This is a genomic window from Streptomyces corchorusii (genome assembly GCF_001514055.1).
In the GTDB taxonomy this organism is placed as follows: domain Bacteria; phylum Actinomycetota; class Actinomycetes; order Streptomycetales; family Streptomycetaceae; genus Streptomyces; species Streptomyces olivaceoviridis.
On the sequence record NZ_KQ948358.1, the window covers coordinates 475,593 to 532,264 of the forward strand.

Annotated in this window: 49 protein-coding genes (1 of these 49 only partly in view); 22 read left to right on the forward strand and 27 right to left on the reverse strand. The window is 72.6% G+C overall.

Annotated elements, in window-relative coordinates; all coding sequences use genetic code 11:
* Positions 1-430, forward strand: partial view of an FtsW/RodA/SpoVE family cell cycle protein gene (locus AQJ11_RS23190; protein ID WP_059264218.1) — the end only. 932 nt of this gene lie to the left of the window's left edge; 430 of the gene's 1,362 nt are visible here — the last part of the coding sequence; its start codon lies beyond the left edge, outside the window; the stop codon is at positions 428-430.
* 32 nt (positions 431-462) lie between these two features.
* Positions 463-1,920 (forward strand): penicillin-binding transpeptidase domain-containing protein, encoded by a 1,458-nt coding sequence (locus AQJ11_RS23195; protein ID WP_175252437.1) that lies wholly within the window; start codon positions 463-465, stop codon positions 1,918-1,920.
* Between the two features lie 3 nt (positions 1,921-1,923).
* Here AQJ11_RS23195 and AQJ11_RS23200 read toward each other — a convergent pair whose 3' ends face one another.
* Both AQJ11_RS23200 and AQJ11_RS23205 read right to left on the reverse strand, forming a co-directional pair.
* Positions 1,924-2,772: a hypothetical protein gene (locus AQJ11_RS23200; protein ID WP_059264219.1), complete on the reverse strand. Its 849-nt coding sequence runs from the start codon at positions 2,770-2,772 to the stop codon at positions 1,924-1,926.
* Positions 2,773-2,825: 53 nt separating this feature from the next.
* Positions 2,826-3,935 (reverse strand): ferritin-like domain-containing protein, encoded by a 1,110-nt coding sequence (locus AQJ11_RS23205; RefSeq protein ID WP_059264220.1) that lies wholly within the window; start codon positions 3,933-3,935, stop codon positions 2,826-2,828.
* A 123-nt stretch (positions 3,936-4,058) separates the two neighbouring features.
* On the opposite strand from AQJ11_RS23205, the gene AQJ11_RS23210 reads away from it, so the two are divergent.
* The 4 genes from AQJ11_RS23210 (at position 4,059) to AQJ11_RS23225 (ending at position 7,264) form a co-directional block, all read left to right on the forward strand.
* On the forward strand, positions 4,059-4,997 hold the full coding sequence (locus AQJ11_RS23210) for an AurF N-oxygenase family protein (protein ID WP_014674968.1): 939 nt from the start codon (positions 4,059-4,061) through the stop codon (positions 4,995-4,997).
* A gap of 114 nt (positions 4,998-5,111) precedes the next feature.
* Positions 5,112-5,762 (forward strand): TetR/AcrR family transcriptional regulator, encoded by a 651-nt coding sequence (locus AQJ11_RS23215; RefSeq protein WP_059264221.1) that lies wholly within the window; start codon positions 5,112-5,114, stop codon positions 5,760-5,762.
* Positions 5,755-6,075, forward strand: coding sequence for a hypothetical protein (locus tag AQJ11_RS23220; RefSeq protein WP_208616589.1), 321 nt, complete (start codon positions 5,755-5,757; stop codon positions 6,073-6,075). Before AQJ11_RS23215 ends, AQJ11_RS23220 begins: the two co-directional genes overlap by 8 nt.
* Positions 6,076-6,187: 112 nt before the next feature.
* Entirely contained in the window at positions 6,188-7,264 is a 1,077-nt protein-coding gene (locus AQJ11_RS23225) for a C40 family peptidase (protein WP_059264223.1), read from the forward strand.
* Here AQJ11_RS23225 and AQJ11_RS23230 read toward each other — a convergent pair.
* Genes AQJ11_RS23230 through AQJ11_RS23250 form a run of 5 tightly spaced genes read right to left on the reverse strand, consistent with a single transcriptional unit; the run spans position 7,251 to position 12,954 of the window.
* Entirely contained in the window at positions 7,251-8,504 is a 1,254-nt protein-coding gene (locus AQJ11_RS23230; protein ID WP_014674964.1) for a styrene monooxygenase/indole monooxygenase family protein, read from the reverse strand. The two genes, AQJ11_RS23225 and AQJ11_RS23230, sit on opposite strands and share 14 nt — an antisense overlap.
* Before the next feature lie 41 nt (positions 8,505-8,545).
* The gene (locus tag AQJ11_RS23235) at positions 8,546-9,202 is read right to left on the reverse strand and encodes a GTP-binding protein (RefSeq protein ID WP_014674963.1); all 657 of its coding nucleotides are present in this window, start codon (positions 9,200-9,202) and stop codon (positions 8,546-8,548) included.
* Entirely contained in the window at positions 9,183-9,608 is a 426-nt protein-coding gene (locus AQJ11_RS23240; RefSeq protein WP_014674962.1) for a DUF742 domain-containing protein, read from the reverse strand. The genes AQJ11_RS23235 and AQJ11_RS23240 overlap by 20 nt, the downstream gene beginning before the upstream one ends.
* A complete protein-coding gene (locus AQJ11_RS23245; protein ID WP_014674961.1) occupies positions 9,605-10,108 on the reverse strand; it encodes a roadblock/LC7 domain-containing protein in 504 nt (167 codons plus the stop codon). Before AQJ11_RS23245 ends, AQJ11_RS23240 begins: the two co-directional genes overlap by 4 nt.
* Entirely contained in the window at positions 10,105-12,954 is a 2,850-nt protein-coding gene (locus AQJ11_RS23250; RefSeq protein WP_208616590.1) for a sensor histidine kinase, read from the reverse strand. Before AQJ11_RS23250 ends, AQJ11_RS23245 begins: the two co-directional genes overlap by 4 nt.
* A 383-nt stretch (positions 12,955-13,337) precedes the next feature.
* On the opposite strand from AQJ11_RS23250, the gene AQJ11_RS23255 reads away from it, so the two are divergent.
* Positions 13,338-14,126, forward strand: coding sequence for a protein phosphatase 2C domain-containing protein (locus AQJ11_RS23255; protein ID WP_059264224.1), 789 nt, complete (start codon positions 13,338-13,340; stop codon positions 14,124-14,126).
* A gap of 326 nt (positions 14,127-14,452) precedes the next feature.
* Here the strand turns inward: AQJ11_RS23255 and AQJ11_RS23260 are convergent, their stop codons facing one another.
* The gene (locus AQJ11_RS23260; protein ID WP_014674958.1) at positions 14,453-14,944 is read right to left on the reverse strand and encodes a MarR family winged helix-turn-helix transcriptional regulator; all 492 of its coding nucleotides are present in this window, start codon (positions 14,942-14,944) and stop codon (positions 14,453-14,455) included.
* A 242-nt stretch (positions 14,945-15,186) separates the two neighbouring features.
* Here AQJ11_RS23260 and AQJ11_RS23265 point away from each other — a divergent pair, with 242 nt between their 5' ends.
* Together AQJ11_RS23265 and AQJ11_RS23270 are read left to right on the forward strand one after the other, a co-directional pair.
* Positions 15,187-16,047 (forward strand): lysozyme, encoded by an 861-nt coding sequence (locus AQJ11_RS23265; RefSeq protein ID WP_059264225.1) that lies wholly within the window; start codon positions 15,187-15,189, stop codon positions 16,045-16,047.
* Positions 16,048-16,194: 147 nt separating this feature from the next.
* Positions 16,195-18,579: a SpoIIE family protein phosphatase gene (locus AQJ11_RS23270; protein ID WP_059264226.1), complete on the forward strand. Its 2,385-nt coding sequence runs from the start codon at positions 16,195-16,197 to the stop codon at positions 18,577-18,579.
* Between the two features lie 103 nt (positions 18,580-18,682).
* Here AQJ11_RS23270 and lon read toward each other — a convergent pair whose 3' ends face one another.
* Together lon and AQJ11_RS23280 are read right to left on the reverse strand one after the other, a co-directional pair.
* Complete coding sequence (gene lon / locus AQJ11_RS23275) at positions 18,683-21,103, reverse strand: endopeptidase La (protein WP_059264227.1); 2,421 nt, start codon at positions 21,101-21,103, stop codon at positions 18,683-18,685.
* Between the two features lie 55 nt (positions 21,104-21,158).
* Positions 21,159-22,082 (reverse strand): rhomboid-like protein, encoded by a 924-nt coding sequence (locus tag AQJ11_RS23280; RefSeq protein WP_059264228.1) that lies wholly within the window; start codon positions 22,080-22,082, stop codon positions 21,159-21,161.
* 194 nt (positions 22,083-22,276) lie between these two features.
* On the opposite strand from AQJ11_RS23280, the gene AQJ11_RS23285 reads away from it, so the two are divergent.
* The 4 genes from AQJ11_RS23285 to AQJ11_RS23300 all read left to right on the forward strand — a co-directional run bounded on the left by AQJ11_RS23285 (position 22,277) and on the right by AQJ11_RS23300 (position 29,045).
* Entirely contained in the window at positions 22,277-22,954 is a 678-nt protein-coding gene (locus AQJ11_RS23285) for a spermine/spermidine synthase domain-containing protein (RefSeq protein WP_059264229.1), read from the forward strand.
* Between the two features lie 112 nt (positions 22,955-23,066).
* Positions 23,067-23,807, forward strand: a complete 741-nt coding sequence (locus tag AQJ11_RS23290) for a response regulator transcription factor (RefSeq protein WP_014674952.1) — start codon at positions 23,067-23,069, stop codon at positions 23,805-23,807.
* The gene (locus tag AQJ11_RS23295) at positions 23,804-24,928 is read left to right on the forward strand and encodes a HAMP domain-containing sensor histidine kinase (protein ID WP_086011576.1); all 1,125 of its coding nucleotides are present in this window, start codon (positions 23,804-23,806) and stop codon (positions 24,926-24,928) included. The genes AQJ11_RS23290 and AQJ11_RS23295 overlap by 4 nt, the downstream gene beginning before the upstream one ends.
* Before the next feature lie 298 nt (positions 24,929-25,226).
* Positions 25,227-29,045 carry a multifunctional oxoglutarate decarboxylase/oxoglutarate dehydrogenase thiamine pyrophosphate-binding subunit/dihydrolipoyllysine-residue succinyltransferase subunit gene (locus tag AQJ11_RS23300; RefSeq protein WP_041665494.1) on the forward strand — a complete coding sequence of 1,273 codons (3,819 nt, stop codon included), beginning with the start codon at positions 25,227-25,229 and terminating at the stop codon, positions 29,043-29,045.
* Positions 29,046-29,126: 81 nt separating this feature from the next.
* Here the strand turns inward: AQJ11_RS23300 and fxsT are convergent, their stop codons facing one another.
* From fxsT to AQJ11_RS23340, 8 genes are all read right to left on the reverse strand, one after another.
* Positions 29,127-32,129 carry an FxSxx-COOH system tetratricopeptide repeat protein gene (fxsT, locus tag AQJ11_RS23305; protein ID WP_059264230.1) on the reverse strand — a complete coding sequence of 1,001 codons (3,003 nt, stop codon included), beginning with the start codon at positions 32,127-32,129 and terminating at the stop codon, positions 29,127-29,129.
* An 83-nt stretch (positions 32,130-32,212) separates the two neighbouring features.
* On the reverse strand, positions 32,213-33,544 hold the full coding sequence (locus AQJ11_RS23310; RefSeq protein ID WP_059264231.1) for an aKG-HExxH-type peptide beta-hydroxylase: 1,332 nt from the start codon (positions 33,542-33,544) through the stop codon (positions 32,213-32,215).
* Positions 33,541-33,819: a hypothetical protein gene (locus tag AQJ11_RS23315; protein WP_237280936.1), complete on the reverse strand. Its 279-nt coding sequence runs from the start codon at positions 33,817-33,819 to the stop codon at positions 33,541-33,543. The genes AQJ11_RS23310 and AQJ11_RS23315 overlap by 4 nt, the downstream gene beginning before the upstream one ends.
* Before the next feature lie 92 nt (positions 33,820-33,911).
* Complete coding sequence (locus AQJ11_RS23320; protein ID WP_059264232.1) at positions 33,912-37,385, reverse strand: SAV_2336 N-terminal domain-related protein; 3,474 nt, start codon at positions 37,383-37,385, stop codon at positions 33,912-33,914.
* 7 nt (positions 37,386-37,392) lie between these two features.
* The gene (locus AQJ11_RS23325) at positions 37,393-38,406 is read right to left on the reverse strand and encodes an AAA family ATPase (protein WP_014674944.1); all 1,014 of its coding nucleotides are present in this window, start codon (positions 38,404-38,406) and stop codon (positions 37,393-37,395) included.
* Between the two features lie 187 nt (positions 38,407-38,593).
* Positions 38,594-41,173: a VMAP-C domain-containing protein gene (locus AQJ11_RS23330; RefSeq protein WP_244218323.1), complete on the reverse strand. Its 2,580-nt coding sequence runs from the start codon at positions 41,171-41,173 to the stop codon at positions 38,594-38,596.
* Positions 41,170-41,580 (reverse strand): CU044_2847 family protein, encoded by a 411-nt coding sequence (locus tag AQJ11_RS23335; protein ID WP_244218324.1) that lies wholly within the window; start codon positions 41,578-41,580, stop codon positions 41,170-41,172. The genes AQJ11_RS23330 and AQJ11_RS23335 overlap by 4 nt, the downstream gene beginning before the upstream one ends.
* A gap of 100 nt (positions 41,581-41,680) precedes the next feature.
* Positions 41,681-41,860 carry a DUF6104 family protein gene (locus AQJ11_RS23340; RefSeq protein WP_014674941.1) on the reverse strand — a complete coding sequence of 60 codons (180 nt, stop codon included), beginning with the start codon at positions 41,858-41,860 and terminating at the stop codon, positions 41,681-41,683.
* A gap of 246 nt (positions 41,861-42,106) precedes the next feature.
* On the opposite strand from AQJ11_RS23340, the gene AQJ11_RS23345 reads away from it, so the two are divergent.
* Complete coding sequence (locus AQJ11_RS23345; RefSeq protein WP_059264234.1) at positions 42,107-43,090, forward strand: DUF4097 family beta strand repeat-containing protein; 984 nt, start codon at positions 42,107-42,109, stop codon at positions 43,088-43,090.
* A gap of 1 nt (position 43,091) precedes the next feature.
* On the forward strand, positions 43,092-44,114 hold the full coding sequence (locus tag AQJ11_RS23350; RefSeq protein ID WP_059264235.1) for a PadR family transcriptional regulator: 1,023 nt from the start codon (positions 43,092-43,094) through the stop codon (positions 44,112-44,114).
* Positions 44,115-44,542: 428 nt separating this feature from the next.
* Here AQJ11_RS23350 and AQJ11_RS23355 read toward each other — a convergent pair whose 3' ends face one another.
* The 4 genes from AQJ11_RS23355 to AQJ11_RS23370 form a co-directional block, all read right to left on the reverse strand.
* Complete coding sequence (locus AQJ11_RS23355; protein WP_059264236.1) at positions 44,543-44,755, reverse strand: Clp protease N-terminal domain-containing protein; 213 nt, start codon at positions 44,753-44,755, stop codon at positions 44,543-44,545.
* The gene (locus tag AQJ11_RS23360; protein ID WP_059264237.1) at positions 44,755-44,964 is read right to left on the reverse strand and encodes a helix-turn-helix domain-containing protein; all 210 of its coding nucleotides are present in this window, start codon (positions 44,962-44,964) and stop codon (positions 44,755-44,757) included. The genes AQJ11_RS23355 and AQJ11_RS23360 overlap by 1 nt, the downstream gene beginning before the upstream one ends.
* Before the next feature lie 154 nt (positions 44,965-45,118).
* Positions 45,119-46,084 carry a zinc-binding dehydrogenase gene (locus tag AQJ11_RS23365; RefSeq protein ID WP_030992977.1) on the reverse strand — a complete coding sequence of 322 codons (966 nt, stop codon included), beginning with the start codon at positions 46,082-46,084 and terminating at the stop codon, positions 45,119-45,121.
* Between the two features lie 287 nt (positions 46,085-46,371).
* Complete coding sequence (locus AQJ11_RS23370; RefSeq protein WP_014674935.1) at positions 46,372-47,595, reverse strand: NAD(P)-dependent malic enzyme; 1,224 nt, start codon at positions 47,593-47,595, stop codon at positions 46,372-46,374.
* Positions 47,596-48,158: 563 nt separating this feature from the next.
* On the opposite strand from AQJ11_RS23370, the gene AQJ11_RS23375 reads away from it, so the two are divergent.
* The 3 genes from AQJ11_RS23375 to AQJ11_RS23385 are packed head-to-tail and all read left to right on the forward strand — an operon-like array spanning position 48,159 to position 50,893.
* The gene (locus tag AQJ11_RS23375) at positions 48,159-49,118 is read left to right on the forward strand and encodes an ABC transporter substrate-binding protein (RefSeq protein ID WP_059264238.1); all 960 of its coding nucleotides are present in this window, start codon (positions 48,159-48,161) and stop codon (positions 49,116-49,118) included.
* A 36-nt stretch (positions 49,119-49,154) separates the two neighbouring features.
* Entirely contained in the window at positions 49,155-50,090 is a 936-nt protein-coding gene (locus tag AQJ11_RS23380) for an amino acid ABC transporter permease (RefSeq protein WP_014674933.1), read from the forward strand.
* Positions 50,091-50,140: 50 nt separating this feature from the next.
* On the forward strand, positions 50,141-50,893 hold the full coding sequence (locus AQJ11_RS23385; RefSeq protein ID WP_059264268.1) for an amino acid ABC transporter ATP-binding protein: 753 nt from the start codon (positions 50,141-50,143) through the stop codon (positions 50,891-50,893).
* 209 nt (positions 50,894-51,102) lie between these two features.
* Here AQJ11_RS23385 and AQJ11_RS23390 read toward each other — a convergent pair whose 3' ends face one another.
* On the reverse strand, positions 51,103-51,861 hold the full coding sequence (locus AQJ11_RS23390; protein WP_059264239.1) for a class I SAM-dependent methyltransferase: 759 nt from the start codon (positions 51,859-51,861) through the stop codon (positions 51,103-51,105).
* Between the two features lie 100 nt (positions 51,862-51,961).
* Here AQJ11_RS23390 and AQJ11_RS23395 point away from each other — a divergent pair, with 100 nt between their 5' ends.
* Positions 51,962-52,591 carry a CGNR zinc finger domain-containing protein gene (locus AQJ11_RS23395; RefSeq protein ID WP_014674930.1) on the forward strand — a complete coding sequence of 210 codons (630 nt, stop codon included), beginning with the start codon at positions 51,962-51,964 and terminating at the stop codon, positions 52,589-52,591.
* Here AQJ11_RS23395 and sodX read toward each other — a convergent pair.
* Entirely contained in the window at positions 52,495-52,929 is a 435-nt protein-coding gene (gene sodX, locus AQJ11_RS23400; protein ID WP_041665990.1) for a nickel-type superoxide dismutase maturation protease, read from the reverse strand. The two genes, AQJ11_RS23395 and sodX, sit on opposite strands and share 97 nt — an antisense overlap.
* Before the next feature lie 144 nt (positions 52,930-53,073).
* Between sodX and sodN the strand changes: the two genes are divergently transcribed.
* A complete protein-coding gene (gene sodN, locus AQJ11_RS23405) occupies positions 53,074-53,469 on the forward strand; it encodes a superoxide dismutase, Ni (protein WP_014674929.1) in 396 nt (131 codons plus the stop codon).
* Positions 53,470-53,679: 210 nt separating this feature from the next.
* On the opposite strand, the gene AQJ11_RS23410 is transcribed toward sodN, so the two are convergent.
* Entirely contained in the window at positions 53,680-54,531 is an 852-nt protein-coding gene (locus tag AQJ11_RS23410) for a methyltransferase domain-containing protein (RefSeq protein ID WP_208616591.1), read from the reverse strand.
* Positions 54,532-54,847: 316 nt separating this feature from the next.
* On the opposite strand from AQJ11_RS23410, the gene AQJ11_RS23415 reads away from it, so the two are divergent.
* Together AQJ11_RS23415 and AQJ11_RS23420 are read left to right on the forward strand one after the other, a co-directional pair.
* A complete protein-coding gene (locus tag AQJ11_RS23415) occupies positions 54,848-55,249 on the forward strand; it encodes a helix-turn-helix transcriptional regulator (protein WP_059264240.1) in 402 nt (133 codons plus the stop codon).
* Positions 55,250-55,284: 35 nt separating this feature from the next.
* A complete protein-coding gene (locus tag AQJ11_RS23420; protein WP_014674926.1) occupies positions 55,285-55,701 on the forward strand; it encodes a VOC family protein in 417 nt (138 codons plus the stop codon).
* A gap of 150 nt (positions 55,702-55,851) precedes the next feature.
* Here the strand turns inward: AQJ11_RS23420 and AQJ11_RS23425 are convergent, their stop codons facing one another.
* Complete coding sequence (locus tag AQJ11_RS23425) at positions 55,852-56,184, reverse strand: DUF952 domain-containing protein (RefSeq protein WP_014674925.1); 333 nt, start codon at positions 56,182-56,184, stop codon at positions 55,852-55,854.
* 62 nt (positions 56,185-56,246) lie between these two features.
* Positions 56,247-56,501: a hypothetical protein gene (locus AQJ11_RS23430; protein ID WP_059264241.1), complete on the reverse strand. Its 255-nt coding sequence runs from the start codon at positions 56,499-56,501 to the stop codon at positions 56,247-56,249.
* Positions 56,502-56,672 lie beyond the last annotated feature (171 nt).

The window sequence follows — 56,672 nt, forward strand, 5'->3', positions numbered from 1 at the left end:
CCAGTCGCTGTTCGCCTTCGCCGCCGGCGGGTTCCTCGGCACCGGGCTCGGGCTCGGCCACTCCATCCTGATCGGCTTCGCCGCCAAGTCGGACTTCATCCTGGCGACCGCCGGCGAGGAGCTGGGCCTGGCGGGGCTGGCGGGGATCGTGCTGCTGTACGCCCTGCTGGTGGAGCGCGGCTACCGGGCGGGCCTGGCGCTGCGCGAGCCGTTCGGCCGGCTGCTCGCGGTCGGGCTCGCCTCGATCGTGGCGTTGCAGGTGTTCGTGATCGCGGGCGGGGTCACCGGGCTGATCCCGCTGACCGGCATGGCGATGCCGTTCCTCGCCCAGGGCGGCTCCTCGGTGGTCACCAACTGGGCGATCGTGGCGCTGCTGGTCCGGGTGAGCGATTCGGCGCGCAGCCAGTACGACGGCCGGGAGGCGCGGTGAGCGAGTACGGCCTTCCCGACGGCGGGCGCCCGATGGGGAAGTACATCCGGCACGCCTGCGTGTTCTGCGCGCTGCTGCTGGCGGCCCTGCTGGCCAACGCGACCCGGGTGCAGGTCGTGCAGTCCGAGGAGTACAACGGCAGTCCGGCGAACCGCCGGGCCGCGATCGCCCGGTACCAGGTGCCGCGCGGGAACATCCTGGTGGGCGGCGAGCCGGTCACCGGGTCCGTGGACACCGGCGAGCAGCTCCGCTACGAACGCACCTACGGCAACGGCCCGTTGTACGCGCCGGTCACCGGCTTCTCCTCGCAGAAGTACGGCACCACGTACCTGGAGCACGCCGCGGACGGGGTGCTCTCCGGCACCGACCCGATGCTCGCGCCGCTGCCGCTGTGGAACGACGTGGCGCGGGCGCCGCACCGCGGCGGGGACGTCGTCACGACCCTGAACCGGCAGGCGCAGGAGGCCGCGTACCGGGGGCTCGCCGGGCGGAAGGGCGCGGTGGCCGCGATCGAGCCGGCCACGGGCCGGGTGCTGGCGCTGGTGAGCAGCCCGTCGTACGACCCCTCGGAGCTGTCCGGCAACAGCGAGGCGGTGACGTCGGCGTGGGCGCGGCTCAACCAGGACCCGGAGAAGCCGATGCTCAACCGGGCGGTGCGGCAGACCTATCCGCCGGGGTCGACGTTCAAGGTGGTCACCGCGGCGGCGGCGCTGGACGCGGGTGTGGTGACCGACCTGGACGGGCGCACCGACTCCCCCGACCCCTACCGGCTGCCCGGCACCACCACCCTGCTGACCAACGAGGGCGACGGCTGCCGGGACGCCTCGGTGCGGGACGCCTTCGAGTGGTCCTGCAACACGGTCTTCGCCAAGCTGGGCGTGGACGTGGGGGTGCGGGACATGGCGGCCACGGCCCAGGCGTTCGGGTTCAACGACACCGGGGTGCGCATCCCCTTCGCCGTGGCGCCAAGCACCTTCGACACCCGGGTGGACAGGGCGCAGCTCGCGCTGTCCTCGATCGGGCAGTACAACACGCGGGCCACGCCGTTGCAGATGGCGATGGTCGCGGCGGCGGTCGCGGACGGCGGCCGGCTGCGTCCGCCGTACCTGGTGGAGCGGACCACCCGGCACGGCGGCGAGCCGCTCTCGGGCAGCGCGGCCCGGCCGGGGCGGCAGGTGATGCGGCCGTCCACGGCGGCCCTGATGAAGGAGCTGATGGCCGGCGTGGTGGAGGACGGCACCGGCACCAACGCGGCCATCCCCGGCGCCCTGGTCGGCGGCAAGACCGGCACCGCCCAGCACGGTGTCGGCAACGCCGGGGTGCCCTACGCCTGGTTCGTCTCCTGGGCGCAGGCCGAGGACGCCCCGGAGCCGCAGGTGGCGGTCGCGGTGGTGGTGGAGGACGCCTCGGCGGACCGGGGCGAGATCAGCGGCGGCGGGGACGCGGCGCCGATCGCGCGGGAGGTGATGCGGGCGGTGCTGGGGCGGTGAGGGTCAGCCGATGGGCTTGCGCATCTCCGAGCGGACCGTGAGGGTCTTGCGCGCGAACGCCTCCAGGTCGACGTCCGAGGGGTCCTGGTCCATGGCGGCCGTGGCCACCTCGGCGACCGTGGCCCCGGTGTTGCCGTCGGCCCAGGCGCACACCGGCACGGTGATCTTCGTGCCGAGCTGCTCCTCGGTCATCACCTCGCAGCTGATGGTGACGCCGTCCAGCTCGAATTCCTTCGCCGGTACGGCGATCGTCGCGCTGTCGCCCTCGCCGGCGCCCTTCATCATGTTCGTGCGGGCCTCTTCGGCGTTCTTGAACCGGCCGTACATGCCGGACACCACCAGGGTGCCCTTGGTCTCGTCGCCGCCGGGGCTGTAGGTGCCGACCACGCCGTGGATGTCCTTGGCGTCCCAGGCCCCGTCGGCCTCCTCACTGATCTTCTTGCCCTCGGACCCGGAGAGGTCGTCGACGAGTGCGTACGTCCCGTCGAGCAGCTTGCCGGGCAGGGTCAGCTTGTGCTCGGCCGCGGGGAAACCGCTCTCGGCCACCATCCCGAGCGCGAGGAGCAGCACCACGACGGCCGCGACGACACCGCCCACGATGCCGAGCACCAGACCGATCCGCCGCTTCTTCGGGGGCGGGGCCATCGGCGGCACGCCCCAGCCGGGGTAGGGCTGCTGCTGCGGGTAGGGCTGCTGGGCCGGGTACGGCTGCTGCTGCGGGTAGGGCTGCTGTGGATACGGGGAGCCGTACGGGCCGGGGGCCTGCGGCGGCTGCCCGCCGTACGGCCCCGGCTGCTGCGGGGGCTGCTGGCCGTAGGGGCCGGGATTCTGCGGCGGTGGAGGCATGGACACGCCAGCACGCTACTGCACCCGGGTGACGGACCGGCACCGCGTGCCGCGTCCGGTCAGTCCTCCGCCGCCCCCGACTCGATCGCCGTCTCCACCTCGGCCACCCGTTCCCGCTCCTCGGCGGCGAAGCGCTCGGCGTCCAGCCGCTCGGCCAGCTCCTCGTCCTGGGCCATCAGCAGGTCCAGGTCGGAGTCGCCCAGCTCCAGCACGCCCATGTCCACATAGGCCCGCTGGAGCCGCTCGCCCCACAGGCCGATGTCCTTGACGCACGGGACGATGCGGCTGAACAGCAGCTTCCGGAAGAGCCGGAGGAACTCGGACCGCTCGCTCAGCGCCTCCGCCTCGGCCTTGGGGATGCCGAAGTTCTCCAGCACCTCCACCCCGCGCAGCCGGTCGCGCATCAGGTAGCAGCCCTCGATGACGAACTCCTCGCGCTCGCGCAGTTCGGCGTCGGTGAGCTGCCGGTAGTAGTCGCGCAGCGCCATCCGGCCGAAGGCCACGTGCCGGGCCTCGTCCTGCATGACGTACGTGAGGATCTGCTTGGGCAGCGGCTTGTCCGTGGTGTCCCGGATCATGCCGAAGGCGGCCAGCGCCAGGCCCTCGATGAGCACCTGCATGCCGAGGTAGGGCATGTCCCAGCGGCTGTCGCGCAGGGTGTCGCCGAGCAGCGACTGGAGGTTGTCGTTGATCGGGTAGACGAGGCCCATCTTCTCGTGCAGGAACCGGCCGTAGATCTCGGCGTGCCGGGCCTCGTCCATGGTCTGGGTGGCGGAGTAGAACTTGGCGTCCAGGTCGGGCACCGACTCCACGATCCGCGCCGCGCAGATCATCGCGCCCTGCTCGCCGTGCAGGAACTGGCTGAACTGCCAGGAGGCGTAGTGCCGGCGCAGCTCGCCCTTGTCCCTTCGCGAGAGCTTGTCCCAGTACGGGGTGCCGTACAGGGACATCGCCTCGTCGGGCGTGCCGAGGGCGTCGTACGGGTCGACCTCCAGGTCCCAGTCGATCCGCGTCCGCCCGTCCCACTGCTTGTCCTTGCCCTTCTGGTACAGGGCGAGGAGGCGGTCGCGGCCGTCGGCGTACTCCCAGCTGAACCGGGCCGCGCCGGCGGCGGGGACCTGCCAGGGGGAGTCTCCCGGCTCGTTGGCGTAGAGCTCATGGGTCGGCATACCCCGCAGGCTCACACGTAGACGCCGGGTCAACAAGTCATGCGCCAGGGATTGACGAGCTTGCTGACAGGCAGTCTTATAAGAGGCAGGACGACTACCCCCGGGTAACGAGGTGAGGGAGCCATGACGACCCTGACGGAAGCGGACGCGCTGGACGGGCTGCGCGACGCGCTCGGCCTGCTCAAGGACCGGGAACAGGTGGCCGAACGGCTGCTCGTCTCTTCCGCCAAGCACTCCTTCGACCCGGACGAGGAGCTGGACTGGGACGCGCCCTTCGAGGAGGGCAAGTGGTTCTGGCCGCCGGAGCTGGTGTCGCTGTACGACACGCCGATGTGGAAGCGGATGAGCGAGGAACAGCGCATCCTGCTCTCCCGGCACGAGGCCGCCGCGCTGGCCTCGCTCGGCATCTGGTTCGAGATCATCCTCATGCAGTTGCTCGTCCGGCACATCTACGACAAGGCGGCGACGAGCGCGCACGTGCGGTATGCCCTCACCGAGATCGAGGACGAGTGCCGGCACTCGAAGATGTTCGCCCGGCTCATCTCGCACGGCGGCACGCCCTGGTACCCGGTGAGCCGCGCCCACCAGAACCTCGGCCGCCTGTTCAAGACGATCTCCACCACCCCCGGTTCCTTCACCGCCACGCTGCTCGGCGAGGAGGTGCTGGACTGGATGCAGCGGCTGACGTTCCCCGACGAGCGGGTGCAGCCGCTGATCCGGGGTGTCACGCGGATCCACGTGGTGGAGGAGGCCCGGCACGTCCGGTACGCCCGTGAGGAGCTGCGGCGCCAGATGGTGACCGCGCCGAAGTGGTCCCAGGAGTTCACCCGGGTCACGTCGGGCGAGTTCGCCCGCGTCTTCTCGGTCGCCTTCGTCAACCCGGAGGTCTACACCAACGTCGGCCTGGACAAGCGGGAGGCGATGGCGCAGGTGAAGGCCAGTGCGCACCGGCGGGAGGTCATGCAGACGGGCGCGAAGCGGCTGACGGACTTCCTGGACGACATCGGGGTGCTGCGGGGTGTGGGGCGGCGCTTGTGGAGGTCCTCCGGCCTCCTGGCCTAGCGAGCCGCGCCGGCCGAAGGGGCGCGGGGGTGTGCCGATGTGCGGCTACGGGCAGCCACTGCCGGCCGGCAGGTGGAAGACGGCCGGAGCCGCGCGGCGATTAGGCTGCGGGGCATGACCCCGTCGGCCACCCCCGCATACCGTCGGCTCAGCGTCGAGGAGCGGCGAAGTCAGCTTCTGGACGCCGCCCTCGGCCTCTTCGCGCACCGCGCGCCCGAGGACGTCTCCCTGGACGACGTGGCGGAGGCGGCCGGGGTGTCGCGCCCGCTGGTGTACCGGTACTTCCCCGGCGGCAAGCAGCAGCTCTACGAGGCCGCGCTGCGCTCCGCCGCCGAGGAGTTGCGGCAGTGCTTCGACGAGCCCCGCGAGGGGCCCCTGCTGCCCCGGCTGTCCCGCGCCCTGGACCGCTACCTGGCCTTCGTGGACGAGCACGACACCGGCTTCAGCGCGCTGCTCCAGGGCGGCAGCGTGGTGGAGACCTCCCGCACGACCGCCATCGTGGACGGGGTGCGCCGGTCCGCCGCCGAGCACATCCACCAGCACCTCGGCGTCACCGACCCGGGCCCCCGGCTGCGCATGACCGTCCGGATGTGGATCACGGCCGTGGAGGCGGCCTCCCTGATCTGGCTGGACGAGGACAAGCAGCCCCCGGTGGAGGAGCTGCGCGACTGGCTGGTGGAGCAGTTCCTGGCCGTCCTCACGGTCACCGCGGGCCGGGACCCGCAGACGGCCGCGCTGGTCACCGCGCTGTCGGCGGATGGCTGAGACTGGACCCGTGAAGAGCCAGGACACCCCCTTCGAGGGCGGCCCCATGGACGGGCGCGTGCTGCCCGTCCTGGTCGGCCCCACCGGGCACCCCCCGAAGACGTACCGCATCCCCGTCCCGGACCCCGGGGGCGGCCCGCCCACGGTGCTGGTCTACCGCCGCGTGCCCCGCGGGCACAGCAGGCGGCTGGGGCTGATCCAGGGGTGGAAGTACCGGTACGACCCGGACGACAGGTCGGGCGGGAAGCTCCGCTGGCCCTGGTCCAGGCCGGACGCCACGCCGTCCGGCAAGCCGGACGACGCGAACGAGTGAAACCGCTGCGCCGAACCGCGCACACTGCGTACCCAGCCGGCACCGACACGTCTGATTATCGGGTTGCGCCGGGAAGTGGAGATTCCGCTTCCCGCGCAGCGGAGGTGATGACGTGTCAGGAAGGCTTCTGCGTCTGGCCTGCACGACGGCGGTGGCGGCCCAGGCCGTCCTCGTGCCCGTGCCCGCCGCGGCCACCCCGGAGCCCCAGCGGTCCGTGGCCGAACTGCTGACGGACCTTCAGCGGCTCTACCGGCAGACCGAGCAGGCCACCGAGACCTACAACGCCACGACCGTGGAGCTTCAGCGGCAGCGCGCCGAGGTGGCCCGGCTCGACGGCGAACTCGCCGGCGCCCGGCTCGTCCTGCGGGACAGCCGGACCGAGGCCGGGCGCCTGGCCCGGCAGCAGTACCAGAGCAGCGGCGGCCTCGGACCGTACGTGCGCGTGCTCCTCGCGCCCGACCCGCAGCACGCGCTGGACGAGGGCCACGTCCTCGGCGAGCTGGCACGCCAACGGGCCCGTACGGTGGCCCGGCTCACCGCCGCGGAGCAGCGCAAGGACACGCTGGCCCGCGCGGCCCGCAAGGCCCTGGACACCCAGCTCGGCCTGGCCGCCCGGCAGAAGCGGCAGCGCGACGACGTCCAGGGCAAACTCGCCGACGTGGAACGCCTGCTGGCCGGTCTCACCCCGGCCCAGCTCGCGGCCGTGGCCCGGCTGGAACAGCAGGGGGTCACCGCGGCCCAGCAGCGCCTGACCACCGCGGGCGCCCTGCCCGCCGACCGCCCGGCCACCCCGGCCGGCGACCGTGCCGTCCGCTACGCCATGGACCAGGTCGGCAAGCCGTACCAGTGGGGCGCGCAGGGCCCCGACGCGTACGACTGCTCGGGCCTGACCTCACAGGCCTGGTCCCACGCGGGCACACCGATCCCGCGCACCAGCCAGGAGCAGTGGGACCGGCTGCGCAGGGTCCCGCTGAACCAGCTCCGGCCGGGCGACCTGGTGGTGTACTTCCCGGAGGCGACGCACGTGGCGATGTACGTGGGCGGCGGGAAGGTCGTACAGGCGCCCAGACCGGGTGAGAAGGTCACGGTGTCACCGATCGCCAGCTATCCGGTCCTGGGCGCCGTACGTCCCGGTACGGACGGACGCGGCCAGCCCCCGCAGGGGGGCGAACCCGTCAGGCCCCGGTGACCGAGGCCAGGTAGGCGGACGTCTTCTCGGGGTCGTAGAAGAAGTTCTCGAAGTCGGCCGGATCGTTGAATCCGTTGGCGAATCGATCCGCCACGGGCTGCAACTGCCCGGCCGCGCCGATGAGGTTCAAGATGTGCTCCGGCGGCGGCGCCAGCATCGCGTTCGTCCACTTGGTGACGTGCTGCGCGGTGGCCCAGTACCGGTCGAACGTCTGCCGCATCCACTCCTCGTCGAACGGCTTGTCACCGTGCTCCAGGATCGACGCGAGGTACGCTGCGGCGCACTTGGCCGCCGAGTTGGACCCCTGGCCGGTGATCGGGTCGTTGGCGACGACCACGTCGGCCACGCCCAGCACCAGCCCGCCCGAGGGCAGCCGGCCGATGGGGTTGCGGACGGTCGGGGCGTAGCGGCCGGACAGGGTGCCGCCCGCGTCCGTGAGCTCGACCTTCGTGGCCCGCGCGTACTCCCAGGGCGTGAACCGCTCCATGAGTTCCAGGGTCAGGGAGAGGTGCTCCGCCGGGTCCTTGACGCCCTGGAAGACGTCGAGCGGACCGCCGGGTATGCCCTCCCAGAACAGGATGTCGGCGCGGCCGGACGTGGTGAACGTCGGCATGACGAACAGCTCGCCGACCCCGGGGACCAGGTTGCAGCGGACCGCGTCGAACTCCGGGTGCTCCGGGCGCGGACCGAGCCCGTGGACGTACGCCACCGCCAGCGCCCGCTGCGGCTCGCTGTACGGGGAGCGCTGCGGGTCGCGGGCGAACATCGAGACCAGCTCGCCCTTGCCGGCCGCGACCAGGACGAGGTCGTAGGCGCGGGAGAAGTAGTCCAGGTCGCCCACCGCCGCGCCGTGGATGACCAGCTGGCCGCCGCGCTGGGCGAACGTCTCCATCCAGCCGGCCATCTTCACCCGCTGGTCCACCGACTGCGCGTACCCGTCGAGCCTGCCCACCCAGTCGATCGCCCGCTGGGTCGGGCCCGGGTCGTGCGAGCCGGGCGCGGCGACCGAGACACCGAGTCCTTGGATCTTCGGGGCCTGGGACTCCCAGAAGTTCAGCTGGAGATCGCGCTCGTGCTGGAGAGCGGTGTCGAACATGCACTGCGTCGACATGACCCGGCCGGAGCGGATCTCGTCCGCGGTCCGGTTCGACATCAGGGTGACCTCGTAGCCGTGCGACTGAAGGCCGAGGGCGAGCTGGAGGCCGGACTGGCCGGCCCCGACGACGAGTATCTTCCGCATGCGGGTGGTGCCTCCTACGGGATGAGGACGAGGGGTGAGGACTACTCCGGGGTTTCGTCCAGCGCGTGGCCCACCAGGGCCAGGAGGACCTCGATCGCCGAGATCCGCCGCCGCGCGTCCATGATCATGACAGGAATGTGCGCCGGTATCGTCAGCGCCTCCCGCACGTCCTCCGGTTCGAACCTCTCGCTGCCGTCGAAGTGGTTGACCGCGACGACGTACGGCAGTCCGCAGCTCTCGAAGTAGTCCAGGGCCGGGAAGCAGTCCTTCAGCCGACGGGTGTCGGCCATGACGACGGCGCCGATCGCGCCGCGCACCAGGTCGTCCCACATGAACCAGAACCGCTGCTGGCCCGGCGTACCGAACAGGTAGAGCACCAGGTCGTCGTCGAGCGTGATGCGGCCGAAGTCCATGGCCACGGTGGTGGTGAGCTTGTCCGGCGTGGCCGACAGGTCGTCGGTGCCCTCGCTGGCCTCGGTCATCAGCGCCTCGGTCTGGAGGGGCGTGATCTCCGAGACGGAGGTGACGAGCGTGGTCTTGCCGACGCCGAAGCCGCCCGCCACCACGATCTTCGTCGCGATGGGGGCGCGCGTCCGGTCCGTCTGCCAGGACTTCAGGTCCTCGTCCGGTTCGGTGAACCCGGCGACGAGCGGGGTGCCCCCGAAGGAGGCGGTGGCGTCAGAGACGGCGGAGTCCACTCAGCACCCTTTCCAGCAGAGCGCGGTCCGGGCGGCCGGTGCCGTGACCGGTTCCGGTGCCGTACACACGGATCTTTCCCTGGTCCGCGAGATCGCTCAGGAGCACGCGGACCACGCCGAGCGGCATCTTCAGCAGCGCGGCGATCTCGGCCACCGTGCGCATACGGCGGCACAGTTCGACGATGGCCCGCATCTCCGGCATGACCCGGGTGGTGAGCGAACCGTTCGTCAGTTCCTTGCGCTCCTCGGGGGCCTCCAGCGCCGCCACGAACGTCTCCACGAGGAGGACGTGGCCGAAGCGGGTACGGCCGCCGGTGAGCGAGTAGGGGCGGACGCGGGCGGGTTTGCGCTCTCCGCCGCGGACCGGGAGCTGTGTCTTGCCCGGTTTCTCCGGGGTGCCGGTCATCGGTCGCTCCCCGTCGACTCGGCTTCCAGGTTCTTGCGTAGTTCGCTGCGGAGCTCGGGCGTCAGGACGTGGCCGGCGCGGCCGACGAAGAGCGCCATGTGGTACGCCACGACGCTCATGTCGCACTCGGCGGAGCCGTGCACGCCGAGCAGCGAGCCGTCGCTGATCGACATCACGAACAGACTGCCCTCCTCCATCGCGACCATCGTGTGCTTGACCCCGCCGAACTCCATCAGCTTGGCGGCGCCGACGGTGAGGCTGCCGATGCCGGAGACGATGGTGGCGAGGTCGGCGGCGGAGCCCCGGGGGCCGGTCCGCTTGCTGTCGCGGGACTGGCGGGCCTCCTCCGTGTGACCCGGGTCGGACGACAGCAGGAGCAGCCCGTCGGAGGAGACCACGGCGACGGACTGGATGCCGGGTACTTCCTCGACCAGGTTGGTCAGCAGCCAGTGCAGGTTGCGGGCTTCACTGCTCAGTCCGTAGGTAGTGGGCGCGGTCAACTGCTTGCCTCCTCGGCTGTGCCCCCCGTGGCTTCTTCGGCGTGTGCGTGGCTGGTCGGCCGCCGGTTGTTGGCCGTCTGCTCGGCGATCTCCGCCGCTACGTCGCGGTAGCCGGCCTGGGCGCCGGTGCGGAAACCGCCGAGCCTGCGGCGCAGGGCTTCGGCGTCGACGCTGGAGCTGCGCTGGCGGGGCGGGGTGGTGGGGGCGGTGATCTTCGGTGTGCGCTTGGGGAGCCCCTTGCTGGTGAGCCGCTCCTCCTCCTCGGCTTCGCGGGTCGCCTGCGGCGCTTCGCCGGGTGCGTGCGCCTCGGCTGCGTCTTCGGCGTCCGCGTTCCCACCGGCACCACCCGTGCGGGTCTCGTCGTCGGGTGCGGGGGACTCCTGCCGGGTGTGCTCGCCGTCGGCGGCCCGCGGGTCGTCGAGGCGGCCGGTCACCGGGTTCGCGGGCTCCGCCGGTGCGTTCGGGAGCAGCAGCTCCATCGTCGTCTCGGCGTACGTCTCCGCCGGGGCCTTCGGGCGGGTCTCCGTGTCCTGGGCGGGCTGGGCGGCCTGCTCGTGGGCCTCCGCCGGCGCCTCCCGCCCGGACTCCTGCGGTGCCTTGGCGGAGGCCTCCCGTACGGCCTGTTCCGCCAGGGTGACCAGGGGGTCCTGGTGCTTGGCGCGGGTGGGCAGGACGTTGGAGTTGGCCTCGGCGTCGGCGCCGGGGAGGGTGAAGGTGCCCGTGGCGCCGGGGGCGGTGCTCTGCGGCGGGAGCGCCGTGGGGGCGGCCTCGACCAGCACGGAGGCCGGGAGGACCACCACCGCCGCGATGCCGCCCTGCTTCTGCTCGCGCAGCTGGACGCGGACGCCGTGCCGGTGGGCGAGGCGCGCGACGACGTACAGGCCGAGGCCGAGGCCCTCCTCGCCCTCCTGGTCGTAGAGGGACTCGGGGTCGAAGTCGCCGAGGCGGCCGTTGAGGACGTCCAGGCGCTCGGCGGTCATGCCGATGCCCTCGTCCTGGACCGACAGCATGACCTCGCCCGACTCCAGGAGCCAGCCGGAGACCTCGACGGGCAGGTCCGGCGGGGAGAACGAGGTGGCGTTCTCCATGAGTTCGGCCAGCAGGTGGGAGAGGTCGTCGGCGGCGAAGCCCGCGACGTGCGCGTGCGGCGGGAGGGCCGCGATGCGGACGCGCTCGTAGCGCTCGATCTCGCTGACCGCCGCCCGGACCACGTCGACCAGCGGCACCGGGCCCGGATGCTGCTGGACGTGCTCGGTGCCGGCGAGGACCAGGAGGTTCTCGCTGTGCCGGCGCATGACCGTGGCGAAGTGGTCCAGCTTGAACAGGGTGGCGAGGCGGTCGGGGTCCTGCTCGCGGTCCTCCAGGCCCTCGATGACCGCGAGCTGGCGTTCGACCAGGCCCAGGGTGCGCAGGGCCAGGTTGACGAAGGTGGAGCCGATGCTGGTGCGCAGCCGCTCCAGCTGGGCGGTGGACTCGGCGAGCTCGGCGCGCAGTTCCTCGCGGGCGTCGGCCATCTTCTGGCGCTGGCCCACCAGGTGCTTGCGGTCGGTCTCCAGGGTGGCGACCCGCTCGTGCAGCGCCACGGCGTGCGCGTGCAGGGCGTTGACCGAGCGGACCACCTGGGCGAACTCGTCGTTGCGGCCCGTGAAGGCGATCGGCTCCTGGGCCGTCGGGTCCTCGGACCCGGCGAGGCGGGCCGAGCCGCGGCGCAGGACCGACAGCGGGCGGGTCAGGGAGCGGGCCATGGCCGTGGCGACGCCGACCGCGACCAGCATCAGCACGCCGAGGACGGCGACGCGGATCTCCAGGGCGGTGACGTCGTCGTCCCGGAGCTTGGCGAGGTCCTTGGTGCGGTGGTCGTAGAGCGCCGACTCCGCGCCGCGCATCAGGTCGACACGGGCGGACAGGGCCGCGTCCAGCTTCTTGGTGCTGGTCGTCAGCTCGCTGTCGGCGAGAGTGGGCTGGTCGGTGAGCGAGGCGAGGTACTTGTCGGCCGAGTTGACCTCGGGGCCGGTGACCGTGGAGTCGTAGGAGTCCACGGCCGCCTTCGGCGCGGTCTCGCGGAAGTCGGCGAGGGCCGCGTCGGCGCGCAGCCGGGCCTGCTGGGCGGCGGCGGTGAGCGCGTCGCGCTGTTTGCGGTCCGCTTCGGTGCTGGTGGCGGTCGTGGTGGGCAGACCGGTGGTGGGGTCGATCACCGTCTGGGTGCTGGACGGGATGTTCAGCGCGGCCAGCAGCAGGCCGCGGGCGGCGGCGGACTGCTGGACGGCCGAGTCCAGTTCGGCGAGCGCGTGGCCGCCGGAGCCGGCCCGCGGGGGCATCTGCTCGGCCAGCTGCTCGGCGAGCCGGTGCAGCGCGGTGATCGTCGCCGAGTACGCCTGGTGGGTCTGGAGGGCGCTGGTCTTGCCGGTGAGGGCGCTCCGGCGGAGCGCGTCGATGCCGTCGAGGGCGGTGCGCAGGCTCGCCGGGGTGCCGGTGTCGGCGCGCAGCTCCTCGACCTGCCGGTCCACCCGGGCGCTGCGGTCCTCGGAGGGCGCCTTGTCCTTGGGGCGGCCGGCCGCGACGTAGGAGGTGACCTCGTCGCGTTCGTCGGCGAGGGAGTGGGCGAGGGTGAGCGCGTCCTGGGTGCGGGTGGCCAGCGTCACCAGGTCCTGGGAGTCGCTCACGTCCTGGGAGGCGCCGAGCAGTGCGGGTGCCCCGGCCCCCGCGACGGCGGCGGCCACCACGGCGACGGCGACGATCAGCCGGGAGCGCACATGGGTGGGGCGACCGGTGCCCACGGGGGTCTGGGGGACGGTCCCCTCGGGGGCCGTCTGCCTGCCTGTGCGCCGAGGCCGCTTCTTCTGCACCGGTGCTCGCATTCCTGAACTCGTCTACCCAGGGGCCCGGGTGGTGCCCCGTCAGCTCGTGCCAAGTGGTGCGTACACCCGGTTCGTACGGTCCCCGACCCTCCCAGCGCCGGTGGGCAGTGGTCGCGCATCACCTGACCCGCCACCCGAAGGAGTGAACATCGGAGGGGAGTTGGCGGGCAAGTTCCACTGGCGCGTGCGACGCTCTTGCGCGGTGGGCCGGTTGGACGCACGCGGCAGGCTTTGGCAGTATTCGCCGCCACGCCTTCCCGGAGTGGATCATTCTCGCCCAAAACAGGCACCTGACCTGCGGGGTCGTGAGAATTCACCGACTGGTGCCAGCCTTTGGCACACCTTGTGAAGAGCTCGTGCAGACTGGCTGGATGCGCACTGATCTCGTTTCGGAACCCGGCGACGCGTCCCGCCCCAACGAGGACTTCGCCGGTGTCGGACTACCCGCCTCCGGACAGGGAGGTTGCGTGATCGTCCTGGACGGAGTGACTCCGCCCAGCGGCGGCACGGGGTGTCTGCATTCCGTCCCCTGGTTCACCGCGCGGCTGGGCGGTGCGCTGACCGAACTGACCGTTTCCGGCCGAGATCTGACGCTCTCGGAGATTCTCGCGCGGGCGATCCGGCGCACCGCGGACACCCACGCGGACACCTGTGAGCTTTCTCACCCGCGAACCCCTCAGGCAACCGTCGCCCTGACCCGCTGGTCCGCCACCGAGGTCGAGTACCTGGTGCTGTCCGATGCCGTGCTGCTGCTGCGGGGACCCGACGGCACGGTCACCCCGGTGCTGGACGACCGGCTGGCCCGGCTGCCCCGCTCCGCGCTCGCCACGGACGCGCTGGTCGACGCGAACCTGCGCAACAAGGAGGGCGGCTTCTTCACCGCCGCGGCCGACCCCGCCGTGGCCGCCCGGGCGGTCACGGGCACCCTGCCCCGGCAGGAGGTCCGGTCACTGGCGGCGCTGACGGACGGCGCGACCCGCTGGACGGAGACGTTCCGCGAGGGTGACTGGACGGCCCTGTTCGACCTGGTCGCCAAGGAGGGCGCCCGGTCGCTGGTGGAGCGGGTACGGGAGCTGGAGACGGCGGACCGGGAGGAGCGGGCGTTCCTGGGACGCGGCAAGACGCACGACGACGCGACGGTGGTGTACGTGGAGCTGTGACGGCGGTGCGGGACGCGGGGGCGGGGGCTGGTGCCGGGGCCCGAGGGGCGCCGGGGGCGGGGCGACGGGGCCGGGGCTGATGCCGGGGCCGGGTTCAGTGCCGGTGCCGGGTTCAGTGCCGGTGCCGGCTGTACGCCGGGGCTGGACTGCACGCCGAGTCCGGGCCGTTTCGCCAGCCGGGGTGTTCCGCCGCACCGGGCCGCACACCCGGACCAAGCCATTTCGCCGCGCCGGGCTGTTCCGCCGTACCGAGCCGTTCCGCCGTACCGGACCGCACACCGAAGCCGGGCTGATTCGGTGGGCCGGGCCGCCGCGGCGGTGCGGTGTCATTTCGCCATGACCCCGTTCAGCTCGTGCAGCAGCCGGGCCAGTTCGGCGACCTCGCGGCGGTCCCAGTGGGCGAGCTGGCGGACGTAGCGGGCGCGGCGGGCCTCGCGGACCGTGCCGACGCGGCGGCTGCCCTCGTCGGTGAGGGTGACGAGCCAGGCGCGGCCGTCGGCCGGGTCGGGCTCGCGGGCGATCAGGCCCAGGTCCTCCAGGGCCCGTAGCTGGCGGGACATGGTGGCCTTGCCGACCCCGATGTAGGCGGCGAGTTCCGTGGCCCGCTGGCCGCCCAGTTCGTCCAGCCGGATGAGCAGGCCGTACGCGGAGGACTCCAGGTCGGGGTGGACCTCCCGGGCCATCTCGCCCTGGTTGGACCGGGCGCGCCGGAGCAGCACGGTCAACTCCCGCTCCAGCGCCAGGAACTCCTGGTCTGCACCACTGGGCGTCATCTCGCCGACGGCGCCGTGCGCGCCGCCGTTTCCGTCCTCGTGCACGTCAGCACCCCTGCTCGGTTTCGCGGTCCTGAAAGTTTCCGTCAAAAGTCGTCATTGCCGCAGCTCTGCCAGTATTTCGCAGGCGTAGACCAACGGCGTCGCCCGGACCCCCTTCCCACGCCCTCATCTACGTGCGTAGCTTCTCTACCACGTCGTTAATGGCATGCCCACGCCAGTGGGCCGACGGTCGGTGTCGCAGTCCCCACGTCACTCCCCCCCACTCCACTCCCCGGAGGCACGTCATGCCCGTGCTCAGACCCGGCTCCACCCGCTCCGTCCGCTCCCCCCGCTCCCCCCTGTCGTTCCGCCCGCGCCCCCTCGCCGTTCTCCTCACGGCCCTGCTCGCGGCGCTCTCCCTCACGCTTCCGCTCACCTCCGCCCAGGCCGCGAGCACGCCCAGCCGCGGCTCCGCCTACATGGGCATGGGCGTCCTCGCCCACGACGGCCAGGACGGCACGCCCAGCACCGGTGACGCCACCCAGACCGAGGGCGTGGACGTCTCCGGCTACCAGGGCAACGTCGCCTGGTCGACGCTGTGGAGCAGCGGGGTCCGGTGGGCCTACACGAAGGCCACGGAAGGCACGTACTACACCAACCCGTACTTCGCCCAGCAGTACAACGGCTCCTACAACGTCGGCATGATCCGCGGCTCGTACCACTTCGCCACCCCGGACACCACCAGCGGCGCCACCCAGGCCAACTACTTCGTGGACCACGGCGGCGGCTGGTCCCGGGACGGCAAGACGCTGCCCGGCGCCCTCGACATCGAGTGGAACCCGTACGGCGCCGCCTGCTACGGCAAGACCGCGAGCCAGATGGTGAGCTGGATCGCCGACTTCATCAACACCTACAAGGCCCGCACCAGCCGCTACCCGGTCATCTACACCGCCACCAGCTGGTGGACCCAGTGCACCGGCAACTACGGCGGCTTCGCCGTGAACAACCCGCTTTGGATCGCCCGCTACGCCTCCGACCCGGGGACGCTGCCGGCGGGGTGGTCGTACTACACGATGTGGCAGTACACCTCCTCCGGCCCGACGGTCGGCGACCACGACAAGTTCAACGGCGCCCTGGACCGGGTGCAGGCCCTGGCCCTCGGCTGACAGCCGGCGCCTGACGGCCGACGGCTCCGCGGTGGCCCCTGCCGGACGGCGGGGGCCACCGTGTGCGCCGCCTTGCGTTGGTGCTCCGCGCCGCCCGGGATCAAGCTGGACAGGAGAGCCTGCCGAGCAAGGGCGAGATGAGCGGCGATGGAGCGACAGTCGACGTACACGGCCACGGCCACCATCGATGAGCAGGGCGTCCTCACCGGCTGGAGCGAGGGGGCGCGGCGGTTGCTCGGCTACGACTCCCCGGCGGTGGTCGGCCGGCCCGCCACCGCGCTGCTCGCCGCCGATGGCGCGGCGGTCCGGCGGGCACTGGCCGGCCGGACCCGCTGGAACGGCACCGTCCCACTGCGCCACCAGGACGGCAGCCTCCTGGAACTGGGCGTGCTCGCCCACCGCCGGACCTCCCGCACCGGCGCCACCGACTGGCTCGTGGTGAGCGCGGTGACGGCCCGGACCCAGCCGCCGCGCGGCGAACCGCTGGAGGAGTGGACGTTCCTCCAGTCCCCCTTTCCGCTGGCCATCTTCGACGCGGACCTGCGCCTGGTGCGCGCCAACCGGCGGATGGAACACGCCCTCGCCCTGCCCGAGGCGGCGATCCGCGGACTGCGCCTCACCCACATCGCGCCGGGGGCCGCGAGCGAGGAGGCCGTCCGGTCGATGCGGCGGGCGCTGGAGCGCGGCCGGCCGCAGGAGGCGCGCGGCAGGCTCGGCCCGGACCTCGGCCAGGCCGTCGTCCTCACCCCACTGAAGGACGCCGACGGGCAGGTGCGGGCCGTCTGCCTGTCCGTGCCGGAGCCGGCCCGGGAAACCGCCGGCGGGGCTCGCCCCTCGGGCGGGTCCGCCGCGTCCGTGGGCACGGCGGCGGACCAGGCCCGCGCCGCGCAGGAACTCGGCGAGGTCACGGTCCCCCGGCTGGCCGACCTCATGGCGGTGGACCTGCTGGACTCCCCGTGGACCACCGCCGAGGCCGCCGCCCGGCCGCCGGAGCAGGTGGTCCTGCGCCGCGCCGCCCTGCGCGCGGTCCCGGCGGGCGGCGGGCCCGGCCACGGCGGCGGCGCGGGAACCGGTGTGGGTGCCGGTGTCGGTGAGGTGATCGCCTGCCCGGCGGACTCGCCGCCCACCCGGTGTCTGACGGCGGCCCGCCCGATGCTGTACGACATGGCGGACCCGGCCGTGGCCGAGTGGGTGGCGCTGGACCCGGGCGCCTCGTGGCTGCGCACGTCCGGGACGCGCTCCCTGCTGGCGGTCCCGCTGCTCGCCCAGGGCAGCACGCTCGGCGTCGCCCTGTTCGGCCGGCACGGGGGGCGGGGGCCCTTCGGACCGGAGGACCTGCGGCTCGCGGAGGAGTTCACCGCCAAGGCGGCCACCGGCATGGAACAGGCCCGCGGCTGCCCCCGGCCCCGCACCACCACCGCGGCCCCGCAACGCGGCCTGCTCCCGCACACGGTGCCCGACCAGGCGGCCCTGGAGATCGCCACCCGCTATCTGCCGGCCGCGGCCCGGGCCGGCGTGGGCGGCGACTGGTTCGACGTGATCCCGCTGTCCGGGGCGCGGGTGGCGCTCGTCGTGGGTGACGTGGTGGGCCACGGCATCCGGGCTTCGGCCACCATGGGCCGGCTGCGCACGGCAGTACGCACCCTCGCCGACGTCGATCTGCCCGCCGACGAGCTGCTCACCCACCTGGACGACCTGGTGCTGCGGCTGGCCGCCGACGAGGGCAGCGCGGACCCAGGCGCCGACACCGCCGGCGGCATCGGCACCACCTGTCTGTACGCCGTCTACGACCCGGTCTCGCGCCGCTGCTCCGTGGCCCGGGCCGGGCATCCGCCGCCCGCCGTGGTGGCCCCGGACGGCACCGTCCGCTTCCTCGACGTGCCCGCGGGGCCGCCGCTCGGGCTCGGCGGACTGCCCTTCGAGGCGATGGAGACGCACCTGCCCGAGGGCAGCCTGCTCGTGCTCTACACCGACGGGCTGCTTCAGGCCCGCGACCACGACATCGACGAGGCGCTGGACAAGATGTTCATCGCGCTCGGCCGTCCCGCGCAGTCGCCGGAGTCGGTGTGCGACCGGGTCCTCGGCGACCTGCTCAGCCACCGCCCCGACGACGACATCGCCCTCCTGGTGGCCCGCACCCGGGCCCTGCACGAGGACCTGGTCGCCTCCTGGGAGCTGGCCGACGAGCCCACCGTCGTCTCCCTGGCCCGCCGGTACACCACCGGCCAACTGTCCGCGTGGGGCCTGGACGAGGCCGCGTTCACCACCGAGCTGATGGTCAGCGAGCTGGTCACCAACGCCATCCGCTACGGCCGCCCGCCCATCCGGCTCCGGCTGATCCGTCAGGGCAGGACCCTGATCAGCGAGGTCTACGACGCCAGCGACACCGCCCCGCACATGCGCCGGGCCCGGATCTTCGACGAGGGCGGCCGGGGCCTGCTGCTGGTCGCCCAGCTCGCCGACCGCTGGGGGACCCGGCACGACCGGATCGGCAAGACGGTGTGGGCGGAGCAGTCGCTGACCGCGCTCTGACACGCGGGGCGCCCGTGCGGCCCCGCCGCCCCGCGCTCACCGCACGGCGAAGGCCCGGGCCTCCCTCACGGAACCCGGGCCTTGCCTCATCCGGCAGCGTCCGTCACGCCGCTACCGGAACCTCCGGCGCCGCGTCGCTCGTGGCGGGCGCGAGCGCCAGTTCCAGGACCTGGCGGACGTCGGTCACGGTGTGGACGTCGAGCTTGTCCAGCACCTCGGCCGGGACGTCGTCCAGGTCGGGCTCGTTGCGCTTGGGGATGATGACGGTGGTCACCCCGGCGCGCTGGGCGGCGAGCAGCTTCTGCTTCACGCCGCCGATGGGCAGCACCCGGCCGGTCAGCGAGACCTCGCCGGTCATGGCGACGTCCGTGCGGACCAGGCGGCCGGAGAGCAGCGAGGCGAGGGCCGTGGTCATCGTGATGCCCGCGCTCGGACCGTCCTTCGGCACCGCGCCCGCCGGGAAGTGGATGTGCACGCCCCGGTCCTTCAGGTCGGCCACCGGCAGCTCCAGCTCGGCGCCGTGGCTGCGCAGGAAGCTCAGCGCGATCTGCGCCGACTCCTTCATCACGTCGCCCAGCTGGCCGGTCAGGGTCAGCCCCGCCCCACCCGTCTCCGGGTCGGCCAGGGACGCCTCCACGAAGAGCACGTCGCCGCCGGCGCCGGTGACCGCGAGGCCGGTCGCCACACCGGGGACGGCCGTACGGCGCTCGGCCGGGTCCTGGGCGGACTCGGGCACGTGGTGCGGCCGGCCGATGAGCCCGCGCAGATCACCGTCGGTGACGGTGAACGGCAGCTCGCGCTCGCCCAGTTCGTGCTGGGCCGCGATCTTCCGCAGCAGCCGCGCGATGGACCGCTCCAGGGTCCGCACGCCCGCCTCGCGGGTGTACTCGCCGGCGAGCTTGCGCAGCGCGCTCTCGTCCAGCGTGACCTCGGCCTTCTCCAGACCGGCCCGCTCCAGCTGGCGCGGGAGCAGGTGGTCCCGGGCGATGACGACCTTCTCGTCCTCGGTGTAGCCGTCCAGGCGGACGATCTCCATACGGTCGGCGAGCGCCTCCGGGATGGCCTCCAGGACGTTGGCGGTGGCGAGGAAGACCACGTCCGACAGGTCCAGCTCGACCTCCAGGTAGTGGTCGCGGAAGGTGTGGTTCTGCGCCGGGTCGAGCACTTCGAGGAGGGCGGCGGCCGGGTCGCCCCGGAAGTCGGAGCCCACCTTGTCGATCTCGTCCAGCAGGACCACCGGGTTCATGGACCCGGCCTCCTTGACGGCGCGCACGATCCGGCCGGGCAGCGCGCCGACGTACGTACGGCGGTGACCGCGGATCTCGGCCTCGTCACGGACGCCGCCGAGGGCGACGCGGACGAACTTGCGGCCCATGGCGTGCGCGACGGACTCGCCCAGCGAGGTCTTGCCGACACCGGGCGGGCCGACGAGCGCGAGCACGGCACCGCCGCGCCGCCCGCCGATGACGCCCAGGCCCCGGTCGCCGCGCCGCTTGCGCACGGCGAGGTACTCGGTGATGCGTTCCTTCACGTCGTCCAGGCCCGCGTGCTCGGCGTCGAGCACGGCCTTCGCGCCCTGGATGTCGTACGCGTCCTCGGTCCGCTCGTTCCACGGCATCTCCAGGACGGTGTCCAGCCAGGTGCGGATCCAGGAGCCCTCGGGCGACTGGTCGGAGGCGCGCTCCAGCTTGTCGACCTCCTTGAGGGCGGCCTCGCGGACCTTCTCCGGCAGGTCGGCGGCCTCGACGCGGGCGCGGTAGTCGTCGGACTCCTCGCCCTCCTTCTCGCCGTTGAGCTCGCGCAGTTCCTTGCGGACGGCCTCCAGCTGACGGCGCAGCAGGAACTCGCGCTGCTGCTTGTCGACGCCTTCCTGGACGTCCTTGGCGATGGTCTCGGCCACGTCCTGCTCCGCGAGGTGGTCGCGCAGCTGCTGCGTGGCGAGCTTGAGCCGGGCCACCGGGTCGGCGGTCTCCAGCAGTTCGACCTTCTGGTCGGTCGTCAGGAACGGCGAGTAGCCGGAGTTGTCGGCCAGCGCGGACACGTCGTCGATGGCCTGGACGCGGTCCACGACCTGCCAGGCACCGCGCTTCTTCAGCCAGGTGGTGGCGAGCGCCTTGTACTCCTTGACCAGTTCCGTGACCTGGCCCGGCAGCGGCTCGGGAACGGTTTCCTCGACACGGGCGCCCTCGACCCAGAGCGCGGCGCCCGGTCCGGTGGTGCCGGCGCCGATGCGGACGCGGCTGCGACCGCGGACCAGGGCCCCCGGGTCACCGTCGGCGAGCCGGCCGACCTGTTCCACCGTGCCGAGGACGCCGGTCTTGGCGTACGTGCCGTCGATGCGCGGCACCAGCAGCACCTTGGGCTTTCCGGGTTCGGAGCGGGCGGCGGCCTGAGCGGCCTCCACCGCGGCCCGCACCTCGGCGTCGCTCAGGTCCAGCGGGACCACCATGCCGGGCAGCACGACCTCGTCGTCGAGCGGCAGCACGGGCAGGTTCAGCGTGAACGCCGGTGACTCAGCAGCCATGATCTCCCCTTCGGCAGTCAACTTGAGCTATGCCGACTCAATGTTCTAGCGGGGTCTATTGTTCCCGGGCTGCTGTTCGCTCTGAGCGATCACGTACGACCAGGGGGATGAGCTGCGCAAACGTGCGCGGACGCGGGTGCGTTGGGAGGCCCGCGCAGTCCCCCGCGCCCCGGGCCGGCCGGTGCCACCGCCGGACCAGGGGCCAGGCCGCCACACCGATCGTCAGGGCGATGACGTGGCCCCAGTTCGTCAGCGGGTCGGCGTAGGCCAGCAGGTCGCTCAGCAGCCCGCCGGCCGCCAGGATCAGCAACGGCCAGCGCAGCCAGGGGCGCAGCAGGCCCGTCAGGGCGCCGGTGCTCGTGGCCACGCCGAAGCTGATGCCGTAGTCGAGGCGGTGCAGCGAGGTGTCGGGCAGGTGGCCCAGCAGGACGGCGAGGCCCACCGGGACCTCGGTGGCGAGGGTGGCCAGGACATGGCCGGCCAGGAAGACGCAGGCGGCCCGCGCTCCGCCTATCCGCCGCTCCAGCACCGTGAGCACCAGCACGAACGCGACCGTGTACGGCGAGAGGATCCCGCCCGCGACCCACAGCGCGCTCGCCAGCAGCACCAGCACGGGCGTGCGCACCAGGTGGGCCACGTCGGTGCTGGAGCCCTGGTGGAGCGTGTGCACCAGGCCGGGGTCGGCGTGGGCCGCGATCAGGGAGGTGACGGTCAGGACGGCCGCGTAGCCGAAGGTGAACGGGGTGCCGAGGGGGGTCGGCAGCAGACGCCACGGGCGGGGCAGCGGCCGGTGCGGGGAGGACGGGGCGGGGTCCGCGGTGGCGGGGGCCGGTGCGGGGACGGCGGCGCGCTGGCGGGGCATGCCGTCCAGCAGGCCCGCGAGGGCCGGGGCCGGGACGGCGGCGGTGCCGTCGGGAAGGGGCGTGCCCGGCGCGGGCGGGCACGCGTCCGGCGTGGGGTCCGTCGTGCTCCGTTCCACGGTGAGGCGCTCCTTCCGTCGCGGCCCACCCTTCGTGCTCGGCACGGCGCTGTCTATGACCGACGCCACCCGGCAGCGGATTCACGGCAACCTCTCACCCGCCGGCCACGTCCGGCCCCGGTGCGGACCACCCGTCCGTGGGCGTCATGCGCAATTCCGGTGAACGCCAGGCTCCGTTCAAGCAGGATGGGGTCATGACTGCCGTGTACGACACTCCCGTGGTCCTGGACCGACGCGACGGCCCGTACGGCGAGGTGGTGCTGCGCAGACACGGTGCGCTGCTTCAGATCATCGCCAACGGCTGCTTCCTGATGGACACCTCCGACGGCCGCTCGGAGCGGCTGCTGGTCGACGCGGCGCGCGCCGCGCTGGACGGGCGGCCCGCGCCGCGGGTGCTGATCGGCGGGCTGGGCGTGGGCTTCTCGCTCGCGCATGCCGCCGCCGACCCGCGCTGGGGCCGGATCACCGTGGTCGAGCGGGAACCCGCCGTCATCGACTGGCACCGGGACGGACCGCTGGCCGAACTGTCCGCCGCCGCGCTCGCCGATCCGCGCACCGCGATCGTCGAAGCGGATCTCGTGCGGTACGTCAATGAGACGTCGGACACGTTCGACGCGCTGTGTCTCGACATCGACAACGGGCCCGGCTGGACCGTCACCGAGGACAACGACAGCCTCTACTCGCCGGCCGGACTCGCCGCCTGCGCACGGGTGTTGAGGCCTGGCGGGGTGCTCGCGGTGTGGTCGGCCGAGCCTTCTCCGGATTTTGAAGGAAGCTTGCGGAATGCCGGGTTCCAGCAGGTGCGTACCGAAGAGGTGCCGGTTGCCCGGGGCGTTCCGGACGCCATCCACCTCGCCGTCCGACCTGGATAGCGACAGCACGGCCGGTCACCGTAATGTGCTGCCCTGACGCCGATCATTCAAGCGTCAAACGCAGACATGGGATCACCCCACTGATTCCGGAAAGCAACAACAGGGGCGGGCGATGGAGCAGACACACACCTCCCAGAGCGGCGCGGCGACGACCACCCCGGGCGCGCAGCGCCGGGTGCTGGTCGTCGAGGACGACCCCACGATCGTCGACGCCATCGCGGCCCGGCTGCGCGCCGAGGGATTTCTCGTGCAAACGGCGGCCGACGGTCCGGCCGCGGTCGACACCGCGGAGGCATGGCAGCCCGATCTGCTGATCCTCGACATCATGCTGCCGGGCTTCGACGGGCTCGAAGTGTGCCGGCGGGTGCAGGCCCAGCGGCCGGTGCCGGTGCTGATGCTGACCGCGCGGGACGACGAGACGGACATGCTGGTCGGGCTCGGTGTGGGCGCCGACGACTACATGACCAAGCCGTTCTCGATGCGGGAGCTGGCCGCACGCGTGCACGTGCTGCTGCGCCGGGTGGAGCGGGCCGCGCTGGCCGCGACCACCCCGCGCTCCGGCATCCTGCGGCTCGGCGAGCTGGAGATCGACCACGCGCAGCGCCGGGTGCGGGTGAAGTCCGAGGACGTCCACCTGACGCCGACCGAGTTCGACCTGCTGGTGTGCCTGGCGAACACCCCGCGCGCGGTGCTCTCCCGGGAGCAGCTGCTGGCCGAGGTGTGGGACTGGGCGGACGCCTCCGGCACCCGCACGGTCGACAGCCACATCAAGGCGCTGCGGCGGAAGATCGGTGCGGAGCGCATCCGCACGGTGCACGGTGTGGGCTACGCGCTGGAGACGCCGACCCCATGAGCGGCGGCGGGCGCCAGGCCGCACGGAGGAGCCCCGGGACCGTCGGCGCGGACCCCTGGGGCGGCGTGCGCCCGTTCTCGATCAAGACCAAGCTGGGTGCGCTGGTCGTGATCTCGGTGCTGATCACCACGGGTCTGTCGATCGTGGCGGTGCACACCAAGACGGAGCTGCGCTTCATCACGGTCTTCTCGATGATCGCCACCCTGCTGATCACGCAGTTCGTGGCGCACTCCCTCACCATGCCGCTGGACGAGATGAACGCGGTGGCCCGCTCCATCTCCGAGGGCGACTACACCCGCCGGGTGCGGGAGAACCGCCGGGACGAGCTCGGCGACCTGGCCCAGACGATCAACGTCATGGCCGACGAGCTGGAGGCCCAGGACAACCAGCGCAAGGAGCTCGTCGCGAACGTCTCGCACGAGCTGCGCACCCCGATCGCCGGGCTGCGCGCGGTGCTGGAGAACATCGTCGACGGGGTCACCGAGGCCGACCCGGAGACCATGCGGACGGCCCTGAAGCAGACCGAGCGGCTCGGCCGCCTGGTGGAGACCCTGCTGGACCTGTCCCGGCTGGACAACGGCGTCGTACCGCTGAAGCTGCGGCGGTTCGAGGTGTGGCCGTACCTGTCCGGCGTGCTGAAGGAGGCCAACATGGTCGCCTCCGCGCGCGCGGGCATGGCCACCGGCTCCGGCAGCCACACGCGCACGGACGTCCACCTGCACCTCGACGTCTCCCCGCCGGAGCTGACCGCGCACGCGGACCCCGAGCGCATCCACCAGGTCGTCGCGAACCTGATCGACAACGCGGTCAAGCACAGCCCGCCGCACGGCCGGGTGACCGTACGGGCGCGGCGCGGGCCGCAGCCGGAGTCGCTGGAGCTGGAGGTCCTGGACGAGGGCCCCGGCATCCCCCGGTCGGAGTGGCACCGGGTGTTCGAGCGGTTCAACCGCGGCGCGGTGACCCGGCCGCACGGTCCGGGCAGCGACGGCGGTACCGGGCTGGGCCTGGCGATCGCCCGGTGGGCGGTGGATCTGCACGGCGGCCGGATCGGTGTGGCCGAATCCGAGCGGGGCTGCCGGATCATCGTCACTCTTCCGGGACTGACTTCCGCCCCAAGTTGACGTAAAGTCCGAGCGAACCACAAGATCCACGTCGGTCGCCGCCGGTCACCGCGGCTGGACACGTGTGATCAGGGCAGGCCCGGGCACCCGTCGAACGAAGACGCGCAGGGCCCGGGCCGCCACACCCTCCCCTGTGCGGAACCACGCTTGTTTCCCGCCATTTCAAGCCCTGAAACAAGATTCTTGATGTGACTTACGCGACGATGACCTTGCTCGACCTGACCTTCCCGGCCGGGGAGGCGTAGCCTTTATTCCCGCTGTCCATCACCTTGTGAAGCGGAAGAGGGCGGTTGCCGCCGTGTCGCCACAGTCCCCCAGTAACTCGAGCATCTCCACCGACGACCAAGCCGGGAAGAACCCCGCCGCGGCGTTCGGTGCGAACGAGTGGCTCGTCGACGAGATCTATCAGCAGTACCTCCAGGACCCGAATTCGGTAGACCGTGCCTGGTGGGACTTCTTCGCCGATTACAAGCCGGGGGCTCCTGCCACCCCGGCTCCGGCGGGTACTGCGGCCACGGGGGCCGCAGAGACCCCCACCACGGCCCCGCAGGCCCGGCCCGCGGCCCCGGCCCCCCAGGCCGCCGCCCCGGCCGCCCCCGCGGCTGTGAAGCCCGCCGCCGCCCCCGCTCAGGCCCCGGCTCCGGCCCCGGCCCCCGCGGCGAAGGCTCCCGCCCCGGCCAAGCCGGCGCAGCCCGCACAGGCGCCCGCTCAGCCCGCGGCGAAGCCCGCCCCGGCCGAGGCCCCCGAGGGCCCGGAGCTGATCACGCTGCGCGGCCCGGCCGCCGCCGTCGCCAAGAACATGAACGCCTCCCTGGAGCTGCCGACCGCCACCTCGGTCCGCGCCGTCCCGGTGAAGCTGCTGTTCGACAACCGCATCGTCATCAACAACCACCTGAAGCGCGCCCGGGGCGGGAAGATCTCCTTCACGCACCTGATCGGCTTCGCGATGGTGCAGGCCATCAAGGCCATGCCGTCGATGAACTGGTCGTTCGGCGAGAAGGACGGCAAGCCGACCCTCGTCAAGCCGCCGCACGTCAACCTCGGCCTGGCCATCGACCTGGTCAAGCCGAACGGTGACCGCCAGCTCGTCGTGGCCGCCATCAAGAAGGCCGAGACGCTGAACTTCTTCGAGTTCTGGCAGGCCTACGAGGACATCGTCCGCCGCGCCCGCGACGGCAAGCTGACGATGGACGACTTCACCGGCGTCACGGTCTCCCTGACCAACCCCGGCGGCCTCGGCACCGTCCACTCCGTGCCGCGCCTCATGCCCGGCCAGTCCGTGATCATGGGCGTCGGCTCCATGGACTACCCGGCGGAGTTCCAGGGCACCAGCCAGGACACCCTGAACAAGCTCGGCATCTCCAAGGTCATGACGCTCACGTCGACCTACGACCACCGGGTCATCCAGGGCGCCGCCTCCGGCGAGTTCCTCCGCCAGGTCGCCAACCTGCTGCTCGGCGAGAACGGCTTCTACGACGGCATCTTCGAGGCGCTGCGCATCCCCTACGAGCCGGTCCGCTGGCTCAAGGACATCGACGCCTCCCACGACGACGACGTCACCAAGGCCGCCCGCGTCTTCGAGCTGATCCACTCCTACCGGGTCCGCGGCCACGTCATGGCCGACACCGACCCGCTGGAGTACAAGCAGCGCAAGCACCCCGACCTGGACATCACCGAGCACGGGCTCACGCTGTGGGACCTGGAGCGCGACTTCGCGGTCGGCGGCTTCGCCGGCAAGTCGATGATGAAGCTGCGCGACATCCTCGGCGTCCTGCGCGACTCGTACTGCCGCACCACCGGCATCGAGTTCATGCACATCCAGGACCCCAAGCAGCGCAAGTGGATCCAGGACCGCGTCGAGCGCCCGCACGCCAAGATGGAGCGTGAGGAGCAGCTGCGGATCCTGCGCCGGCTGAACGCCGCGGAGGCCTTCGAGACGTTCCTCCAGACGAAGTACGTCGGCCAGAAGCGCTTCTCGCTGGAGGGCGGCGAGTCCGTCATCCCGCTGCTCGACGCGGTGATCGACTCCGCCGCCGAGTCCCGCCTGGACGAGGTCGTCATCGGCATGGCCCACCGTGGCCGCCTGAACGTCCTCGCCAACATCGTCGGCAAGTCCTACGCGCAGATCTTCCGCGAGTTCGAGGGCAACCTCGACCCGAAGTCGATGCACGGCTCCGGTGACGTCAAGTACCACCTGGGCGCCGAGGGCACCTTCACCGGCCTGGACGGCGAGCAGATCAAGGTCTCGCTGGCCGCCAACCCCTCCCACCTGGAGACGGTCGACCCGGTCATCGAGGGCATCGCCCGCGCCAAGCAGGACATCATCAACAAGGGCGGGACGGACTTCACCGTGCTGCCCGTCGCGCTGCACGGCGACGCGGCCTTCGCGGGCCAGGGCGTGGTGGCCGAGACCCTGAACATGTCGCAGCTGCGCGGCTACCGCACCGGCGGCACGGTCCACATCGTCATCAACAACCAGGTCGGCTTCACCGCGGCCCCCGAGTCCTCGCGTTCCTCCATGTACGCGACGGACGTGGCCCGCATGATCGAGGCCCCGATCTTCCACGTGAACGGCGACGACCCGGAGGCCGTGGTCCGCGTCGCGCGGCTGGCCTTCGAGTTCCGCCAGGCGTTCAACAAGGACGTGGTGATCGACCTCATCTGCTACCGCCGCCGCGGTCACAACGAGTCGGACAACCCGGCCTTCACCCAGCCGCTGATGTACGACCTGATCGACAAGAAGCGCTCGGTGCGCAAGCTGTACACCGAGTCCCTGATCGGTCGCGGCGACATCACCCTGGAAGAGGCCGAGCAGGCCCTCCAGGACTACCAGGGTCAGCTGGAGAAGGTCTTCACGGAGGTCCGCGAGGCCGTCACCACCCAGCAGGCCACCGGCCCCGTGTCGGACCCGCAGGCGGAGTTCCCGGTCGCCGTGAACACCGCGATCTCCACGGAGGTCGTCAAGCGCATCGCCGAGTCCCAGGTCAACATCCCGGACTCCTTCCACGTGCACCCGCGTCTGCTGCCCCAGTTGCAGCGCCGGGCGGCGATGGTCGAGGACGGCACGATCGACTGGGGCATGGGCGAGACCCTCGCGGTCGGCTCCCTGCTGCTGGAGGGCACCCCGGTCCGGCTGTCCGGCCAGGACTCCCAGCGCGGCACCTTCGGCCAGCGCCACGCGGTCCTCATCGACCGCGAGACGGGCGAGGAGTACACCCCGCTCCAGTACCTCGCCGAAGACCAGGCGCGCTACAACGTCTACAACTCCCTGCTGTCCGAGTACGCGGTCATGGGCTTCGAGTACGGCTACTCGCTGGCCCGCCCCGACGCGCTCGTGATGTGGGAGGCGCAGTTCGGTGACTTCGTCAACGGCGCCCAGACGGTCGTCGACGAGTACATCTCGGCGGCTGAGCAGAAGTGGGGCCAGACGTCCGGCGTCACCCTGCTCCTGCCGCACGGCTACGAGGGCCAGGGCCCGGACCACTCCTCGGCCCGGGTCGAGCGGTTCCTCCAGCTCTGCGCCCAGAACAACATGACGGTCGCCATGCCGACCCTGCCGTCGAACTACTTCCACCTCCTGCGGTGGCAGGTGCACAACCCGCACCACAAGCCGCTGGTGGTCTTCACCCCGAAGTCGATGCTCCGCCTGAAGGCCGCCGCGTCGAAGACGGAGGAGTTCACGTCGGGTCAGTTCCGTCCCGTCATCGGGGACACGGCGGCGGACCCGGCCGCGGTCCGCAAGGTCGTGTTCGTGGCCGGCAAGCTGTACTACGACCTTGAGGCCGAGCGGCAGAAGCGGGGCGTGACGGACACCGCGATCATCCGCATCGAGCGGCTGTACCCGCTGCCGGGTGCGGAGATCCAGGCCGAGGTCAACAAGTACCCGAACGCCGAGAAGTACCTGTGGGCGCAGGAGGAGCCGGCGAACCAGGGTGCGTGGCCGTTCATCGCGCTCAACCTGATCGACCACCTGGACCTGGCGGTCGGCGCGGACGTCCCGCACGGCGAGCGCCTGCGGCGCATCTCGCGTCCGCACTCCTCGTCCCCGGCGGTCGGCTCCGCGAAGCGGCACCAGGCGGAGCAGGAGCAGTTGGTGCGTGAGGTGTTCGAGGCGTAAGCCTCCGGCGGTCCGCCAGACACGAGGGCCCGGTGCCGAGTTCACGCTCGGCGCCGGGCCCTTCGCCTGTGGGGCGCGTCCTCAGCCCAGGTACGCCTCGAAGTCCCAGTAGGGGCGGACCCGCCCGCGGGCCGAGATGGTGTGGGGGTGCTGGGCGCCCAGGGTGCGGGTGAGGGACAGGAGGGCGTCCTCCTCCAGCTTGCCGGCCTCCTCCTGCTCGTGCGCCGCCCTCAGGTCCGCGGCGAGCGCGACCTGGCACGACAGCGTGAGCGGGTGCTCGTGGCCCAGGGCGTGCCGGGACCGGCGCACGGTGTCGCGGCTCAGTTCCACCGCGTCCTCGATGCGGCCGTTGAAGTTGCGCGCGCCGGCCGCGTTGAGGGCGCAGCCCAGGACCCAGGGGTGGTCTTGGCCGAGCGTGGCGCCGAGCCCGGCGAGGGCGGACTCGAACATGGACAGGGCCTCGCCCCGCTCACCCGCGGCCTGCATCACCAGCCCGGTGTTGGACAGCATGCCGGTGGCCACGGGATGCGCGGGGCCGAGCAGCGAGCGGTAGCCGGCCTCCGCCTCGTCGATGAGGTCGCGGGCCTGGCTGAGATCGCCGTGTTCCCGCAGGTAGTTGCCGTAGTTGGTGAGGAACGCCAGCGTGCGGTAGTGCTCGCGGCCGTGCAGCTGCGTCAGCTGGTCCAGCAGGCTGGCCATGCCGGGGCCCACGTCCGGCCCGTGACCGCCCTCCCGGCGCCGGCACATGGCGAGCTGGGAGCGGGCTTCGAGGGTCTGCGGGTGCTGCGGGCCGAGCACCTGCACATGGAGCCGTACGACGGGTTCCTGACGGGCCAGCGCCTCGCGGTAGCGGCCGAGCAGGCGGAGGCTGTGGGTGACCGCGTTGCCGGAGTGGAGGGTGTTGATGTGCCGGGCGCGCAGCACGCTCTCGCGCCGGGCCAGGGTCTCCAGGTCGAGGTCCAGCGCCTCGGCGTACCGGCCCAGCATGCGCAGGGTGACGCCGAGGTTGTGCCGGGCGACCAGGGTGGGCGGCTCGTCCGGGCCGAGGAGGCGTTCGTTGCCGTCGAGGACCTCGCGCTGGAGGTCGTACGCCTCCTGGTAGCGGCCCAGGGAGCGCAGGCCGGAGGCGATGGCGCTCTTGCTGACGAGTTCGCCGATCTCGTTGCGCCGGGGCGCGGCCTGGAGCTGTCTCAGCACGCCCCGGTGCAGCTCGTACACCTCGCGGAACCGGCCGCTGTTGCGGAGCATGTTGCCCTCCTGGGTGGCCAGGTCGAGCATCGGCTGGTCGATCGGGTCCATGAACCGCGACCAGTGCTCGCGCACCTGCTGCGCCAGTTCCAGGCCCCCGCTGTACTCGCCGCTGCGGGTGCAGTACCGCAGGCAGTTCAGGACCAGTTCCTGCACGCGCGGCTGCCGGCTCTCCAGGGCGCCGGAGGGTTCCAGGTGGGGCAGCAGCTCGGCGTAGCGCGGCCAGTTGCGGCTGTCGGCGGGGTTGCCGGGGTCGGCCTCGGCGAGCAGGGTGCGCACCGCCCGCCGGTGCAGTTCGTGGCTGCCGTCGCCGGTCAGCTTGGAGACGATGTCGTGGACGAGCTGGTGCATGTGCACCGACTCCTGGTGGGGGCCCATCTCGGCGGCCAGCGGGCCACGGGTCTCGCGGGTGAGCACCGAGTAGTTGACGAGGGTGTCCAGGGCCCGGGTCCAGGCGGGCAGGTCGGTGGACATCCAGCGCAGTTCCTCGGGCAGCTCGGCGCGCGGGTAGGCGCGGATGAGGCCGAGCGGGATGCGTCCGGGGGCGAAGGAGGTGCACAGGCCGAGCACCTCGATGGCCTGCGGCTGGGAGCGGCGCAGCCGGTTGAGCAGTATGGCCCAGGAGGTGAGGGAGGACTGCGGGAAGCCCTCGCCGGTGACGGGTTCGTCGACGGTGGACAGCCGCCGTTCGCGCACCATCCGCAGGTACTCGGCGGCCTCCATGCCGGACTCGCCGAGCCAGGACGCGGCCTGCACCAGCGGCAGCGGCACGTCCCCGAACTCGGCGGCCACCTCGTCGGCCTCGCGGGCGGTGATATGCGGGGCGCGGCGCATCAGGTAGGCGGTGGACTCGGGGCGCAGGAAGGCGGGGATCTCCAGTACGTCGGTGTGCTCGTTCCAGCCCCGGTTGCGGGAGGTGATCAGCACGTGCCCGGTGCCCTGCGGGAGCAGCGAGGTCACGCCGTCGATGTCGTCCCAGCCGTCGAAGACCAGCAGCCAGTTCCCGTACGGCTCCCCGCGCCTGAGCGCGTTGCGGACCGCGCGGATGCGTTCGCCGGGTTCGCCGCCGATGCGCAGGCCGAGTTCGACGGCGAGTTCGCCGAGGCGGTCGCGCTGGAGGGTGCGGTCGTCGCTGTTGACCCACCACACCAGGTCGTAGTCGGTGCTGAAGCGGTGGGCGTACTCGGCGGCGAGCTGGGTCTTGCCGATGCCGGACATGCCGACGAGCGTGCAGGCGGCGGCGCCGCGCTCGGCGTCGGCGAGCCGCTGGTGGAGTTCGCCCAGCAGGTCGTCGCGGCCGGTGAAGCGCGGGTTGCGGCGCGGCACCTCGCCCCAGATCTCGCAGCGCTCGTCCGGGTAGCGGATCCGGCCGGCGAGCGTGCGGGGGCGGGTGAGCGGCTCCAGGCCGAGGCGGCGCAGCAGGCGGTCCTCGGCGGCCTCCTCGCTCAGCGCCCACAGGCTGGCCGGTTCCAGGACGGCGGTGGCGGGCAGCAGCGGCCGGTTGGTGAGGTTGACGGCCGCGAACCGGTCGGCGTGGGCGGCGACGAAGCCGCGCAGCGCGTCGTTCCACTCGCCCGGCGGGCGGGGGCCCAGTTCGAAGAACCAGTCGTTGAGGACCAGCAGCACCTTTCCGCTGGCCAGCAGCAGGTCGCCGAGCGAGTCCTCCAGCTCGACCTCGCGCGGCGGGTCCCAGCGTTGCAGGGTGGCCCGGTGTCCGTGCCGCTCCAGGCACTGCGCGATCCACGCCGCCCACGAGCGGTAGTACCCCGGGAAGACCACGAGCACGTGCTCGGGTGCCGCCGCACCGTTCGCGCCCGGCCGCCGCTGTTCCGCCATCGCCGCTCCCTGCTTCCACCGCGGCCGCCGGTCTCCTGGACAGCCGCACGCATAACGTAACGCAATCGGTCGTGAACGGAGCGTCAGCCCGGCGCGTGGGCGCTCCCCGCGAGGCGCGCGTGGTGGCTTCCCATGTGCCGGACGAACTCCCTTCCGCACGGGGTCAGTTCATCGGAGTTGGCCAGCACGGACAAGGCCTCGGAGACCTGCTCCCGGCACGCCTCGAACCGTTCGGCGGCGCGCCGCCGCCACACCCAGGCGGGTCCGGTGCCGGCCCGCCGCCACAGGTCCAGCAGCGCCAGGTGCGCGTACGCGCCCTGGAGGACGCCCGGCACCGGGCGCGGGTCCCGCCGCCAGCCCACCCGGTGCAGGCTGCCGCCGGGCCGCCACAGCGGGACCAGTTCGTCCAGCACGGCCAGCTTGGTGTGGTGCGTCTCGTGCACCAGCACTTCGACCAGCTCGCGCCGGTCGGCCGGCAACTGGGCCAGGACGGCGCCGGGCGCGGTCCGCACGGTGGCGCTCAGCGGCGGTCCGCCGCCCGGCGACGGAGCCAGCGGGACGACGGCACGCACCAGCGCCAGGGTCTCGGCGGCCCGCGCGGGGTGCGTCGCGGCCAGCAGGGCGTGCGCGTCGCGCCAGCGGGCGGCCCACGCGGCCGGGTCGGAGTACGGCCGCTCGGCCGCGGGCAGTGCCGCCGGCCCGATGCCGCCCGGGGGCACCCGGTGGGGGTCGACGTCGTCGAGTACGGCGGTGCCGCCGGGCAGGGTGTGCAGCGCCGACCAGGCCAGGGTGCCGTCGGCGGTCCACCGGGTGCCGGGTCCGGCCGGGGCGGCCCCGGACAGCAGCAGTGTCCGGCCCGCGCCGTCGGTGACGCGGAGGACTCCGGAGCGGCCGCTGAGCCGGGCCCGGCCCCGGGCGCAGCGCAGCAGCCCGGCACCGGGCAGCGGCAGGGTGCCGGCGGGCAGCGCCCGGGTGGTGGTGAAGCGGCAGCCGGCGCGCAGGGCGGCGGCGACGGCCACCGCGCCCAGCCCGGCGAGACCCTCGGCGAACTCCGGGCCGTCGGGCGCGGCGAGCGCCGAGGCCAGCCAGGCCCCGGTCGTCGGATAGTCGAGGACGGCGCGGACGGCCGGGGCGTCGGACCGCTCGGCCCGCTCCAGCAGCGCCCAGTCGTCCTCGAAGCGCCGCCGCACCCCCGCGGGCAGGGTGCCGCGCACGCGGTCGAAGCGGACCAGGAGGGACTTCAGCAGCAGCATCCGCCGGGTGTGCAGGGCGGCGCCCAGGGCCGCGGTGGCGGCGGGCAGCGGCCGGGTGCGGGCCAAGGCGCCGAGGATCTCGGGCGGGACCGGTCCGCGAGCGGGGGCGGCCGGGGCCGCCGGCCGTATGTCCCCCAGGGGTCCCACGGCTCCCGGGGTCATGCCACGGTGTCCTCGCCGCGTAAGGGCTGCCGCACGGGACCGGCCGAAAACGCACGCCCGGGCCGGCCCGGCGTGATCTCGTCGTCCCCGCCGGTGGTGTACCAGACCCGGCGCAGCCCGTCCGGGTCGGCGAGCACCCCGGCGACCGCCGCGAGCACCGCCGGATCGTCCATGGCACGCAGTGTCCGCAGGTCGACGTCGGTGAGGTCGGGCGGGAACACGGCCTCTTCGGCGTCCTCGCCGAGGCCGGCCCCCCGTGTCCTAAGCTCCCCCACCCTCGGCTCCTCCCTGCCCTACGCCCGCCCCGCACAGCCGCAGTGGCTGCCCACTTCTTCCCGACAGGCCGGAACCAGAAACCCTGGACGGCTCAACTCCGGTCAAGTTCGCGCGCGTCGGCCCACTCCTGGGACCACGGCCACCACGGTGGGGCCGTTTCCCGCCAGTCCGGCTCGGGCAGCGACCGGGCGTCGGGGGGCGGCGGTTGCCGTTCCGCCCGCCGGGTCAGCTCGACATCGCCCCAGTCGACCTCGCGCAGCGCCCCGACGAGCCGCTGCCACTGCTCCAGGGCCGCCCGGAACGCGCCACGGGCCGCGCCGGGGCGTCCCATCAGCGCCAGCACCGCCCCGCAGCCGTGCCGGGCGCGGGCGGCCGTCACCGAGCCGGGGTCGCCGCCGTGGGCCGCCTCCGCCTCCCGCTCGGCGTTCTCGTACGCCTGCAACGCCTCCATCAGCACCGGCGCGCCCGCGTGGTACCAGCCCTCCAGCCGCACCCGGCCCAACTGGAGCCAGACCTCGGCCCGTACGGCCGCGTCGGTCGCCGCGCGCACCGCCTGGCCGAGCAGGTGCCGGCTCTCGAACAGGTCGGGCAGGAAGCCGACATGGCGGAAGCGCTGGGCGAGCGCGCTGCCGACCAGGCCCTGGAGCCGGCCGCGGTGGGCGGACCGGGCGGGCAGCGACTTCAGCGCCTCGCGCAGCACGTACTCGGCCCGGTCCACCACCCCGGCCCCGTCACCGGCGGAGGCCCGCCGCAGCAGCGACTCGCCCCAGGCGGTGAGGAGCTGGACGCGCAGCGGGCCGTCGGCGGGGGCGAGCAGCACGGCCCGCTCGTAGGCCGCGTCGGCCTCCCCGGTCTCCCCGGCCGCGTCGTGGAACGCGGCCAGCGCGGCCAGGCACGGCAGCAACAGGTCCGGATCGTCCCCGGCGGCCTCCAGCGCCTCGCCGAGCGCCCGCCGGAGCTCGGCGTCCTCGACGTCGGCCCTGTGCAGTGCCCGCGCGAGGTCGAGCAACGCGGGCCCCCGTACGGCGTCGGGCACCCGCTCCCGCGCCAGCACGGCGCAGGCCTCCCGCAGTACGGGCTCGGCGGCACCGGGGCGCCGCAGATCGAGCAGGACCCGCCCGCGCAGCAACAGCCGCGCCCGGTGGGCGGTCACCTCCCAGGGCACGCCGTCCCGGCTCGCGGGGGACGGCTCAGGATCAGCGGCGCCGGGTACGACGGTGTCCGTGCCGCCGACGTCGTGTCCGGAACCGTCGTCACCGGTACGGCCGTACGTGCCCCCGGCGTCACCGGCGCCGGGGTGGGCGACCCCCCTGTCGGCAGAGCCGTCGCCGGCGTCACCGGACCCGCTGCCACCGGACGCGCCGTCAGCGGGCCCGCCGGCACCGGACCCGCCGTCACCCAGGATCGCGTCCCCGGCCTCCCCGAGGCCGGGACGCCAGTCGCGGGCCACGGCGGTGATGCGCGGCCAGGGCGGGACCTCGCCGTCCAGGGCGTCGAGCGCTTCCGTCAGGTGGTCCCCCTCCGCCGTGAGCTGCCACAGCTCACGGCGGCACGAGGCCAGTTCCAGCGCCGCTTCCGCCCGTTCCCGGCTGTCGGCCGGAGCCACCCCGTACGCGGCGGCGAGTTCGGCCGCCGCCTCCCGCAGCAGCCCGGCGCGCCGCCCCTCGGCCCGTGCGCCCGCCGTACCGGCCTCCGCGCGGAGCACGCGGCCGAGGACCAGGCGCGCCCGGGCCACGGGACCGGGGCCGTCGGCGCCCGTGCCCGCCGTGGCGACGCGGGCCTGTTCCCGGGCCCGGCGCAGCATCTCCGGGTCCGCCAGCTGCCGCCACCGGTCGAGCAGCCGCTCCGCCTCGGTAAGCGGGTCGGGAGTGACCAGGTCCGGCAGGTAGAAGCGCAGCACGCGCGCGGGGATACGGGCGAACAGCTCGGCCTCGACGTTGCCGCCGTCCCGCGCAGCGCCGTCCTCGGCGGAGCGCTCCGTACCGGCGTCCGGGTCGTGGTCGGCGAGCCGGGCCGCGGCCAGGGCGGCGAAGTTGCGGGTGCCCTTGCCGAAGTGCCGTTCCACGTAGGCCGAGCAGTGCTTGAGGACGAGCCCGGCGGTGTCCTGGTCGAGGGAGGACAGCAGCAGGTCCTGCATGCGCGGCGAGTACGCGAAGCACGGCTGCTTCTCGGTGCCGGGCAGTTGCCGCAGCAGTCCGCCGAGCAGCACCTCGGCCAGTTCCATGGGACCGGTGTCGGGCAGCATGGCCCGCTGCACCAGCCGCATCACGGGGAGGGTGAGGGGCGCGGCGGCGAGGTAGACGGCGAGCCGGAGGGCGCCGGGTGAGGCGCCGGCGCGGAAGGCGCGCAACAGCTCCTCGTCGCTGCGCGCCGGCGCCGCGGCGGGGACGGCTCCCGGTGCGGCGGCGGGGTGGGCGAAGCCGGCCCAGGCGTGCTCGCGGGTCGGCCCGGTGCCGGCGAGCAGCCGGGCGAAGGCCGCGAACGCCTCCGGGGTGGGCTGGAGCACCGGCACGGGCCGCGCCCGGGGCGGTGGTTCCTCCGCCTCTTCCCACGGCTCGTCCTCGGGCAGGAAGTCGAGGCGCCCTCCCGACTCTCCGGTGCGGACCAGCAGGCCGGGCTCGGCGGGCAGCGCGGTACGGCCCCACAGCCGGGGCGGCAGCGGCTGGACCACGGCCAGCGGGGCGGTGCGCGGCCAGCCGTGCAGCAGGCGCTGCGCGGTGCCGTCCTGCCACAGGGGGCCGACGCAGTCGCTGATGACGAAGGTGAGCCGGCGCCCGCTGGGGTCGTGCAGCTCGTCGGCGGGCCGCAGCCGGGTGCGCCGGCCGGGACCGACGGTCGTACCGACGAGGGGGGTGCCGCGGTCGTCGGCGTAGAGCTGGTGGACGCGGACGGAGGCGAACGCACCGGACTGCTGGCAGGCCTGGCGCAGTTCCTCGACCATCTCGCCCCAGACGGCCATGGCCGGCCCGGTGTCCATGAGCAGCTGGACGTCGCAGCGCCGGTCGCGGCCGGGCCGGGTGACGGGGAGCAGGATGCCGCTGGCGGCGGCCCGGTCGGCGGTGGCCGCCTCGTCGATCCGCTCGTCCCGGCCGTGTGCGGAGGCGGTGCGGTAGCGGCCGAGGGCACGCAGTGCCTTTTGCAGGCCGAGCAGTCCGGGCAGGGCGCCGGCGGCGGGGGCGCGGACCGGGAAGGCCGCGGGGTCGCCGTCGGAGCGGGCGTAGGGGGCGGAGCTCGGGGTGTGCAGCGGGACGGCGGGGGCGGGCGCGTCCGCGCGGAGCGGCTGCGGGCTGCCGGGGCCGTCCGGGGGCACGTCCTGCGTCCCCGGACCGGACGCGCCGCCCGTGCCGGAGGGACCGGAGGAACCCGCGGCGCCTCCGGAACCCGAGGAACCGGTGGAGCCGGGCGGGCCGTCGGGGCCGGTGCCGGACGTGTCGTCGGGGTCGCCGGGCGCGCCCGTGGCCAGCCGCCGGGCCAGCCAGAGCGCGTCGGCCACGTCCTCGGCGGTCGGCTGGAGCCCGCCCTGGCGCAGCTTGCCGATCAGCTCGTCCAGGCGCATCCCCGGCATCCGCCTCTCACCTCGTACGGTCGAGCGGTTGCATCAGCATCTCGGCGATCCGCTCGCGGGTGAGGCCCTGCGCGTGCGGATCGTACTGCGTGAGGAACAGGGCGTTGAGGAGCTGGTCGGCGGCGAGCACCTCGCCGGGTTCCCGCTCCAGGAAGCGGCGGATGAGATCGCCGCCGGCGGCGACGCCGTCCGCGCCGAGGTGTGCCTCGACCATGGCGGTGAGCTGCTCCTCGCCGGGCGGGTCCAGTTCGAGCTGGACGCAGCGGCGCAGCAGCGGGGCGGGGAAGTCGCGTTCGCCGTTGGAGGTCATCACGATGACCGGGAACGCGGTGCACGCGACGCGCCCGCCGCGCACGGCCACCCGGTCGCCGTCGTGCGTGAGCACCTCGACGACGGGTTCCCGGTCGGCCAGCCGTTCCAGCTCGGGGACCGAGAACTCGCCCTCCTCCAGGGTGTTCAACAGGTCGTTGGGCAGGTCGAGGTCGCTCTTGTCCAGCTCGTCGATGAGCAGGACGCGGGGCCGCTCGGCGGGCAGGAGCGCGGTGCCGAGCGGTCCGAGGCGGATGTAGGAGCCGATCCCGGAGGCCGTGGTACCGCGGTCGCCCCCGCCGGCGCGCTCCAGCTGGACGTCCTGGAGCCGGGCGATGGCGTCGTACCGGTACAGGCCGTCCTGGAGGGTGGTACGGCTGACGACGGGCCAGCGCAGCACCTTGCCCAGGCCGAGTTCATGGGCGATCGCGTACGCCAGGGTCGACTTGCCGGTGCCCGGGTTGCCGGTGACCAGCAGGGGCCGGCGCAGATAGAGGGCCGCGTTGACCGCGTCGACCTCGGCCGGCCGGGGCGCGTAGTTCTCGACCAGGCGGCGGCGCACGCCGAGCCGGCGGGCGCTGCTGGGATCTTCCGGGCCGCTGTCCGCGCCGTCCCGGGAGGCGGCGAAGTCACGCCACGGCGGCGGCGCCGGCAACCGCCGCATGCCGTCGTGCGGCTGACCCACTCCGCGGTAGATCCGCCAGTCGTTCACCTTGGGCTCCTCCCGGCTCTGGTGATCATGCAGCGGGCCCGGCCGTCCGACGTACGAGGCTACCGCCCGTCGGCCGCGCCCGCCGAGGTTCGCGGCGTACGGCGCCCCCTCCGCCCCTTCCGCGAACACCCGTCCGACTCGGCGGAGTTGACGGGGCGCGCGCCGGGAGCGGCGGGGCGCCGGCGGGTCAGCCGCCGGGCGCGGCCAGCGGCGGCGGTCGCATGCTCTCCGTCCCGTACGGCGTCCGGTCCGGCGGCGGGTCGAACAGTACGGCGATCTTGCCGCGCAGGCCGTGTGCCCGGGCGGTGTCCGGATCGGCCAGGCGGATGCGCAGATCGCGGACCGGACCGTGCAGCCCGTCCGCGTGCCCGGCGAGGCCCAGCAGGTCGGCGGCCTGCCGGTGGAAGTCCCCGCACTCGTCGTGATCGTGCTGGTCGCGGCGCCACAGCACCACCGCGTGCCCGGACCGCAGCGCGTCCCGCATCGCCGCGTAGCCCTCACCGCTGCCGACGGGACCGCAGTAGACGGGCACGGACGCGTCGCTCATCGCCGACAGGGCGCCGTAGTACGGGAACCTGCCCCCGGCCCGGGCCCCCGGCGGATGCCCCTCGGCGGCGGGCCGCCCGTTGAGCGTCCCGTGCGCCAGCGGTCCGCGCAGGACGCCCTTCCAGCGGCGGCGCCACTCCGGGGAGGGCGGCAGGCCGTTGCGCCGGACGTCCCGGACGACGACGGTCCGCCGCATCCCGAGCGGCAGGGCCCGCTCGTCCACGAAGTCGTCGTCCTCGTCGTACTCGTCGCCCTCGTCACCCTCGTGGTTCTCGTCGTCGAAGGCCGTGGTGGCCGTGGCGGCTGTGGTGGGCGACGGATCGGGGAGCAACTGCCAGTCGTCCACCGGGAGGTCGAACAGCTTGCGGGGCAGGAAGACCTCGATCGCCGCGAGGTGCTCTCCGTGGTCGCCCTGGTTCAGCGCCGTGGCCAACGGCTCCCGCAGCACCCGCGCCAGCTCCTCGGCCCGCACCCCCCGGTCGTCCCCGTCGACCGGCGTGACGTCCTGCCCGCCGTAGATCAACTGCACGCTCCAGGGGTGCCGGCCGTAGGTGGCCGGGCCGACCTTGACGAGGACGTCGGTGCGGGTGCCGGGGGAAAGGGTGGGGAGGGACGGGACGGTGGCGTGCGGCTGGATCGCGTGGCCTCCCGCGGGCGGGTGAGCGGACCCGGCGGGAAGCGGCGCCGCGCCGGGCCCGGTGGATGACGGCGCACCGAGGCACTCGACGGTGGACGGCGCTTCGAGGGCAGAGGGCGCTTCCAGGACGGACAGTGCTTCCGGGACGGACGACGCTTCCAGGGCGCCGACCGGGGTCGGCACGTCGACGGCTCCGCTCTGTGCCGGAACGGCCTGCGCCGGAGCCACGACCGCCCCGTTCGGCACGGGCACTCCGTTGGAGGGGCTGCCGGACCTGCCACCGGACATGCCATCGGGCTGACTGCCGGGCGGGCCACCGAGCCCGCTGCCGTACGGGCCGTCAGGCCGGCCGCCGGACAGCCCACCGGGCACAGCCGGGGTAGGGCCGTCGGCCGGCCCCGCCCCCTCGGCGCCCTCCAGCAGCGCGCGGATCGCCTCGCCGACCGCCCAGTGCCGGTGACCGGCGGCCTGCCCGGCTATCCACTCGGTGAACGCCCGCAGCCGCTCCGCCTCCACCTCCCCGGCGTGCTCGCGCGCGGCCTTGCGGGCCACCCGGGCGGCGTACAGCAGTACGGCGTCCAGGTCGACCAGCGTGCCACCGCCGCCGGGGTCCAGCGTGCGCAGGCCGTACAGCAGCGCGGCGCCCTCGCGCCAGGTGCGGACGTTCCGCAGCACCAGCGACGGCAGCCGTTCGCCCCGCACCTGCTCCTTCACGTCCTCCACGAGGTGGACGACCTCGCCCGCCCCGGCCGGCGGCGGCAGGTGCGCGAGATGGCCGTACAGCCGGGTGCGCAGTTCGGTGCTGATTCCGGAGACGGAGGACGTGTGACCGGGCAGGGTGGCCTGGACGGCGGTCCAGTGCGGGTACGGCGAGGAGGCGCCGAGGAGGCTCGCGTGATGGAGGTCGTGGGCGCGCAGCACCTCGCGCACCGCGCGTCCGGCCTCGCGCGAGTCCAGCAGTTCGTACAGCGCGGTGACCGGTACGGCGACGCCCTCCTCCCGCCGGCGCCCTTTGATCACGCCGATGACGGAGCCGTGCCGCAGGTCGAGCGCCGGTCCGCCGGAGAGTCCGCCGACGGGCAGGATGCCGGTGAGCAGCAGGGCGCGGGCGTCGGAACCGGCGAGTTCGCCGCTGCCCTGCCGGATGCCCAGCTCGCCGGTCTGCACCGACCAGCCGTAGAGCCCGAGCGGGGTGCGCGGTCCGGCTTCCCGGTCGCCGAGCCACAGGCAGCGCACCTCGTCGGCGCCGGTCACCCGGACGAGCGCGAGGTCGGGGAACGGCCAGGGGTCACGCGCCGGCCGCCCGGCCTCGGGCCGGGGCGCGACGACGACGGCCGTCCCGGTGCCGCCGCGCGGCTCCCAGGCGCCGTCGGCGGTGCGCTCCTGCCAGGTCACGCTCAGGGCGCTCTGCCCTCGGCACACCGCGGCTCCCCCCTTCCCCACGACGTGGGCGCAGGTCAACAGCCAACCCGGGGCTATGAAGAACCCCGACCCCCAGTACGAGTCACGGTCCGTTGCATACCCGTCACCCGGTGCGCCGATGCGCGCGAGGGAGGGGCGCACCATCTCGTCGAAGGCGCTCATACGGCGCCGGGAGCCGGGGACTGCGGCGGTACGACCGGGCCGCCCGTCGTCGCCGGGTCCGCCCCGTCCGCTGCCGTGGCCGGTTCGGTCCAGGTCAGGGACACGGTGAGGGAGGATGTGCCGCCGCCCTCGGCGATGGCACTCACGATCTTGCCGGACTGCGCCGTCAGTTCGATACCGAAGCCGACGGAGACCTCGACGGGTGCCGGTGTGTCCAGACCGGCGCGCAGGGAGCGCACGACGCCACCGACCGTGCCGGCCAGTCCCCCCGCCATGTCGATGACCCGGTCGCCGAGCCCGGTGTCCCAGTAGCCGTCCTCGTCCAGCGCCTCCTCGGCGGCGGCGCTGATCCTCGCCCAGACGACGGTTCCGTCGTCCAGGCGCACGCGTTCGATTCCTCCAGCCATGACGCCCCCGTTCGCCGATGGGAGGAGAAGGCTAACTCCCGGGGAGGAAGAGGGGGAGGGGAAGAGGTGGGCCGGCGAAGGATACGGCCGGTGGCCGCCCCTACTCGTCCTCCTCGTCATCGAGCCGCGCGAGCCAGGTGGCCAGGCGTTCCACGGGCACCTCGAAGTCCGGGTTCAGGTCCACGAACGTACGCAACTGCTCCGCCAGCCACTCGAAGGTGACCTCTTCCTCGCCACGCCGCTTCTCCAACTCCTCGATACCGCGGTCGGTGAAGTACATCGGTGCCCATCTCCAGCAGATACATCAGCCTGACAACAACTCCCACCAGCCTATGTCGCCGCCGGGTCCCGGCCGGGACCAGTGGGACCCCGCCGGGACCGGCCCGGACGGCCGGGCTCGGCCCGGTCCCGTCGCGGCGTCCCCCGAACGAGCGCCTTGACTTCCGACGGCCACGATATATCGTGATTCTCGGAGAACGCGATATGGCGTGTCGCGACACGTGCCCTGGCCAGCCGAGGAGGCCCCATGCCCGAGTGGTCCGTCACCGAACCCCAGAAGCTGACCTTCGACACCCCCGTGCGCGACCTCCAGGTCCGCATCGTCAACGGCACGGTGAACGTGGTGGGCACGGACGAGGGCTCGGCCCGCCTGGAGGTCTCGGAACTGGAAGGCCCGCCCCTGATCGTCACCCGGAACGGCACCACCCTCACGGTGGCCTACGAGGACCTGCCCTGGAAGGGCTTCCTCAAGTGGCTCGACCGGAAGGGCTGGCGCCGCAGCGCCGTCGTCTCCCTCGCGGTCCCCGCCGACACGCGCGTGGAGGTGGGCGTGGTCGGCGCCGCCGCGGTCGTCTCCGGCATCCGCGGCCCCGCGGTGGTCAAGGGGGTGACCGGCGACACCACCCTGGTCGGGGTGTCGGGCCCGGTCCGCGCGGACACCGTCTCGGGGAGCCTGGAGGCCCAGGCGGTCACCGGCGACCTGCGGTACCACTCGGTCTCCGGCGACCTGACCGTGGTCGAGGGCTCCGGCTCCTCCGTGCGCGCCGACACCGTCAGCGGCTCCATGATCGTCGACCTGGACCCGGACGGCCCCACGGACATCGGCCTCACCAGCGTCTCGGGCGAGATCGCCATCCGCCTGCCGCACCCGGCCGACGCCGAGGTGGAGGCGAACACCGCGAGCGGCACGATCTCCAACGCCTTCGACGGTCTGCGGGTGCACGGCCAGTGGGGCACGCACAAGATCACCGGACGCCTCGGCGCCGGCACCGGCAAACTGCGCGCCACCACGGTCTCCGGTTCGATCGCCCTGCTGCGCCGCCCACCCCGGGACGACGACGAGAGCACCCCCTGGGAGACCGCGCCCCACCCGGCCGACCACTCCCCCGGCACTCCGGGAGACAATTCCGTCTCCGGCCGGGACGCCGCCGGGGACACCACCGGCACCGCCGGTGGCCCCGCTTCCACCGGCGACCCGGCCGACGGAACGACCGACAAGAAGGTGCTCTGACATGCCTCCCGTCTTCGCCCACGGCCGCCTCCGCCTGTACCTGCTCAAGCTGCTCGACGAGGCCCCGCGCCACGGCTACGAGGTCATCAGGCTTCTTGAGGAGCGCTTCCAGGGCCTGTACGCCCCCTCGGCCGGCACGGTCTACCCCCGCCTGGCCAAGCTGGAGGCGGAGGGCCTGGTCCGGCACACCACCGAGGGCGGCCGCAAGGTGTACGCCATCACGGACGCCGGCCGCGCCGAACTCGCCGACCGCAGCGGTGAGCTGGCCGACCTGGAGCTGGAGATCCGCGAGTCGGTCGCGGAACTGGCCGCCGAGATAAGGGCCGACGTGCGCGGCGCCGCCGGCGACCTGCGCCGCGAGGTGCGCGCCGCCGCCTCCGAGGCCCGCCGTGGCACCAAGGCGTCCGGGGCCGAGCACTCCTTCGGGGAGTACGGCGAGATGAGCGAGAAGGAGGCCTGGAAGACCGCCAAGGAGGAGATGCGCCGGGTCAAGCAGGAGTGGAAGGAGCAGGCGCGGCGCGCCAAGGACGAGAGCCGCCGGGCCCGCGAGGAGGCCCAGCGGGCCCGCCGCCAGGCCCAGGAGGCACAGGCACGGGCACGGGCCCAGGCGCAGGAGGAGATGCAGCGCATCGCCCGCCGCGTCCAGGACCGCGTCCAGGACCACTTCACGCGCGGCGACTGGCCGACCGGCGTCCGCGAGGGCCTGACGGAACTGGCCAAGGAGCTCGGGGACTTGGGCAAGGACTTCAGCAGGGACTGGACCTTCGGCCGCCCCGCCGAAGAACCGCATCACACCTCCCCCCGGGAGGACTTCCCCGCCGACTACGAGCCCTCCTGGGCCCACGAGGACACCACCGGCGACCCGGCCCGCGACCTGGACCGCCTCCTGGACCGCTTCCGCGACGACATCCGCGACGCGGCCCGCGACCACGGCGTCACCCCCACCCAACTCCGCGAGGCCCGCCACCACCTCTCCACAGCGGCGGCTCACATCGCAGCCCTGCTCCACGCCCCCAAGCCCTGACACCAGCCAACCGAGCCAGGACTCTCACACCCCAGCCGACCGAGCCCAGGCCCTGACACCTCAGCCAACCGAGCCAGGCCCCTGGTACCTCAGCGAACCGAGCCGACCGGCCGCCCAGCCATCCCGACCGATCCGGGCGGGCGGGCGGCCGGGCGCCGAAGTCTCTCCACGGCCGAGGCCAGACGGACCCCTACCTCAACCCGCCCGAACCGGGCCGAAGCCCCCTACCACCCGCCCCACCCGGACGGGGCGGCCGGTCACCCCGCCCCCCGAGGCGAAGCCTCCGGACGTCCACCTCCCAGCGGACCGAGTCGGGTGGGCGGGTGGGAAAGCATCCGGGGTCCGGGGCGGAGCCCCGAGGCGTCCACCTCCCAGCCGACCGAGTCGGGTGGGCGGGTGGGAAAACACCGCCAAGGCGAAGCCAACGCTCACCCCCCAGCCAACCGAGCCGCCGGGCACACCCGCGACACCCCTTCAAACGTCACCCCGTGATCCGCCAACACCTCCCCCGCCACCCCCGGCACCACGGTGAGCGCCAACAGCAGATGCTCGGCGTCCACGGACCGCGCCCCACCGTCCTGCGCGTGCGCGAACGCCCCCTCGACCACCGCCCGGGCGTCCTTGGTGAACCGCTCGAACATCAATGCCTCCCGTACTTCTTGTGCACGGCCTGCCTGCTGACACCCAACTCCGTGGCGATCTCCTGCCACGACCAGCCCTGATTGCGCGCGCTGCGCACCTGTACCGCCTCCAACTGCTCCAGCAGCCGGCGCAGCGCGGCCACGGCCCGCAGTCCGACCCGTGGATCACGGTCACCGGCGCGCTCGGCGAGATCGGTTGCCTCACTCATATTGTCAATCTAGGTTGACACCCCTCAGACGTCAACCCCAGTTGACAGCCAAGACGTGCGAAAGGCGGGCCCGAGATCCCGGACCCGCCTCCCGACCTCTCAACCGCTGGGCCTCCCAGCCGCTCGACCGTTCAGCCCAACAGACCCCCAAACATCAGGAGTTGGTCAGCACGATCTTCCCGAACTGCTCCCCGGAAGCCAGCCGTTCGAAGCCCTCCCGGGCCCGGTCCAGCGGCAGCTCCTCGTCGATGACGGGTCGCACCCCCGTCGCGGCGCAGAAGGCGAGCAGGTCCTCCAGCTCGTCCTTGGTGCCCATGGTGGAGCCGACCACCTTCAGTTCGAGGAAGAAGATCCGGGTCAGCTCGGCGTGCGAGGGCCGGTCCCCACTGGTGGCACCGGAGATGACGAGCGTCCCGCCGGGCCGCAGGGACTTCACGGAGTGGGACCAGGTGGCGGCGCCGACGGTCTCGATGACGGCGTCCACCCGCTGCGGCAGCCGCGCCCCGGGCTCCACGGCCTCCACCGCGCCCAGCTCCAGGGCCCGCTTCCGCTTGGCCTCGTCCCGGCTGGTGGCGAAGACCCGCAGTCCGGCGGCCTTGCCGAGGACGATCGCGGCCGTGGCGACACCGCCGCCCGCGCCCTGCACGAGGACCGAGTCACCGGGTCGTACCCCGGCGTTGGTGAACAGCATCCGGTACGCCGTCAGCCAGGCGGTCGGCAGACAGGCCGCCTCGGCGAAGGACAGCTCCTTCGGCTTGGGCAGGATGTTCCAGGTCGGCACGGCGACCTGTTCGGCGAAGGTGCCCTGGTACCGCTCGGTGAGGATGGAGCGCGGCTCGTCGGGGCCGACGCCGTGGCCGGTCTGGCCGATGACGGAGTGCAGGACGACCTCGTTGCCGTCCGCGTCGACTCCGGCGGCGTCGCAGCCGAGGATCATGGGCAGCCGGTCCTCCGGGAGGCCGACGCCTCGCAGGGACCAGAGGTCGTGGTGATTGAGGGAAGCGGCCCGCACGGTGACGGTGCTCCAGCCGGGGCGGGCCTCGGGAGCCGGGCGCTCTCCCAACTCAAGGCCGGTGAGCGGCTGGTCGCGGTCGATTCGGGCGGCGTAGACGGCGAACATGCTGCCGACGATAGGTGCGCGTTGCGGCCGACGGAACCAGGACCCCGTGTGACACATGCCCTCTTGCGCGACGACACCCGTGCGGCGCACGCCCACCGGCACCCGCGAACGGCACCGTCCGAACCGCGGGACGGGCGGGCGGGTGCACCAAAGGACCGGCCCCGTCCGCACGGACGGGGCCGGTCAGCACTACCCAGCTCTACGAAGAAGCACTACCCAGCACCACGCGGCGCTCCTCGGAGTTCCTCGGAGCTACTCGGCGCCACTCGGAACTCCTCGGCGCAACGTCACCGACGAGCCACGCCCTCGGCCCGCGCGGCGGCGGCGACCGCCGACGTGACGGCGGGAGCGACCCGCTCGTCGAACGGAGAGGGGATCACGTAGTCGGCGGCGAGATCGTCACCGACCACCGCGGCCAGCGCCTCGGCGGCGGCGATCTTCATCCCCTCGGTGATCCGCGTGGCCCGCACCTGGAGCGCGCCCGCGAAGATCCCGGGGAAGGCCAGCACGTTGTTGATCTGGTTCGGGAAGTCCGAGCGACCGGTGGCGACGACCGCGGCGTACTTGTGCGCGACGTCCGGGTGCACCTCGGGGTTCGGGTTGGCCATCGCGAACACGAAGGCGCCCTCGGCCATGGAGGCGACGGCCTCCTCGGGGACCGTACCGCCGGAGACGCCGATGAAGACGTCGGCGCCCGCGAGGGCGTCCTCCAGCGAGCCGGTGAGGCCGGCCTTGTTCGTGAAGCCGGCCACTTCCCGCTTGACCGGGGTCAGGTCCCCCCGCTCGGCCGACACCACGCCCTTGCGGTCGGCCACCGCCACGTCACCGATGCCGGCCTCGATCAGCATCTTGGCGATGGCGACACCGGCCGCGCCGGCACCGGAGATGACGGCCCGCAACTGACCGATCTCGCGCCCGCTGAGCCGCGCCGCGTTCCGCAGCGCCGCGAGCGTCACGACGGCCGTACCGTGCTGGTCGTCGTGGAAGACCGGGATGTCCAGGCGCTCCTGGAGCCGGCGCTCGATCTCGAAGCACCGGGGCGCCGAGATGTCCTCCAGGTTGACTCCGCCGAAGGAGGGAGCGAGCCGGACGACGGTCTCGACGATGTCGTCCACGTCGGTGCAGTCGAGCGCGATCGGCACCGCGTCGACGCCGCCGAACTGCTTGAACAGGATCGCCTTGCCCTCCATCACGGGGAGGGAGGCCTGGGGACCGATGTCCCCGAGTCCGAGCACGGCCGTACCGTCGGTGACGACGGCGACCACGTTGGACTTCCATGTGTAGTCGTTGACCAGCTCCGGCGCTTCCGCGATCGCGGTGCACACGCGCGCGACGCCGGGCGTGTACGCGAGGGAAAGGTCGTCCTTGTCGCGGACCGGCACGGTGGCCTGCACGGCCATCTTGCCGCCGCGGTGCAGCGCGAACGCCGGATCGAAGGAATCGAGGGGCTCCGCCCCGCCGTCCTGGTCCGTCGTGCCGTCGCTGCGAGGATTGACGATCTCCGCTGCCACTTTGTTGTACCCCTTAGGTATGCATGGTTTGAGGGTCGACCACTCCTGGTGAGGGGTGGGCGGGCACCGCGTACGGCTCGATTGCGGATACGTACGAGCTCATACGCGACGGGCGCGCCGCACACGCGCCCTGAGCCCCGGATGAGGGGTGTAAAGAACCTTCTTACCGGACGGACGGCGCCCGCGACGAGTCCAATAGGTGCAAGGTCACATCACGGAACCGGAAGACGACACGCAGATGACGCGCGGGGGTGGACCGGAATGGCCCGAAAACACCCGAGAGCGGCCGATGGGGCAGGCGAAGGAGTGACCGCATCCTGAGACAGGCTGAAGATTTTCCGGCCGGCGCGCTGGATTCCCGCAGATGTTCGGTGGCGATGGACCAAGGATGTACCGACCTGATGCGGTTCGGGGGTCACCCGTTATCCGATTTTGACATGGCGACGCCCCTGATTGGCGCAGACCGAATGGCAAGATGCCGTAAACCCACGAGGTCGCGACACCCGAAGGTGTGTGTTTCCGTCGACCCATCGGCAACTCTTCCATCCGCCGGAGGAACCACGATGACCGCAAGCTCCACCCGTCGTACGACCGCAGCGCGCTCCCGTCTGGCCGCGGCCGGCGCGATCGCGGTCGCAGGGGCCCTGCTGATCACCGGTTGCGGTGACCAGACCAAGGACAAGAACGAGAACTCCGGCAGCGCTTCCGCCAGCAGCGCCCCGCTCGCCGACAAGCTCCCGCAGGAGATCCGGAGCAAGGGCACGATCAGGGTCGGTTCGGACATCGCGTACGCCCCGGTGGAGTACAAGGACTCCGCCGGCAAGGTCGTCGGCCTGGACCCCGACCTGGCGGCGGCCCTCGGCAAGCAGCTCGGGGTGACGTTCGACTTCCAGAACGGCACCTTCGACGCCCTGCTCACCGGTCTGCGCTCGGACCGGTACGACATCGCCATGTCGGCCATGACGGACAACAAGAACCGTCAGGAGGGCGTGGACCCGGACACCGGCAAGAAGGTCGGTGAGGGCGTCGACTTCGTCGACTACCTGACCGCCGGTGTCTCCATATACACCCGCAAGGGCGACACCAAGGGCATCACGACCTGGGACGACCTGTGCGGCAAGAAGCTCGCCGTCCAGCGCGGCACCACCTCGGAGGACCTGGCCAAGCAGCAGGCCAAGAAGTGTCCGAGCGGCAAGAAGCTCGCCATCGAGGCCTTCGACGACAACCAGCAGGCCCAGACCCGGCTGCGCTCGGGCGGCGCGGACGCCGTTTCCGCCGACTTCCCGGTGGCGGCGTACGCGGTGAAGACCTCCGGCGGCGGCAAGGACTTCGAGATCGTCGGCGACCAGGTCGAGGCGGCCCCGTACGGCATCGCGGTCTCCAGGAAGGAGACCCAGCTGCGCGACGCCCTCCAGGCCGCGATGGACGCGATCATCAAGAACGGCGAGTACCAGAGGATCCTCGAAAAGTGGGGCGCGCAGGACGGCGCCGTCAAGGAGTCCGTGATCAACGGCGGTAAGTGACCCGCGGCACCAAGCGGCCACTGAGAGGCAATTCCCGTGACTGACATCGACAAGACGGCGGGGCCGGTGGACACGCCCCCGGCCGGCGCGGAGGCCATCAAGGCCATTCCGGTCCGGCACTACGGACGCTATGTCTCCGCCGTCATCGCGATCGCGCTCCTCGTCGCGATCATCTACGCGTTCGGCCAGGGCCGGATCAACTGGCACGCGGTGCCGGACTACTTCTTCGACGACCGCATCCTCACCGGTGTCGGCAAGACCCTCCTGCTGACGGTGCTGTCGATGCTGATCGGCATCGTCGGCGGCATCGTCCTCGCGGTGATGCGGCTGTCGAAGAACCCGGTGACCTCGTCCATCGCCTGGTTCTACATCTGGTTCTTCCGCGGTACCCCGGTCCTGGTCCAGCTGTTCCTCTGGTTCAACCTGGGCCTGGTCTTCGAGTACATCAACCTGATGCCGTTCTACAAGGACTACTGGTCGAACTTCATGACGCCGCTGCTGACGGCGTTGCTCGGCCTGGGCCTGAACGAGGCGGCGTACATGGCCGAGATCTGCCGGGCGGGCCTGCTGGCGGTGGACGAGGGCCAGACCGAGGCGGCCCACGCGCTCGGCATGAGCCACGGCAAGACGCTGCGCCGGGTGGTCATCCCGCAGGCGATGCGCGTGATCGTGCCGCCGACGGGCAACGAAGTGATCAACATGCTGAAGACGACCTCGCTCGTGGCGGCCGTCCAGTATCCCGAGCTGTTCCGTTACGCCCAGGACATCGGCCAGAACTCCGGCGCCCCGGTGGAGATGTACTTCCTCGCCGCGGCCTGGTACCTGATCATGACCTCGGTGCTGAGCGTCGGCCAGTACTACATCGAGCGGTACTACGCCCGCGGCTCCAGCCGCCAGTTGCCGCCGACGCCGTGGCAGAAGGTGAAGACCAACATGCTCTCCCTGGGCCGGCCTAAGGGAGGCATGGCATGACCGACAAGCTGAGCAAGATGCAGGACACCCCGGCCAAGGGCACCGTCCCGATGGTCAAGGCGCAGGACGTCCACAAGTCCTTCGGCCATGTCGAGGTGCTGAAGGGCATCGACCTGGAGGTCGAGCCGGGCGAGGTGTTCTGCCTCATCGGCCCCTCCGGTTCCGGCAAGTCGACCTTCCTGCGGTGCATCAACCACCTGGAGAAGATCAACGCCGGGCGGCTGTACGTCGACGGCGAGCTGGTCGGCTACCGCCAGCAGGGCGACAAGCTGTACGAGCTGCGCGACCGTGAGGTCGCGATGAAGCGCCGGGACATCGGCATGGTCTTCCAGCGCTTCAACCTGTTCCCGCACATGACGGCCGTGGAGAACGTCATGGAGGCGCCGGTGCAGGTCAAGGGCGCGAACCGGGCACAGGCCAAGGAGCGTGCCATGCAGTTGCTGGAGCGCGTGGGCCTGGCCGACCGGGCCGGGCACTACCCTTCGCAGCTCTCCGGCGGCCAGCAGCAGCGCGTGGCGATCGCCCGGGCGCTGGCGATGGACCCGAAGCTGATGCTGTTCGACGAGCCGACCTCGGCCCTGGACCCGGAGCTGGTCGGTGACGTCCTGGACGTCATGCGGGACCTCGCCGAGTCCGGCATGACCATGGTCGTCGTCACCCACGAGATGGGCTTCGCCCGCGAGGTGGGCGACAGCCTGGTGTTCATGGACGACGGTGTGGTGGTGGAATCCGGCCACCCGCGGGACGTCCTGACGAACCCGCAGCACGAGCGGACGCAGTCGTTCCTGTCCAAGGTGCTCTGAGCCAGGCGCACCGACGGGACGTGCTCCGACGTCACACCGGGCGAGGGCGGTACGGGACCTCCGTACCGCCCTCGCCCGTCAGGCGGGCGTTCGGCCGGGGACCGCTCAAGACGGGTGCCGGAGGACGCGGAAGAGGCGGTACGACTGCTCGTACCGCCTCTGTGCGTGTACGACTGCTCGTACCGCCTCTGTGCGTGCCGGGCGCCGGGCTACTTGACGGCGAGGAGCAGCGTGTCGGACGGCGAGCACCACACCGGCCGGGCCTCGCCGAAGCCCTGGGCGAGCAGGGTGCGCGTGTGCCACGCGGCCGACGGCACGTCCCCGTCCGCGTGTTCGCCGTAGATCTCGAAGCGGCGGGCGGTCGGCTCGGCGAGGACCGGGTCCTGGGCGGCGAGCTGCCACCAGTCCGCCCAGTCCAGGGCGCCGTCCCGCTTGGCCTGATCCATGCGGGCGTGGCGCTGGGCGCGCTCGGCCGCGTTGATCCGGGGCGTGGTGTCGTCGATCATGTGGTCCGCGTTCATGAAGACACCGCCGTCGCGGACCAGCCCCGCGACCTGACCGTAGAGGGCCGCGAGGGGTTCGCTGTGCAGCCAGTGGAGGGCCGTGGCGGTCAGTACGGCGTCGTAGGAGTCGTACGGCAGCTTGGCCGGCCAGTCGGGGTCCTTGAGGTCGGCGTTGACGAGGGAGACCCGGTCGTCGCCGGCGAAGGTGCCGTGGGCGATGGCGAGCAGCGCGGGGTCGAGGTCGACGCCGGTGCTGGTGGCGTCGGGGAAGCGCCGCAGCAGCCGGGCGGTGATGCTGCCGGTGCCGCACGCGAGGTCCAGCACGCGGGGGGCCGTGCCCACGAGCGCCTCGACCATGTCGAGCATGATCCGGAACCGTTCCTCACGGTCCGGCATGTACCACTCCTGCTGCCGGTCCCAGCTCTCCTGCCAAGCCGCCCAGTCGGTTCCGGTACTCGTCGTCATGGAACCCCGACTCCCCTCGGTTCGCGTAATACCCTGGAAGCACGACCGGCTGTTACCCGACCGCAGACCCGACGATAAAGCGCCTCCGTAAGGACTACAAGTGGAACTGGCCTATTACTCGGATTACGCCGTACGTCTCGTCAACAGCGAGGAACCGGCCCGGGGCAGGGACACCCTGACCACGGTCGAGGCCGTCCGCGATCTCTTCGGCGACAACTCGTCGGCGGCCCGCCGCGCCACCGACGCCGATGTCACGCGCTTCCGCTCGGTCCGGGCGCGGCTGCGCGGGGTCTTCGAGGCCGCCGACCAGGGCGACGAGACCCTGGCCGTGGACCTGCTGAACTCCCTGCTGCTGGAGTTCCCGGTCAGCCCGCAGATCTCCGGGCACGACCACCGCGACGAGGACGGCCGCCCGCTGTGGCACATGCACCTGGCCGACCACCCGTCCAACGCCACCGCCGGCTACGCGGCGATCGCGGCGATGGGACTGGCCTTCCACCTCACCGAGTACGGCGTCGACCGGCTCGGCCTGTGCGAAGCCGCCCCGTGCCGCAACGCCTACCTGGACACCTCGACCAACCGCTCCCGCCGCTACTGCTCGGACCGCTGTGCCACCCGCGCCAACGTCGCCGCCTACCGGGCCCGCAAGCGCCTGGAGGCCGACCGGTCGGGCAGCAGCGGCCTCGCCGCCGAGAGCGCCCAGCGCAGCAGCGTGAGCGGCGAGCGCTGACCGGCCCGCAGCGGACGGAACCGGAACCTGGCCGTCCCGAGGATCAGCTCGTCGGGCACGACCCCGTAGTCGGTGCTGTCCCCGCCCGCGTACGGGTTGTCGCCGAGCACCCACCAGCCGCCCTCGCGCCGCTCCACGGCACGCTTGACGACCAGCAGGTCCTGCTGGAACGGATGACGCAGGACCACGACGTCCCCGGGCCTGACCGCACCTCCGTACCGCACGAGCAGCTGATCCCCGTGGTGCAGCGTGGGCACCATGGACGGGCCGGTCACCTCGGCCAGTCCGAAGGGCGCCACGGCCCTCCCCCGTTCGGTCTCCTGCGACAGCTCCGGCATCCCCGGCACCTCCCCGGTCCGTTCCTCCACAGTCTCAGTCTCACCCTGGACTTTTGTCCTAAGCCCTAGGGGGCACCCGAGAAATCGCCTTCCACAGGGAGTAATGTCGCACCTGAGAAGACGATCACGAGGAAGGAATGCTCCATGCTTTCCCGCCTGTTTGCCCCCAAGGTCAAGGTCAGCGCCCACTGCGACCTGCCCTGCGGCGTGTACGACCCGGCCCAGGCCCGCATCGAGGCGGAGTCGGTGAAGGCCGTCCAGGAGAAGATGGCCGGTAACGACGACCCCCACTTCCAGGCGCGCGCCACCGTCATCAAGGAGCAGCGCGCGGAGCTGGCCAAGCACCACGTCTCCGTGCTCTGGAGCGACTACTTCAAGGCCCCGCACTTCGAGAAGTACCCGGAGCTGCACCAGCTGGTCAACGACACCCTGAAGGCCCTCTCGGCCGCCAAGGCGTCCACCGACCCGGCGACGGGCCAGAAGGCGCTGGACTACATCGCCCAGATCGACAAGATTTTCTGGGAGACCAAGAAGGCCTGATCTTCCCTCACGCCTTCTGACCTGCGATTCCTGTGATCGCAGCATCTCCCCGACCGCACCCGGCCCCCAGCCCGCCACCCACGGCGTCCTGACGGACCGGGTGCGGTCTTCTTCATCCGGCCTCCACCCGCGACGAGCACCTCGCCAGGTCCGCACGATCTACGGCGCCGAGAAGGAGGCCCTCCGTGCCCTGGCCATCGAGATCCCCCGTCACCGAGGCTGGTACGCGGTGGCCAGCACCGAGACGGTGACCTGATCGGGCAGGGGGCCGTCATCGTTGAGGTCCGCACTGCTCACGTGGCGTGCGCTCGGTGTCATCGCTATCAGATCCACGGCATCCGCCCTGGTCAGGGTCGCGGAGTACTCCACCTGTTCGGTGACGGCGGCCTCGAAGAAGGGGTCCAGCGTCCGGTGCAGGCGCTGTTCCTTGGCCGGGTCGATCGTGACCATCCCGGGCAACCGGCCGCGCAGCTCGGCCAGGTGCCGCGCGGTGGGACGGATCACGATCAACCGGCCGGTCGGGCGCAGCACCCGGCGGAACTCGGCCGGGTTGCGCGGGGCGAACACGTTCAGCACGACGTCGGCCACCCCGTCGGCCAGCGGGAAGGAACGGAAGACGTCCCAGGCCACCGCGGCGGCTCGGTCGTGGGCACGGGCTGCCGAGCGTAGCGCGCGCACCGATGTGTCCAGCCCCAGACCACGGGCGCCCGGCACCTGATCGAGTACGCCGGCCAGGTAGTAGCCGGTGCCGCACCCCACGTCCACAACCGTGGCCCGCTCGGACACGGCGTCGGCGGCGAGGCCGGCCCCGATGTGGCGGATGGGCGCGTAGGCGCCGGTGGACAGGAACCGGTCCCGGGCCTGGACCATGGCCGCGTCGTCACCGCTGGTGGCGCGGGTGCCTGTCAGCAGGCCGGCGTAGCCGTGGCGGGCGATGTCGAAGGTGTGGCCCAGCGGACAGCGCAGTGCGCCGTGTTCGGGGTGCAGGCGGCGCGTCCGGCACGTCGGGCAGCGCAGCAGGTCCAGGGACAGTTCGAGGGCAGGGGGGAGCGACACGGACACGAGGACTCCTCGCAAAGGTGAAGGGAAGGGACCGTGCCTGCGCGCGCTCGGAGCGTCGCTGCCTCAAGAAGAGGCGAGCAGTGTCGGAACGTGGTTCACGCAGCAGGCACACCAAGGAGGGCGATGCCGTTCGGTATCGCCCTCAACGCCTTCCGGTCACAGGAAGCAGCAGTGCGGGGTGCTCATGAATGCCATGTCAGGAGTGAGTGTACGAGCAAGCCTGTCGGCACGTGCGGGGACCGGACGAGGACGCCGCGAGCCCCAGGGCGAACGAACCCGTGGGACTGCACGGCACCGTCCGTGCGAAGCTGAGCGGGTGACCGCCCTGGAGGACCTCAGACGGCTGCGGCGCGTGCGTGACCGCATGGACCGCGAGTACGCCGAGCCGCTCGACATGACCGAGCTGGCCCGTGACGCCCTCATGTCCCCGGGCCACTTCCAGCGCAGCTTCCGCAAGGCGTTCGGGGAGACGCCGTACGGCTACCTGATGACCCGGCGGATCGAGCGGGCCAAGGCGCTGCTGCGCCGGGGCGATCTCAGCGTGACCGAGGTGTGCCTCGCCGTCGGCTGTACCTCGCTGGGCTCCTTCAGCTCCCGCTTCACCGAGCTGGTCGGCGAGACGCCGAGCGCCTACCGCGCCCGCGATCACCAGGAGACCGCGGCGATCCCGCCCTGTGTGGCCCGCAGGCTGACCCGGCCGCGCCGCCGCCCGTACTGAGGCGCGACCCCGGCCCTCGGCTCTAGGGTGAGTCCATGGACGTGAAACTCGCGCAGTGTTTCCTTGCCGTGGACGACCACGACAAGGCCATCGCCTTCTACCGCGATGTGCTCGGTCTGGAGATCCGCAACGACGTGGGCTTCGAGGGGATGCGCTGGGTGACCCTGGGCTCCCCGCTCCAGCCCGACGTGGAGATCGTCCTGGAGCCGCCGGACGCGAGCCCGGACGCCTCCCCCGCCGACAAGCAGGCGCTCAACGAACTCCTCGCCAAGGGCCTGCTGCGCGGCGTCATCTTCACCACGCCCGACTGCGACGCGCTGTACGAGCGGGTACGCGCGTCCGGCGCCGACGTCCTCCAGGAGCCGATGGACCAGCCGTACGGAGTGCGCGACTGCGCCTTCCGGGACCCGGCCGGCAACCAGCTCCGCTTCCTCGAACGCCCCACGGGCTGAAGCCGCCCGCCGACTCCTGCCCCGGAAGTCCCGCTGCACGCCGACCTGTTCGGTCGTCCGGCGGATCGTCATCCGGGGAGCCCAGGCGCACGCGGAACCGTCCGTGCACTGCCTTCTCCGTTTCCCGTCCCAGGCTCCAGCCCCCCCGTCTCAGCCCCACGACTCCACGTCCACCACCGCTTCGACCGGTACGGGCCCGTACACGTGCGGGAACTCCTCCCCGCCCGGCTCGACGGACTCGTACTTCACCGGTGCCCCGACCCGCGCCGGGTCCACGACCAGCACGACCAGCTCGTCCGGGCCGTCGTAACCGCCGTAGAGGAAGTCGGCGATGCGCGGGAGCTGCTCGCGGGTGGAGCAGTGGATGAAACCCTCCTCCTGGAGGGTGCGGCCCCGGGTGGACATCTCGTAGGCGCCGCGCTCACGCGCCGCCTCCCACAGGGAGCGCTCGGTGATGTGCAGGATGTACGGCAGTTTCGGCATGCGCCCACGCTACGGCGCCCCACCCGCCCCCTGTGCTCAGACGGCATGCTCAGACCGCGTGCTCAGACGGCGCTGTTCCCGGCGCCCGCCGACGACGGGTCCTGCGGACCGCTGCCGCCGCCCGGCCGGGCCCGCGCACCGGCGGAACGCTCCTGCCCGGCGGGCCGGAGGCCGGTCCCGGCGTACGCCGCGCAGTCGGGGTCGCGGCAGGGACCGGGGCCCCAGACCGGCACCCAGGCGCCCAGGGTCTTGTGCCGCTTGACGACCGTTTCCACGGGCTGTCCGCAGACGGGACAGACGTGTTCCTCGCTGTCCATGTCCTCAGGGTAGATCGGTGGCGCCCCCAGCGCTCCTTTCCGCGCTCCTTCCCGCGACGGCCCCGGCGTCCGTCGTCGAGGGATCGGCGGCCCCCGCACCCTGTGGAAGTGTGCGGGGGCCGCCTGGCCGGAGCCCCCGATGACCGTGCGAGGTCAGGAGCCGCACGGGCC

What these genes read in the sequence shown, in the direction of transcription:
- AQJ11_RS23345 (WP_059264234.1), top strand. Translation starts at nt 42,107, where the DNA reads ATGCCCGAGTGGTCCGTCACCGAACCCCAGAAGCTGACCTTCGACACC.
- AQJ11_RS23230 (WP_014674964.1), bottom strand. Translation starts at nt 8,504, where the DNA reads ATGCGGAAGATACTCGTCGTCGGGGCCGGCCAGTCCGGCCTCCAGCTC.
- AQJ11_RS23335 (WP_244218324.1), bottom strand. Translation starts at nt 41,580, where the DNA reads ATGGCTGGAGGAATCGAACGCGTGCGCCTGGACGACGGAACCGTCGTC.
- AQJ11_RS23295 (WP_086011576.1), top strand. Translation starts at nt 23,804, where the DNA reads ATGAGCGGCGGCGGGCGCCAGGCCGCACGGAGGAGCCCCGGGACCGTC.
- AQJ11_RS23350 (WP_059264235.1), top strand. Translation starts at nt 43,092, where the DNA reads ATGCCTCCCGTCTTCGCCCACGGCCGCCTCCGCCTGTACCTGCTCAAG.
- AQJ11_RS23220 (WP_208616589.1), top strand. Translation starts at nt 5,755, where the DNA reads ATGGCTGAGACTGGACCCGTGAAGAGCCAGGACACCCCCTTCGAGGGC.
- AQJ11_RS23375 (WP_059264238.1), top strand. Translation starts at nt 48,159, where the DNA reads ATGACCGCAAGCTCCACCCGTCGTACGACCGCAGCGCGCTCCCGTCTG.
- AQJ11_RS23390 (WP_059264239.1), bottom strand. Translation starts at nt 51,861, where the DNA reads ATGACGACGAGTACCGGAACCGACTGGGCGGCTTGGCAGGAGAGCTGG.
- fxsT (WP_059264230.1), bottom strand. Translation starts at nt 32,129, where the DNA reads ATGGCGGAACAGCGGCGGCCGGGCGCGAACGGTGCGGCGGCACCCGAG.
- AQJ11_RS23360 (WP_059264237.1), bottom strand. Translation starts at nt 44,964, where the DNA reads ATGAGTGAGGCAACCGATCTCGCCGAGCGCGCCGGTGACCGTGATCCA.
- AQJ11_RS23385 (WP_059264268.1), top strand. Translation starts at nt 50,141, where the DNA reads ATGGTCAAGGCGCAGGACGTCCACAAGTCCTTCGGCCATGTCGAGGTG.
- sodN (WP_014674929.1), top strand. Translation starts at nt 53,074, where the DNA reads ATGCTTTCCCGCCTGTTTGCCCCCAAGGTCAAGGTCAGCGCCCACTGC.
- AQJ11_RS23340 (WP_014674941.1), bottom strand. Translation starts at nt 41,860, where the DNA reads ATGTACTTCACCGACCGCGGTATCGAGGAGTTGGAGAAGCGGCGTGGC.
- AQJ11_RS23290 (WP_014674952.1), top strand. Translation starts at nt 23,067, where the DNA reads ATGGAGCAGACACACACCTCCCAGAGCGGCGCGGCGACGACCACCCCG.
- AQJ11_RS23265 (WP_059264225.1), top strand. Translation starts at nt 15,187, where the DNA reads ATGCCCGTGCTCAGACCCGGCTCCACCCGCTCCGTCCGCTCCCCCCGC.
- AQJ11_RS23430 (WP_059264241.1), bottom strand. Translation starts at nt 56,501, where the DNA reads ATGGACAGCGAGGAACACGTCTGTCCCGTCTGCGGACAGCCCGTGGAA.
- AQJ11_RS23365 (WP_030992977.1), bottom strand. Translation starts at nt 46,084, where the DNA reads ATGTTCGCCGTCTACGCCGCCCGAATCGACCGCGACCAGCCGCTCACC.
- AQJ11_RS23420 (WP_014674926.1), top strand. Translation starts at nt 55,285, where the DNA reads ATGGACGTGAAACTCGCGCAGTGTTTCCTTGCCGTGGACGACCACGAC.
- AQJ11_RS23215 (WP_059264221.1), top strand. Translation starts at nt 5,112, where the DNA reads ATGACCCCGTCGGCCACCCCCGCATACCGTCGGCTCAGCGTCGAGGAG.
- AQJ11_RS23425 (WP_014674925.1), bottom strand. Translation starts at nt 56,184, where the DNA reads ATGCCGAAACTGCCGTACATCCTGCACATCACCGAGCGCTCCCTGTGG.
- AQJ11_RS23355 (WP_059264236.1), bottom strand. Translation starts at nt 44,755, where the DNA reads ATGTTCGAGCGGTTCACCAAGGACGCCCGGGCGGTGGTCGAGGGGGCG.
- AQJ11_RS23330 (WP_244218323.1), bottom strand. Translation starts at nt 41,173, where the DNA reads ATGAGCGCCTTCGACGAGATGGTGCGCCCCTCCCTCGCGCGCATCGGC.
- AQJ11_RS23205 (WP_059264220.1), bottom strand. Translation starts at nt 3,935, where the DNA reads ATGCCGACCCATGAGCTCTACGCCAACGAGCCGGGAGACTCCCCCTGG.
- AQJ11_RS23270 (WP_059264226.1), top strand. Translation starts at nt 16,195, where the DNA reads ATGGAGCGACAGTCGACGTACACGGCCACGGCCACCATCGATGAGCAG.
- AQJ11_RS23255 (WP_059264224.1), top strand. Translation starts at nt 13,338, where the DNA reads ATGCGCACTGATCTCGTTTCGGAACCCGGCGACGCGTCCCGCCCCAAC.
- AQJ11_RS23240 (WP_014674962.1), bottom strand. Translation starts at nt 9,608, where the DNA reads ATGACCGGCACCCCGGAGAAACCGGGCAAGACACAGCTCCCGGTCCGC.
- lon (WP_059264227.1), bottom strand. Translation starts at nt 21,103, where the DNA reads ATGGCTGCTGAGTCACCGGCGTTCACGCTGAACCTGCCCGTGCTGCCG.
- AQJ11_RS23320 (WP_059264232.1), bottom strand. Translation starts at nt 37,385, where the DNA reads ATGCCGGGGATGCGCCTGGACGAGCTGATCGGCAAGCTGCGCCAGGGC.
- sodX (WP_041665990.1), bottom strand. Translation starts at nt 52,929, where the DNA reads ATGCCGGAGCTGTCGCAGGAGACCGAACGGGGGAGGGCCGTGGCGCCC.
- AQJ11_RS23195 (WP_175252437.1), top strand. Translation starts at nt 463, where the DNA reads ATGGGGAAGTACATCCGGCACGCCTGCGTGTTCTGCGCGCTGCTGCTG.
- AQJ11_RS23285 (WP_059264229.1), top strand. Translation starts at nt 22,277, where the DNA reads ATGACTGCCGTGTACGACACTCCCGTGGTCCTGGACCGACGCGACGGC.
- AQJ11_RS23310 (WP_059264231.1), bottom strand. Translation starts at nt 33,544, where the DNA reads ATGACCCCGGGAGCCGTGGGACCCCTGGGGGACATACGGCCGGCGGCC.
- AQJ11_RS23210 (WP_014674968.1), top strand. Translation starts at nt 4,059, where the DNA reads ATGACGACCCTGACGGAAGCGGACGCGCTGGACGGGCTGCGCGACGCG.